The following is a 56,247-nucleotide window of genomic DNA, read 5'->3' as shown; positions in this document are numbered from 1 at the left end:
GCAAGGTCGTCGCCATGTACGGCGGCATCGACTACACCAAGCAGTACGTCAACAACGCCACCCGCCGCGACTACCAGGTCGGCTCCACCTTCAAGCCGTTCGTGTTCACCTCGGCCGTGCAGAACGCCGCGACCACCCAGGACGGCCGCCCCATCACCCCCAACACCGTCTACGACGGCACCGACAAACGCCCCGTGCAGGGCTGGAGCGGCGGCACCTACGCCCCCGAGAACGAGGACAACGTCTCCTACGGGCCGATCACCGTGCGCGGCGCCACCGACAAGTCGGTCAACGCGGTGTACGCGCAGATGGCCGTCGACGTCGGCGCGGAGAAGGTCAAGGACACCGCCGTCGCCCTCGGCATCCCGGCGACCACCCCCGACCTGACCGCCACCCCCTCCATCGCGCTCGGCCCGGCCACCGCCAGCGTCCTCGACATGGCGCAGGCCTACGCGACCCTCGCCAACCACGGCAGGCACGGTACGTACACCCTCGTCGAGGACATCGGCAAGGACGGCGCCGCGAACGTGCTCCTGCCCGGCCGGGGCACGAAGCAGGCCGTCGACCGGGAGGCCGCCGACACCACGACCTCCGTCCTGCAGAGCGTCGTCGAGGGCGGCACCGGCACCGCCGCGCAGGCCGCGGGCCGTCCCGCCGCAGGCAAGACCGGCACCGCCGAGGAGGACCAGGCCGCCTGGTTCGCCGGCTACACGCCCGACCTCGCCACGGTCGTCGCCGTGATGGGCCAGGACCCCGACACGGGCGCGCACAAACCGCTGTACGGCGCGCTCGGCCAGGCCCGCATCAACGGCGGCGGCTACCCGGCACAGATCTGGGCCCAGTACACGAGGAACGCCCTCATCGGCACCCCGGCGAAGGACTTCGACCTGGAGGTGGAGGCGGGCGCGCAGGAGCCGCAGCTCCCCTCCACCGGGCCCACCGGCCAGACCCCCGGCACCGGCGGCCAGGACACCGGCGGCACCACCGGCGCCTCCCCCACCACCGGCGGCACGGAGACCGGTGGCACCACCGGCACCCCCGGCACCGGGGGCACGACCGGCAGCACGCCCACCACGGGAGGCACCGCGACCGACGGCGGCACCACGGACGGCGGCACCACGGACACCGGCGGGACCGACATCGGCGGCACCGACACCGGAGGCGCCACCGACGGCGGCACGACCGACACCGGCGGCACCACGGACGGCGGCGACACGGCCGGCACGGCGGCCGGGGTGTTCAACCGGCCCCCAGGCAGACGCCCGTAGAGCCCCCACCGACAGACCCGGTACGGACCGACAGACCCGGTACGGCGCGTCTCGCCGGGGATACCCCCAACCGGGCGAAGGGCACGGCGAAGGGGCCGGTGACCACGGTCACCGGCCCCTTCGCGACACCTGTCTACAGATACAGCCCCGTGGAGTCCTCGGACCCCTCGAAGCGGTCCGCGGCCACCGCGTGCAGATCCCGCTCACGCATCAGCACGTAGGCGGTGCCCCGCACCTCGACCTCGGCACGGTCCTCGGGATCGTAGAGAACCCGGTCACCCGGCTCCACGGTCCGCACGTTCTGCCCGACCGCCACGACCTCCGCCCAGGCGAGGCGCCGGCCGACGGCCGCGGTCGCGGGAATCAGGATGCCGCCGCCCGACCGCCGTTCACCCTCGGCGGCGTCCTGCCGCACGAGCACACGGTCGTGCAGCATCCGGATGGGCAGCTTGTCGTCGTGATGGGTCTTCTCGCTCACGCCACGAACCTACCCGCCCCGGCCGCTCCCGTACGCAAGCGGGTCAACGCCTGCGACGCCGCGGGCCCAGCGTGAGCAGACCCACCAGCCCGACGGCGAGCAGCGCCACCGGCACGATGCGCTCCAGCCTCGGCGCGCCCTCCTCGGTGACGAACTGCGCCCGCACATCGCCGACGACCCGGTTCACGCCGACATAGGCGCGGCCGAGCGTGTGGTCGATGTGGGAGACGGCCCTGGCCTTGGCGTCCCCGGCGATGGTCTTGGGATGGACTCGCACACCGATCTCGTCCAGCGTCTCGGCGAGGACTTCCCGGCGGCGTTTGATGTCCGCCTCGATCTGCGCCGGAGTCCTGGTATCCGACGTTCTCGACGTATCCGACACCGCGCTGCCTCCGTGGTCGTTGCGACGTAACTCTGTTCTCCGGACTGTCTCCGGTCGACAGTCTGTCAGCTCGCGGGCGATCGCACCCCACGGCACCCCCTGTCGGACGCGCGGAAGCCCATTAGGCTCGTTCCCCGAAACCCGCCCCTGTCACGTGAGGTACCGATGAGCGAGCGACTCCAGCCCGGCGACACCGCCCCCGCCTTCACCCTGCCGGACGCCGACGGCCACGACGTGTCCCTTGCCGACCACAAGGGCCGCAAGGTCATCGTCTACTTCTACCCCGCCGCCCTCACCCCCGGCTGCACCAAGCAGGCCTGCGACTTCACGGACAACCTCGAGGTGCTGGCGGGCGCCGGCTACGACGTCATCGGGGTCTCCCCGGACAAGCCCGAGAAGCTCGCCAGGTTCCGCGAGCAGGAATCCCTGAAGGTGACGCTGGTCGGGGACCCCGACAAGTCGGTCCTGGAGGCGTACGGCGCCTTCGGCGAGAAGAAGCTGTACGGCAAGACGGTCGTCGGCGTCATCCGCTCCACGGTGATCGTGGACGAGGAGGGCAAGGTCGAACGGGCCCTGTACAACGTGAAGGCGACCGGCCACGTGGCAAAGATCATCAAGGACCTCGGCATCTGACGGCCCTGTGACGAAGGTCCCTCCCGCCGGGGACCTTCGTTTGCGGTCGCCACCATCGAGCAGGTGATCCGCTGGACCAAGCGATCCAGCGACGAGAGGATCCCTCCATGGCGGCCACCGGGCCCGGACCCGACGGGGTCACCGCCGACCCCGAGGCAGTGAAGCGCCACCGGACGCTCTTCCGGGCGGCCACCAGGCGCAGGAACCCGCCCCTGCGGCGCACCGACATCACGGTCACCGACGACCGGGCGGTCAGGCGGGCCGTGAACGCGGCCTCGCTCGGCAACGCCATGGAGTGGTTCGACTTCGGCATCTACAGCTACCTGGCCGTCACCATCGGCCACGTCTTCTTCCCGTCCGGGAACGGCACCGTCCAGCTGCTCTCCTCCTTCGCGACCTTCGCCGTCTCGTTCCTGGTGCGGCCCGTGGGCGGCATGGTGTTCGGCCCGATGGGCGACCGGATCGGCCGCAAGAAGGTCCTCGCCCTCACGATGATCCTGATGGCCGTCGGCACCTTCGCCATCGGACTGATCCCCTCGTACGCCACGATCGGCTTCTGGTCCCCGGTCCTGCTGATCCTCTTCCGCCTCGTCCAGGGCTTCTCGACGGGCGGTGAGTACGGCGGCGCGTCGACCTTCATAGCCGAGTACGCCCCCGACAGGCGCCGCGGCTTCTACGGCAGCTTCCTGGAGTCCGGCACGCTCGCCGGATACGTCGGCGCGGCCGGCCTGGTGACGCTGCTGACCAGCCTGCTCGGCAGCGACGGCATGGAGTCCTGGGGCTGGCGCGTGCCCTTCCTGGTCGCCGGGCCCATCGGCCTGGTCGGGCTGTACCTGCGGCTGCGGCTGGACGAGACGCCCGCCTTCCAGAAGCTGGCGGACGAGTCCGCGCACCAGGTGCCCGGCGCGGCCTCCCCCGCCGGGGCCACCGCCAAGGGCGACCTCGCGAGGATCTTCCGCGACCAGTGGCCGACGCTGATCCTCTGCGTCGCCCTGGTCGGCGCGTACAACATCACCGACTACATGCTGCTGTCGTACATGCCGACGTACCTGTCCGACGAGATGGGCTACAGCGAGACCCACGGCCTGCTGGTCCTCATCGTCACCATGCTGGTCCTGATGCTGGTCATCAACCGGGTCGGCACGCTCTCCGACCGCTACGGCCGCAAGCCGCTCCTGATGGCCGGCATGCTCGGCTTCCTGTTCCTGTCCGTCCCGGCCTTCCTGCTGGTCAAGCAGGGCAGCCTGGTTGGCGTCTCGGCGGGCATGCTGATGCTCGGCCTCTCCCTGGTCTGCATGCTCGGCACGATGTCCGCGGCCCTGCCCGCGCTCTTCCCCACCCAGGTCCGCTACGGCTCCCTCTCCGTCGGCTACAACCTCTCCGCGTCCCTCTTCGGCGGCACGACCCCGCTGGTCATCACCGCCCTCATCAGCGTCACCGGCAGCGACATGATGCCCGCGTACTACGCGATGGCCGCGGCGCTCGTCGGTGTCGTCGCCGTCGCCTGCATGAAGGAAACGGCCCGCAGGCCCCTGGCCGGCTCCCCACCCGCCGTGGGCACCCCGGAGGAAGCGGCGGAACTGGTGGAGGCCCGGACCCCGTCCCCGAGGTTCTGATCCGGTAAGGCAGTCTCGTGGGCGGCTGCTGTGCCCCAACTGCCGTGCGGTCACGAGCACCTGGTGCCGTGGAGGTGCCCCGGGTCGCGCAGCGGCCTGAGGCATGTCCCCTGGCTCTGCCCCGGTCCCCCGGCCGGTACCATGGCACGCGACCGGCGGCGGTGGCGCAACTGGCGACGCGGCAGACTTAGGATCTGTGGCCCGTGAAACGGCTTGAGGGTTCGAATCCCTTCCGCCGCACAAGAAGGCCTGCGTCTCGGGCGATCGAGACGCAGGCCTTTCCCGTGCGCGCCCTCAGCCCACCAGTTCCCGTACCGCCGGGACCAGGGCGCGGAACGCCTGGCCCCGGTGGCTGATCGCGTTCTTCTCCTCGGGGGAGAGTTCCGCGCAGGTGCGGGTCTCGCCGGCCGGCTGGAGGATCGGGTCGTAGCCGAAGCCGTTCGTGCCGGAGGGGGCGGCGCGGAGGGTGCCGGGGAGGCGCCCCTCGACGACGCGCTCCGTGCCGTCGGGGAGGGCGAGGGCCGCCGCGCACGCGAAGTGGGCTCCGCGGTGCGGGTCGGCGATGTCGCCGAGCTGGGCGAGCAGCAGTTCCAGGTTGGCCGCGTCGTCGCCGTGGCGGCCGGCCCAGCGGGCGGAGAAGATGCCGGGGGCGCCGCCGAGGACGTCGACGCAGAGGCCGGAGTCGTCGGCGACGGCGGGCAGGCCGGTGGCCCGGGCGAGGGCGTGCGCCTTGAGCAGGGCGTTCTCGGCGAAGGTGACGCCGGTTTCCTTGACGTCGGGGATGTGGGGGTAGGCGTCCGCGCCGACGAGGTCGTGTGGGAGTCCTGCGTCGGCGAGGATCGCCCTCAGTTCGGTGATCTTTCCGGCGTTGCGGGTGGCGAGGATCAGGCGGGTCATGCGCACCAGTATCCAGGGGTGCGGCGGGGTCCCGGCCGGACGGCCGTGGTCGCGGCGGGTGTTACGGGGTGCAGACCTTGGTGAGTTCGCCGGCCGCGTCCGTGACGGGGCTGATGTCGGGGGTGTCGTCGCCGTTCTTGATGGCGGTGCGGACGTTGTCGACGGCGGTGCCGAGGTCGTCGACGGCCTTGTTGACGTCGGCGTTGTCGGTGGTGTCGTCGATCTTGTCGAGGTTCCGCTCGATGGAGCGGAGGGATTCGTCGGTCTGTGTCGGGTCGTTGGCGGCGTTCTCGACGGCCTGCTGGAGGTCGGTGACGCTGTCGGCTATGGCGTCTGCGGTCTGGACGCAGTCCAGGGCCTTGTTGACGGCGTCGCAGCCGACGGCCGCCGGCAGGACGACGAGTGCGGCGGCGACGGCGAGTGCCGCGGTGCGGTGGCGCGAGGCCATGGAAGGGTCCCTCCCCGTGGGCATGGTGTGGTCGCGGGCGCGCGGCTGGGCCGTGCGCCCGTACCTCTAAGAACGCGTACGGCTAGTGTGCGGTTGCCTCGAGGGCGGTGCGCTGGGCGGCGGCGAGTGCGTCGCAGCCCGATACGGCGAGGTCGAGGAGGGCGTTGAGTTCCTTGCGGTCGAAGGGTTCGGCCTCGGCGGTGCCCTGGACTTCGACGAAGCGGCCGTCGCCGGTGCAGACGACGTTCATGTCGGTGTCGGCCTTGACGTCTTCCTCGTAGCAGAGGTCGAGGAGGGGTACGCCGCCGACGATGCCGACGGAGACGGCGGAGACGGTGCCGGTGAGGGGCTGCCGTCCGGCCTTGACGAGTTTCCTGCCCTGGGCCCAGGTGACGGCGTCGGCGAGGGCGACGTAGGCGCCGGTGATGGCGGCGGTGCGGGTGCCGCCGTCGGCCTGGAGGACGTCGCAGTCGAGGACGATGGTGTTCTCGCCGAGGGCCTTGTAGTCGATGACGGCGCGCAGGGAGCGGCCGATGAGGCGGCTGATCTCGTGGGTGCGGCCGCCGATCCTGCCGCGGACGGATTCGCGGTCACCGCGGGTGTTCGTGGAGCGGGGCAGCATGGAGTATTCGGCGGTGACCCAGCCTTCGCCGCTGCCCTTGCGCCAGCGCGGGACGCCTTCGGTGACGGAGGCGGTGCAGAAGACCTTGGTGTCGCCGAAGGAGACGAGGACGGAGCCTTCGGCGTGCTTGCTCCAGCCGCGCTCGATGGTGATGGGGCGGAGCTGGTCGGGGGTGCGGCCGTCGATTCGAGACATGGCGACGAGCCTAGCCGTACATGGGTCAGGGGCCGCTCCGGGTGGGGAAGGCGGCCCCTGGGGGTGAGCCCGGCGGGCCCGGCGGGACGTGGTGGGTCCGGCTGGGTCCGGTGGGTTCAGGTGTTCACATCATGTCTTCGATGTCGGCGGCGATGGGGTCGGCGTCGGTGCCGATGACGACCTGGATGGCGGTGCCCATCTTGACGACGCCGTGGGCGCCTGCGGCCTTGAGGGCGGCTTCGTCGACCTTGCCGGGGTCGACGACCTCGGTGCGGAGGCGGGTGATGCAGCCTTCGACCTCTTCGATGTTCTCGATGCCGCCGAGCCCGGCAACGATCTTCTCAGCCTTGGTGGCCATGTCCTTCTCCCTGATCCGAACCGCTTTTGTCGCAGTAACCCACAGTTGGCCCATCTTCGCGAGCGGTCGTGCGGTGTGTGCCGAATGATGACGATCACGACAGCCCGACCGTTCGCAACTGGTCTACACCACTTTTCAACGGCCGCCAAACCCGGTCCTGTTCCCGGAGGACGTCCATGAGCGCCGACAGTGCCGTCTCACCCGCACGCGGCCGCTGGAACACCGCTTTCCAGGGGCTCCAGAAGATGGGGCGCAGCCTCCAGCTGCCCATCGCCGTGCTGCCGGCCGCGGGCATTCTCAACCGCCTGGGCCAGCCGGACGTGTTCGGCGCGGACGGGCTCGGCTGGGACAACGTGTCCAAGGTGATGGGTGCGGCGGGCGGCGCGCTGCTCGACGGTCAGCTGGGGCTGCCGATGCTGTTCTGTGTGGGTGTCGCGATCGGCATGGCGAAGAAGGCGGACGGTTCCACGGCGCTCGCGGCGGTGGTGGGCTTCCTCGTCTACTACAGCGTGCTGCGTGCCTTCCCCGAGGACTGCCCGTCGGGGAGTCTCGCCGTCAAGCTGGGCTGTCAGGCGGAGGACAACTCCGTCGTGGAGTTCACGTACCAGAATCCCGGGGTGTTCGGGGGCATCGTCATCGGGTTGCTGTCGGCGTACTTCTGGCAGCGCTTCCACCGGACGAAGCTGGTGGACTGGCTCGGGTTCTTCAACGGCCGCCGGCTGGTGCCGATCATCATGGCGTTCGTGGCGATCGTGGTCGCCTCGTTGTGCGTGTGGGTGTGGCCGCCGATCGGTGACGCGCTGGAGAACTTCAGTGACTGGCTGGTCGGGCTGGGTGCGTGGGGTTCGGGCGTGTTCGGTGTGGCCAACAGGGCGCTGCTGGTGATCGGGTTGCACCAGTTCCTGAACGTGCCCGTCTGGTTCCAGTTCGGCAGTTTCACCAAGCCGGACGGGACGGTGGTGCACGGTGACATCAACATGTTCCTGGCGGGTGACCCGAACGCGGGGCAGTTCACGTCGGGGTTCTTCCCGATCATGATGTTCGCGCTGCCGGCGGCGTGTCTGGCCATGACGCACTGTGCGAAGCCGCATCGCCGCAAGGAGATCGGCGGTCTGATGCTCTCGGTGGCGCTGACGTCGTTCGTCACCGGCATCACGGAACCGATCGAGTACTCGTTCCTGTTCATCGCGCCTGCGCTGTACGCCGTCCACGCGCTGCTCACCGGTGTGTCCATGGCGGTGACCTGGGGGCTCGGGGTGCACGACGGGTTCAGTTTCTCGGCGGGTCTGATCGACTACGTCATCAACTGGAACCTGGCGACGAGGCCGTGGGCGATGATTCCGATCGGGCTGTGCTTCGCCGCCGTGTATTACGCGATCTTCCGTTTCGCGATCACCAAGTTCGATCTGAAGACTCCGGGGCGTGAGCCGGAGGACGAGGTGGAGGACACGACGCGGGCGTAGCGCCCCGGGGGCGTGTGCCCCTCGCCGCCCGAAGGGCCCCTGGACCTGCCTGGTCCGGGGGCCCTTCGTGACGTATGGAACCGGTTGTTCCGCTATGGCCGAGGCCACAAATTCCGCGGGTTCCTTATCCAGCCTTCACCGTGCTACAACAGGTCTACACCACTGAGTGGTGTAGACCACGCCGCTCCCCAAACCCCCTGTCCCCGGGCGGCGCCTTGCCCACTGGAGGAAGTTGTGTCCACGGCCAGCGCCGCTCCCGCGGCCGAGAAGAAGAAGGGTGCCGGCGCGATGGCTGTGCTGCAGCGCATCGGCCGCAGCCTGATGCTTCCGGTCGCCGTCCTGCCCGCCGCCGCACTGCTGGTGCGCCTAGGCAACACCGACATGCTGGGACGCGAGTCCTTCCCCGCGTTCCTCACGAAGATCGCGAGCTTCATGTCGGCCGGCGGCAACGCCATCCTCGACAACATGGCGCTGCTGTTCGCCGTGGGTATCGCGATCGGCTTCGCGAAGAAGTCGGACGGCTCCACCGCCCTCGCGGCCGTGGTTGGCTACCTCGTCTTCAAGAACGTGCTGGCCACGTTCACTGACAAGAACCTGCCGAAGGTGGCGACGGCCGTCGACGGCAAGGTCGTCATGGTCGACGCGCCCGTGGACGCCAAGGTCCTCGGCGGCGTGGTCATGGGCATAGTCGTGGCGCTGCTGTACCAGAAGTTCTACCGGACCAAGCTGCCCGACTGGGCAGGCTTCTTCGGCGGCCGCCGCCTCGTCCCGATCCTCTCCGCCTTCGCGGGCCTCGTCATCGGTGTCGTCTTCGGCTACATCTGGCCGGTGCTCGGTACGGGGCTGCACAACTTCGGCGAGTGGCTCGTGGGTTCGGGCGCCGTCGGCGCGGGCATCTTCGGTGTCGCCAACCGCGCGCTCATCCCGATCGGCATGCACCACCTGCTGAACTCCTTCCCGTGGTTCCAGGCGGGTTCGTACGAGGGCAAGAGCGGCGACATCTCGCGCTTCCTCGCCGGCGACCCGACCGCCGGACAGTTCATGACCGGCTTCTTCCCGATCATGATGTTCGCGCTGCCCGCCGCCTGCCTCGCGATCGTGCACTGCGCCCGCCCCGAGCGCCGCAAGGTCGTCGGCGGCATGATGTTCTCGCTCGCGCTGACCTCGTTCGTCACGGGTGTCACGGAGCCGATCGAGTTCACCTTCATGTTCATCGCGCCGGTCCTCTACGCGATCCACGCGGTCCTCACCGGGGTCTCGATGGCGCTGACCTGGGCGCTCGGCATGAAGGACGGCTTCGGCTTCTCGGCCGGCGCGGTCGACTTCGGCCTGAACCTCGGCATCGCGACCAACCCGTGGGGCCTGGTCCTGGTCGGCCTGTGCTTCGCCGCCGTCTACTACGTCGTCTTCCGCTTCGCCATCACCAAGTGGAACCTGCCGACGCCGGGCCGTGAGTCCGACGAGGAACTGGCGGAACTGCAGAAGGCGGAGGCCAAGTAGGGCCTCCAGGAAAAGCCGTACCACTCGAATTCCCCGGACCGCAAGGCGGCCCGGGGAATTCGGCATGCCCGAAGGGAACACGCTTTTCGCCCGCGGAGGCGGCGCAGTCCCGAAAGCCTCGCGGGGTTCCACATTCCCCGACTTTTCCTGCATGAAGATGATCACCTGTCCATACGGCTTGATCATTTACATTCCCGCCTCGTACGGCCGGGACCGCGGCCGCACCGTGACCAGGTACGGCCCAACACGAAGGCCGGAAACGGTCACGACCGACACAGTGGGGAAATCGATCAGTCTTCAAGCTCTTCGGGACATGCAGTTCACCGTGCTCACCGACGAGGAGGCGGCAGCCGCCTCGGGTGAGGGCAAGCCGAGCCGTGCGCGCTGCGAATGGATCTTCGCGCAGATCGGGAATCCGCTGTCCTGCAGTTACATGGACTACTACACGCTCTGGAAGTCGCTGGGCTGCGACAAGCTGCAGGCGACCAAGGTCGTGGTGTCGCACGGCCATGTCCAGGACGTTCCCTTCGACCTCCACATCTCCCTGGACCAGTCCCCGAAGCCGCGGTCGGCCCGGCCAGCGACCGCCGGCCATACTCGTCAGAAAGTCCTCACCGAAATGAAGTTCGCGGAACTGCTGGACCTCGCCCGCACGCCCGACGGTCTGCCTCCCTCACGGCTGGCCGCCGACCTGACCTTGGTCACCACCGTCTCGGCGGATCTGGCGGGGGCATCGCTCCCCTCACCCAACCCGGCGGAACTGGCGCTGCTCTACGAGAGTCACCGAGCGACGCCGGTCACGGCCGCCGTGCTCACCCGTGACGAGGAGCAGGGCATCGCGGACTGCCTCGCGGCACTCGCCCGGGACGCCGACCGCTGCCTGCTGATCGACTCGCGGGCCGCCGTGGCCGACGGCTCGTCCCGGCCGACCCGAGCGGGCTCGGGTGCGCGCGGCCGCAAGGCCGCGGGAGGAGTGCCTACACCTCGTACGACCTGCTCGGTACCGCCAGTTCCACCGGGCCGTCGTACACCGCGCGCGCGTCCGCCAGGTTGATCCGGGGGTCCGTCCACGGGGGGATGTGGGTGAGGACCAGGCGGCGGGCTCCCGCGCGGGTGGCCGTCTCGCCGGCCTCGCGGCCGTTGAGGTGGAGGTCGGGGATGTTCTCCTTGCCGTGGGTGAACGCCGCCTCGCACAGGAACAGGTCGGTGCCGCGGGCGAGTTGGTCCAGGGCGTCGCTGACCCCCGTGTCCCCGGAGTAGGTCAGCGAGCGCCCGCCGTGCTCGACCCGGATGCCGTACGCCTCCACCGGGTGGCGCACCTTCTCCGTGTGCACGGCGAAGGGGCCGATCTCGAACGAGCCCGGCTTGACCGTGTGGAAGTCGAAGACCTCGCTCATCGAGGACGCGGAGGGCGTGTCCGCGTACGCCGTGGTCAGGCGCTGCTCCGTGCCCTCGGGTCCGTAGACAGGGAGGGGGTCGCAGCGGCCGCCGTCGTGGCGGTAGTAGCGCGCGACGAAGTACGCGCACATGTCGATGCAGTGGTCGGCGTGCAGATGGCTGAGGAAGATCGCGTCGAGGTCGTAGAGACCGCAGTGGCGCTGCAGCTCGCCCAGGGCACCGTTGCCCATGTCGAGCAGCAGCCGGAAGCCGTCGGCCTCGACGAGGTAGCTCGAGCAGGCCGATTCCGCGGACGGGAACGACCCCGAGCAGCCGACGACGGTGAGCTTCATGAGAGCTGGAACCTCCGCGCTGGCGGGAAATGCAAAGGCAGAAACGAAACGGGAACGGGCGTCGTGCGGTGCGTCGAGCGTAAGGCGCAAAAGGTCCCGTCGCTCCTCCGCCAGGGGCCGTTGTGGGCGAACTCACCTGTGCTGTCACCGGTTCGGATGGACATGCGGCGGACGGGGCCGGACCGGGGCGGCACCGGTTCGGACGGACGTGCGGCGGACGGGGCCGGGACGGCGGCCGAAGGTGCGCGCCGGTACCTTCTACGGTATGGACACGACCTGGTGGCTCGCCCTGGTGGCCGTGGTACTGCTCGCTCTGGTCGCGACACTGGTCGACGGCTGGGGTCGCGGGCGGCGCCCGCCGGGACGTACGCGTCCGCCGGGGCGTCCGTCCGGGCGGGCGGCGGAGCCGCGGGGACGGGTGGGCAGGCCCCGGCCGGCGGAGATCTGGTGGGCGAACGTGCCCTACGAGGACGGCCCGGGCGCGAAGGACCGGCCCTGTCTGGTGTTGTCCGTGCGCGGGCGCCGGGCGACGGTCGCGAAGATCACCAGCAAGTACCACGACGAGCGGGCCGGGGTGATCCCGCTGCCGCCGGGGTCGGTGGGCGATGCCCACGACAGGCCGAGTTACCTGGAGACGGACGAGCTGCGGGACGTTCCGGTCGGGGACTTCCGGCGCCGGGTGGGGGCCGTGGATCCCGCGCTGTGGGACCAGGTGCGCCACCTGGCCCGGTGACCGCGCGGCCGTGCCCCCGTGGGCCGGACCGAGGCCCCGGACGCCGGCGGCCGCAGCCCTCATGGGACGGCGGCCGGCCCCGGACGCCGGACGGGCCGCGGGTCCGGCGGCCCCTCCGGCATCGGGAGTGCGCCGGGTCCTACGCCCAGAGCTGGCCCTGGAGCGTCTCGATGGCCTCTTCCGTGGTCGCGGCCGTGTAGACGCCCGTCGACAGGTACTTCCAGCCGCCGTCGGCCACGACGAAGACGATGTCGGCGCTCTCCCCCGCCGCCAGCGCCTTCCTGCCGACGCCGATCGCGGCGTGCAGGGCGGCGCCGGTGGAGACGCCGGCGAAGATGCCCTCCTGCTGGAGCAGTTCCCGCGTACGGGTGACGGCGTCGGCGGAGCCGACGGAGAAACGGGTGGTCAGGACGGAGGCGTCGTACAGCTCGGGGACGAAGCCCTCGTCGAGGTTGCGCAGGCCGTAGACCAGGTCGTCGTAGCGCGGCTCGGCGGCGACGATCTTGACGTCGGGCTTGTGCTCGCGCAGGAACCGGCCGACGCCCATGAGGGTGCCGGTGGTGCCGAGTCCGGCGACGAAGTGGGTGAGGGAGGGGAGGTCGGCGAGGATCTCCGGGCCGGTCGTCGCGTAGTGCGCGCCCGCGTTGTCGGGGTTGCCGTACTGGTAGAGCATCACCCAGTCCGGGTGCTCGGCCGAGAGCTCCTTGGCGACGCGTACGGCCGTGTTGGAGCCGCCGGCCGCCGGGGACGAGATGATCTCGGCGCCCCACATGGCGAGCAGGTCGCGGCGCTCCCGGGAGGTGTTCTCAGGCATGACGCAGACGATGCGGTAGCCCTTGAGCCTGGCGGCCATGGCGAGCGAGATGCCGGTGTTGCCTGAGGTCGGTTCGAGGATGGTGCAGCCGGGCGTGAGCCGGCCGTCCTTCTCCGCCTGTTCGATCATGTGGAGGGCCGGGCGGTCCTTGACCGAGCCGGTCGGATTGCGGTCCTCCAGCTTGGCCCAGATGCGCACGTCCTCGGACGGCGACAGCCGCGGCAGGCGCACCAGGGGGGTGTTGCCCACCGCGGCCAGCGGGGAGTCGTAGCGCATACCGATCAGGCCATGCCGCCGGCCACGGCCGGCAGGATCGTGACGTTGTCGCCGTCGGTCAGCTTGGTGTTGATGCCGTCGAGGAAGCGGACGTCCTCGTCGTTGAGGTAGACGTTGACGAAGCGGCGCAGTTCGCCGGCGTCCACGATCCGGGCCTGGATGCCCGCGTGGCGGGTCTCCAGGTCGGCGAAGAGCTCGGCGAGGGTCTCCCCGCCGCCCTCGACGGCCTTGTGGCCGTCGGTGTAGGTGCGGAGGATGGTGGGGATGCGGACCTCGATGGCCATGATTGCGGGCTCCTGTCGGGAGGAAAGTCAGGTCGGTGGGCGCGCGGCGGCGCTGCGTGCGTAGCGGGACGCGGGGTGCGGACGCCGCGGCCCCACGGCCGTACGGCGGCAGGGGTCAGCGCGGACAGAGGGCGCTGTTGAGCCTGCACAGGTCGACGTGCAGCCGCGCCACGAGCAGCATGCCCGGCGTCTTCTCGCTCACGTCGTGGGAAACCATGCGCTCATCGTATCGATTCCCGGTCGGGATCCCCGAGTGTGATCTCAGATAGTGGATGAATTCTGACCGAAATGCGGGATCAGTAGCTCTCCACCACGGTGACCTCCTCCTCCGTCACCACGCCTTCGAGGATCCGGTACGAGCGGAACTGGAAGGGCCCGGCCCCGTCGGCGTCGGCCGTGGAGACCAGGACGTAGTGCGCGCCGGGCTCGTTCGCGTACGAGATGTCGGTGCGCGAGGGGTAGGCCTCGGTGGCGGTGTGCGAGTGGTAGATGACGACCGGTTCCTCGTCGCGGTCGTCCAGCTCGCGGTACAGCTTCAGCAGGTCGCCCGAGTCGAACTCGTAGAAGGTGGGCGAGCGGGCCGCGTTCAGCATCGGGATGAACCGCTCCGGGCGGTCCGTGCCGGCCGGGCCCGCAACGACGCCGCAGGCCTCGTCGGGGTGGTCCTGCCGCGCGTGCGCGACGATCTGGTCGAAGAGCGCCTGGGTGATGGTCAGCATGCTGGTCAGGATAAGCAGAAGGGCCGTCCCGTACCGAGGGGTGGTACGGGACGGCCCGGATGCCGGACGGCCGGTCCGGCGCCGACGAGGGCGGCGCGTGGCACGCGGCGCCTCGGAGGTCAGCGCTTGACGAAGGCGGCGCCCTGCGGGTTGCGGCTCTTGAGCACCAGGTAGGAGACACCCAGGAGCAGGGCCCACACGGGGGCGCAGTAGAGCGAGATGCGGGCGTCCTTGTCGATGCCCATCATCACGATCACCATGCCGATGAAGGCGAGGGAGAGGGCGCTGGCCCAGATGCCGCCGGGGGCCGGGAAGGTGGAGCGGGGCAGCTCGCCGCGGTCGGACTTGAGGCGGTAGCGGATCTGGCAGATCAGGATGACGATCCAGGCCCACATGCCGGAGATGGTGGCGAAGGAGACGACGTAGTTGAACGCCTCGCCGGGCCACTGGTAGTTGATCCAGACGCCGACCATCATCAGCGCGGCCGAGACCGTGGTGCCGATGAGCGGGGTGCCGCTGCGGGTGAGCCTGGTGAAGACCTTGGGGCCCTGCCCGTTGAGCGCGAGATCGCGCAGCATGCGGCCGGTGGAGTACATGCCGGAGTTGCAGGAGGACAGCGCGGCGGTCAGCACGACGAAGTTGACGATGCCCGCGCCGGCGGCGAGGCCCATCTTCTCGAAGGCGGCGACGAAGGGGCTGACCCCGGGCTGGAAGTTCGTCCACGGCACGACGGACAGGATCATGATCAGGGCGCCGACGTAGAAGACGGCGATGCGCCACGGCACGGTGTTGATGGCCTTCGGCAGGACCGTCTTCGGGTCCTTGGACTCGCCGGCCGTCACGCCGACCAGCTCGACGGCGAGGAAGGCGAACATGACCATCTGGAGGGTCATCAGGGTGCTGCCGATGCCGTGCGGGAAGAAGCCGCCGTCGCTCCACAGGTGGCTGACCGACGCGGTGTCGCCGGCGTCGGAGAAGCCGAGGGTGAGGATGCCGGCGCAGATGAGGATCATGCCGACGATGGCGGTGACCTTGACCATCGAGAACCAGAACTCCAGCTCACCGAAGAGCTTCACGGAGATGAGGTTCACGGCGTACAGGATGACCGTGAAGACCAGTGCGGAGACCCATTGCGGGATGTCCCACCAGTACGTCATGTAGGTGGCGGCCGCGGTGACCTCGGTGATGCCGGTGACGACCCAGAAGAGCCAGTACGTCCAGCCGGTCACGAAGCCCGCGAAGGGGCCGATGAACTCGCGTGCGTACTCCGAGAAGGAGCCCGACACGGGGCGGTACATGAGCAGCTCGCCGAGGGCGCGCATGATGAAGAAGATGACCACGCCCGCGATGGCGTAGGCGAGGATCAGGCTGGGCCCGGCCTTCGAGATGCCCTTGCCCGCACCGAGGAACAGACCGGTGCCGATGGCGCCGCCGATGGCGATCATCTGGATCTGCCGGGATCCGAGACCGCGCTGGTAGCCCTCGCCGTCCTCGGTCGCCGCGCTCTGCACGGCCTCACTGCCGTCGTACTGCTTGTCGACCTGCGATGAGGTCATGTTTGGTGCGCCTTTCTCCATGCCGACCCGAGCCGTCTGCGCGGCCTCGGAATCGGGTCCCGATCCCCCCGGATGTGATGGAGCTGTGCCTGGCCGGCGATCCGCCGGCTCGGTGGCGCACCCGTCGGGACCTGGGTGTCGTCCCGTCGGGCGGTCGTGAAGATTTATCACGGCCGCAACAGTGATCGGCTGAGGCGTTCGTGGCGCACACCACAGAAAGAACCGGACAAAAGGTGAACCGCACCCCATAGGGCGCGGCCACGGTAATGCGATCGTTATCCGGATTTGAGCGTCCGCTGAGCGAACAACGAAGGGTGATTGTCCCGACAGGTCAGGGCATAAGGGTTTCGACGAGGGTTTCCTGGAGACCGCCCAGCCACAGGTACGCCAGCACCATGGGCTTGCGCGGGTCCTCGTCGGGGAGCCGGTAGAGCAGGTCGGTGTCCTCCTCGTCGACGACGTCGAGCCGGGCGCCGATCGCCAGCCGCAGGTCGTTGAGGGCCCGCAGCCACTGCTCGGACTGCCCGGCGGACAGTTCGAGGACCGCCCCGCCGTCCCCGGCGGGGGTGAGCGCGTCCAGGGAGCGGATCACCGTCAGCGCGTTGTCGCGCTTGCCGGCGCGCAGGTCGTTCTCCGTGAAGCGGCGGAACTCGGAGGAGTGGGCGCGCTGCTCCTCGGCCTGCTCGGGCGAGTGGGCCTCGACGCCGGGGCCGCTGTACGCGTCCGGGAAGAGACGTTGCAGCACGGGATCGGCGGGCGGCTCGCTTGGGCCCTCGGCGAACAGCTCGGCGAGCGGGTCCCCGGGCGCGTTCTCGGCGGGGCCGGGGCCGATCAGCTCCAGGAGCTGCACCGCGAGCGAGCGGATGATGGAGATCTCGACCTCGTCGAGCGCGACGGCCGCGCCGCCGCCGGGGAGCGGTTCGAAGTGTCCTGGCATCAGGGTGCGTCGCTACTTCCAGTACTGCGCGCCGCGGCCGGCCGGTTCGCTCGTGCGGTACCGGGCGCCGCGGCCGGTGCGGTCATTTCCGGTCCTGCTGAAGGGTGGCCCACAGACCGTAGCCGTGCATGGCCTGCACGTCGCGTTCCATCTCCTCGCGCGTGCCGCTGGAGACGACCGCGCGGCCCTTGTGGTGGACGTCGAGCATGAGCTTGTTGGCCTTGTCCTTGGAGTAGCCGAAGTACGTCTGGAAGACGTACGCGACGTAGCTCATGAGGTTGACCGGGTCGTTGTGGACGATCGTCACCCAGGGGACGTCGGGCTCGGGTACGGCGAAGACCTCCTCCGCCGACTCGGTCTTCTCGGTCTCTAGGGGTGCGGGAGCCGTCACACCGCCCATGCTGCCACCTGAGGGGGCCGCGCGGCGAAACGGACCCACAAATCGTCAGTGTGACGAGATGGGAGTACGATCCGTCGTCATGAACACAGCGGACCTTGGCCTGCCGGTGGAAGTTCCCTCGACGGCGCTCTTCACGGACCAGTACGAGCTGACGATGCTGCAGGCCGCCCTGGCCGGGGGGACCGCCGAGCGGCGCTCGGTCTTCGAGGTCTTCACCCGGCGGCTGCCGGACGGCCGGCGGTACGGCGTGGTGGCGGGCACCGGCCGGGTCCTCGACGCCGTCGAGAACTTCCGCTTCGACGCGGACGTGCTGGGCTTCCTGCGGGAGAACGGGATCGTCGACGAGCCCACCCTGGAGTGGCTCGCCGCGTACCGCTTCGGCGGGGACATCTGGGGCTATCCCGAGGGCGAGGTGTACTTCCCCGGGTCGCCGGTCCTGCGGGTGGAGGGCTCCTTCGCGGAGTGCGTGCTCCTGGAGACCGTGATCCTGTCCATCCTCAACCACGACTCGGCGATCGCCGCGGCCGCGTCCCGCATGTCCTCGGCGGCGGGCGAACGGCCGCTGATCGAGATGGGCGCGCGCCGCACCCACGAGCTGGCCGCGGTGGCCGCCGCGCGCGCCGCGTACGTCGGCGGCTTCGCGACCACCTCCGACCTCGCCGCCGGCTTCCGGTACGGCATCCCCACGGTGGGGACGAGCGCGCACGCCTTCACGCTCGTCCACGACCGGGAGCGGGACGCCTTCCAGGCACAGGTGAACTCGCTCGGCCGGGGCACCACGCTGCTCGTGGACACGTACGACGTGCAGGAGGCCGTCCGCACAGCCGTGGAGGTCGCGGGGCCCGAGCTCGGCGCGGTGCGCATCGACTCCGGTGACCTGCTGCTGGTCGCGCACCGGGTGCGCCAGCAGCTGGACGAGCTGGGTGCGGCCAAGACGAAGATCATCGTCACCTCCGACCTGGACGAGTACGCGATCGCCTCGCTGGCGGCGGCGCCGGTGGACGCGTACGGCGTCGGCACCCAGCTGGTGACGGGATCCGGCCATCCGACGTCCTCGATGGTCTACAAGCTGGTCGCCCGTGCCGAGTCGGCGGACCCGAACGCCCCGCTGGAGCCGGTCGCGAAGAAGTCGTCCGGCGGCAAGACGTCCCTCGGCGGCCGCAAGTGGGCCGCGCGGCGCCTGGACAAGTACGGCGTCGCGGAGGCGGAGGTGATCGGCACCGGTGCCGTGCCCGCCGAGCTCGCGGACCGTCAGCTGCTGGTCGAACTGGTCAAGGGGGGCAGGGTGCTGGCCCGCGAGGCCCTGGACGTCGTACGCAGCCGGCACGCGGCCGCCCGGGCGAACCTCCCGCTGTCGGCGATGCAGCTCTCGCGCGGCGAGCCGGTCATCCCGACGGAATACGTCTGAGAGGCGAGGCCGGCCACGCCACCGCAGACGGGGCGGGGCCGGACCGCGCCTCCCAGACGGGGCGGGGCCGGGGCCGCGCTCCGGGCGGCCGGGCGCGCATGAACCACCGGTGAGCGGGAATGCAACGGCCACGTCCGCCTCCCTCCCGCCGCCGCCGAATGCCCCCTCCCGCAGTGCACCCGAAGTCCCTACGCCCGGTTTCGACGACCCGCGCCCGCACGACCGCCCCCGGCACCCGCGCCGCCCGCCGGCCGGGGTCCGGGTCCGGGCCCGGGTGACGAGAGACGGCCGGGCCCGCACCCACCACCGAACACCCGCCGAGCCGAAGGACACCGACCATGCGCCGCGCCTTGATCGTCGTAGACGTGCAGAACGACTTCTGCGAGGGAGGCAGCCTCGCGGTGGCCGGGGGCTCGGACGTGGCCGCCGCGATCACCGAGCTGATCGGCCAGGCGCCCGCGGGCTACCGGCACGTCGTCGCCACCCGCGACCTGCACATCGCTCCCGGCGGTCACTTCGCCGACAACCCCGACTACGTCCACTCCTGGCCCGCGCACTGCGTGGCGGGCACCGAGGGCGTGGGCTTCCATCCGAACTTCGCCCCGGCCGTCGCCTCCGGCGCGATCGACGCCGTCTTCGACAAGGGCGCCTACGCGGCCGCGTACAGCGGCTTCGAGGGTGCCGACGAGAACGGCGTCCCGATGGGCGACTGGCTCAAGGCCCGCGAGATCGACGAGGTCGACGTGGTCGGCATCGCCACCGACCACTGCGTGCGGGCGACCGCGCTGGACGCGGTCCGCCAGGGCTTCCGCACGCAGGTGCTGCTCGACCTGACCGCCGGAGTGGCGGAGCAGACCACGCACCGGGCGCTGGAGGAGCTGCGCGAGGCGGGCGTGGAACTCTCCGGGAAGCCGGTGGTCTGAGAGCTGTGACCACACACCGGTCCGGCCGTCGGCGCCGGTCCCGTGTGCGGGCGGCCGGCCGTCCCGGCCGGGACACGGGTCGTCCCGGCCGGTAAATGGTCGCTGTGGCCGGTCAGGTCTGGGGAACCGGCCGGCGCGACAGGGACCGGATCGGGTGCCAGAGTTCCGTCGCCGTGACACCGTTGTCGGGGGCCGTGCGCCAGAGCAGGCCGTCGGGGTGGTGCAGGACCGCGGTGATCTCGTCCGGGGTGGGCGGCGCCGCGTTGCCGCGGAGGTAGACCGCGCGCATCCCCAGATTGCGCAGCCGCGTCAGCGCGCGGGCGCGGTTCTGGGCGAGCACGAGGAAGCGCAGGCAGCCGGTGCCCGGGCCCGCCGGACTCGGCAGGTTGAGCGCCACCACCACGCTGCCGTCCGGCAGCTTGCTGAAACCCCCTGCGGCCATGCGGTCACACCCCCGTGAGATCTGGTGTCAATAAGAAAGTCACAGGACGCACCTAAACACGATCGGCCGCAGCCCGCCAGAGGGGTTGCGGCCGATCATGGTCTGACCAGGGAAGACGTCAGTTACTTGGTCGAAGGACCCACCTTGAGCGTGATCGTGGAGCCGTCCCCGGGCTCCTTGACGATCTTGATCGTGGTGTTGGTGTCAGTGACCTTGACGCTGTTGAACGGGTTCGCCGGGTCGTAGTACGAGCCCCGGCGGTCGTCGAAGGCCGGGACGCCCTTCTGCGACTTGATCTTCAGGGCGACGTCGGCGTTGTGGAGCGTGAACGCGTCCGTCGGGTAGGTGCTGAAGGTCGCGTCGAAGGTCTGGATCTTGTTGCGGAGCAGCTTGCCGTCGGCCCACTTCAGCGCCTTGGCGTGCGCGTCCACCGGCAGGATCAGGCCCTCGCCCGGGTGCTCGCTGGTGTTGTCGTCCGCCTGCGAGGTGTCCCACTTCCAGATCAGCAGACCGTTCTGGTACGGGTAGTGCTCGACCCAGTCGGGACGCGTCGCCGAGAAGCCGAAGTTGTACGGGCCGACCTTGAGGGTCTTGTCGTACGAGACGTACTGGCGGTTCTCGGCCAGGTAGTACTGCGCGTAGTCCTTGGTGAAGGACGCGCCGATGCGGGAGAAGCCGTTGGCCGTCCAGGCCGCGTCCGCGTTCTCCGCGTTGTCGGAGAAGAGGGCCGAGCCGTCGGCGGTCACGGTGATCTCGTCGGCCGCGAAGCCCTTCAGCGCCTTGCCGCCGTCGGAGGAGTAGCGGAACCGCAGGTCGATCTTCTTGCCCGCGTAGGCGTCGAGCGGGAAGGACAGCTTCTTGTACGCGGCCGTGGTGCCGGTCAGGGCCGGCTTGTCACTGCCGTCGCGCGGAATGGCCGCGCCGTCGGCCGTGCCGTCCAGGGCGGTCCAGTTGGCGCCTCCGTCGGTGGACACCTCGGTGTAGAGGAAGTCGTACTCCTCCTCGATGTCCCACCAGCCGTCGAGGGTCAGCGCGGCCTTCGACTTGCCGGTGAGGTCGACCGAACGGGTCAGCGTGTTCTTGAGGTTGTCGCCGCTGCCGCTCCACCACTGGGTGGCACCCTGGGCCGGCGTGACGACCTGGGTGGTGACCGCCTTCTTCGGCAGCGTGACGACCAGCGCCTGCTTGTCCTTGGTGTTGTACTCCGCGACACCCAGCTTGTGCTTCGACTTCTTCCCCGCCTCGGCGGTGTCGTAGTTCAGCCAGCCGAGCTGCAGCTTGTCCCAGGCGTTCATGTCGCCCGGGAGGTCACCGATGGACTCCTTGCCGGTGCCGAGCCAGGAGCCGGCCGACATCAGCGTCCAGAAACCGGTGCCGTTCTCGCCGCCGCCGGAGGTGTCGTACTCGTCCGGCAGGCCCAGGTCGTGGCCGTACTCGTGGGCGAAGACGCCGAGTCCGCCGTTCTCCGGCTGGATGGTGTAGTCGCCGACCCAGATGCCGGTGTCGCCGATCTGCGCGCCGCCGAGCCGGTTGCCCGTGGGGCCCGTGGCGCCCGCGTCGGAGCCGAACGCGTACCAGCGGTGTGCCCAGATCGCGTCCGTGGCCTGGGCGCCGCCGCCCGCCGACTCGTCCTCACCGGCGTGCACGATCTGGAAGTGGTCGATGTAGCCGTCGGGCTCGTTGAAGTCGCCGTCGGCGTCGAAGTCGTAGCGGTCCCACTGGTCGTAGTGGGCGAGGTCCGCCTTGATGGCGGCGTCGCTCTTGCCGGCCGCCTTCTGCTGGGCGACCCAGGCGGTGACGCCGTCGCTCACCACGTTCCAGACGCTGGAGCAGTTGGTCTGGCCGCAGTAGTTGGAGCCGTAACGGGCCTCGTTGTAGGGGACCTTGACCCAGTCGGTGACCTCACCGTCGACCGAGTAGCGGCCCGAGGACTGCTTCTCGTAGTACTTCTTCAGCGACTCGGTCTTCTTGCCGGTGCCGAAGTAGAGGTCCTGGAAGTGCTTCTGGTCGTAGTCCTTCTGCCAGGCCGTGCTGTTGTCCTTGGCACGGTCCGGCGCGGCTATGCGGTTGTGCAGCGGGCCGGCGGTGCCGCCGTACTTGCTGTCGATCTGGTCGCCGAACTCGACCAGGATCGTGAAGATCTGGTCGGTCTTCTCGCGGCCGACCTCGACGTACTTGCTCTTGTTGAGCTTCACGACCTGGGAGCCGTCGCGGTCCTTGACCGCGGCGTCGCCGGATATGACCCGGTTCAGGGCCTCCTGGCGCTGGGCTTCCCGGGTTTTGCTCAGCGGGCCGTCCAGGTCGTGTTCGACCTTGTTCCTGACCGGCTGCGGGTCGTGGCGGTCCACGGTCGCCGACGACGGTGCGTCATCGGCCTGGGCCACGGCGAACGTCGAGAACGTGGCGGTCGCCGCCGCGAGGGCGACGCCCACTGCGGCCGCTCTGAACGTCCAGGTTTTGCTGGTCACTTGATTTCCTCCCCTGCGCCCCGTGCGCGCGGAGAGGATGGGGGTCCTGGTCATGGAGGGTCCCGCGCGCCGTACACGCGATTCAAGTGACGACATTCGACCGGAGTTGCCGAGGAAAAGACAGATCTTGACTTGGACAGGCCAAGTGCACTATGCGAAGTGTTCGTTCGCTATCCGGACGGTCCGCGGGACGCCAACGGGCGCGTCGTACCGTCCGGTTGGCGGACGCCATGACTCCGTGCGCCCCCCATGCTCCGGCACCGTGGGTTAGGTCACGCTTACTGGTCGTTCCGGTCGGGCATGCAGCGGAATAGAGTCGACTGGCGGAGCGCCGGTATGCCGGCGGAAAGCCAAGTCGACACCGTTGTCCGACCCGCAGATCCTTGTCCGCACCCTCCCCCATTCGCGAGAGGTCCGGGGGGAGCACCCACCCGAGGACACGATTGCCATGCCTCGTCCGACCGCCAGGCCTCGTCCGACCGCCGCACAGCTCGCCTACGGCTCCTGCACCGTGATCTTCTCGACGCTTGCCATGCTGCTGCTGTCACAGACGAGTTCGGGCCTGGGCATCGCGGTGATCGTGCTCTCGGCGCTCGTCCTCGGGCTGCTCGTCGCCATGACGGTCCCGCTGCCGAAACCCGGACCGGCCGCCGCCGGGCCCCGGGCGGCCCGGCCGGTGCCGGTGCGGCGGGAGACGGCGTCCGTCGGGTCGTCCGAGTCCGGACGCGAGACGGCGGGCCCGTGAGACACGGACCCGCCCGATGTCACCGCGCCGCCCCACCGTGGCCGGCCGGCTTCTCTCACTGGGTCCTGACCACCACCGTCTTCGCCGCCTTGTCGTGCAGACCCTGCTTGTAGGGCCGGTCGAAGAAGCTCCAGCCACCCGCGATCGCGGTCCAGACGCAGGCGCAGCAGAACGCGAAGGGGAGCCACAGCACGAGCGCGCGCACCAGTGAGGACTGCACGGAGGGCGTCGCGCCGTTGTCGAGGTTGGCCACCCGGTGGTTGAACAGCTTCTTGCCCAGGGTCTGGCCCGTCCTGCTGATCATGAAGGTGTCGTACGCGATGTAGAGGATCGCGGCGACGAGTTCCTGCCCGAACGACTTGCCGTACTCGATCTTGTCGGTGTCGACCGTGTACTGGGTGAAGCCGAAGCCCCAGGACAGCAGCCAGATGACGACACCGACGAGGATCATGTCGATGATCCTCGCGAGCACCCGCTTGCCGCTCTCGGCCAGCGGGGGCATTCCGGCGAGGGGTTCGTTGCCGCCGTAGGGGCCACCGCCGTAGGGATCGCCGCCCCCGCCGTACGGGGAGCCGCCACCGCCTCCGGGGGGTCCGCCGCCGCCGTACGGGCCCCCCCCTCCGTACGGGTCGCCGCCGCCGTACGGGGCGCCCTGGGGCGGCGGCGTGCCGTACGGGGAGCCGCCGCCCTGGGCCGGCGGGGGCTGCTGCTTCTTGAACGGGTCGTCGTCCGGGAACTGACCGGAGCCGGGGGGCGGCGGTTCGGTGCTCATGGCCCGAGTCGACCGCGAACCCCCCGGCTCCGCATCCGGCGCGGGGCCGTCCGGGCTACGGGTGCGGGTCAGGCGGCAACGAAGGTGTGGGCCGCCTTGTCGTGCAGGCACTGGCGCCAGGGCCGGTCGAACAGGCACCACACGACGCCCACGAGCCCGATCGCGAGGACGCCGGGGACGCTGTAGACGAGCCAGCGGCGCAGCGCCAGGGCGAAGGTCGGCGGCTCGCCGCCCTCGATGTCCCGCACCTGGAGACCGCAGAGCTTCTTGCCGAGCGTGCGGCCCCATCTGGCCGTGGGCAGCACCTCGTAGAGGACCCCGAAGAGGAGCAGCACCGCGAGAACGACACCGAGGCAGGTGGTCGTGGTGCCGTCGAGCAGCCACACCGTGACGGTCTCGCCGGACTGCTTCGCCGCGTCGATCTTGTCGTTGACGTGGTCGACGGCCCGGGTGCCGAGGGGGACGGCGGCCACGGCGGTGACAGCGGCGACGACGACGGTGTCCACGAGCCGGGCGGCCAGCCGCCTGCCGAGCCCCGCCGGGCGGGCGGCGGCCTGAGCGCGTGCCGCCGCCTGGAACACGTCGTCGACGGGGGGTTTCCACGGGACGACGGGCTGTCCCTCGTCGGCCGCGCCGGCCAGCCGGTGCACCTGCTGCGCCCAGGACGGCTGGCCGCCGCCGGCCCCGGGGCTCATCGGGGTGGCGGCCGGGCCCGCGGACTGCGGGGGGACCGTGCCGGACGGGGTCTGCGGGGCGGCCGCTCCCGCGGGGCCGGTCTGCGGCCCGGCCGGGCGCTCCGTGCGCGGGGAAGGGGTACGCGCGGCCGTGCCCTCGGGGGCGAGGGGGCCGTCGGCCGTGCCCGCCGGCTGCCCCGCTGCGGCGGGTCCGGGGACCCGCGGCCCGCCGGGACGGCCGGTCGCGGCACCCGCGGGTCCGAAGGTGCCGGCGCCCGCAGACGCGGCGTGCCCGGCGCGCTGGGCACCGATGCTCCCGGCCTCCGCGGCCACGTGCCCCGCACCGGCGGGCCCGAAGACCCCGGCACCCGCGCCTGCGGCACCGGGGTTCCCCGTGCCCTCGGCACCGGAAGTCCCGGCACCCGCACCGGCGTTCCCGGCGCCCGGCACCCCGGCGTTCACGGAACCCGCGTTGCCCGGGCCCGCGTTGCCCGGGCCCACGGCACCGGCGTTCCCCGCACCGGGGTTCCCCGTGCCCGCGGCACCGAAAATCCCGGCACCCGCACCGGCGTTCCCGGTCGCTGCCGTGCCGTACGCCCCAGCGCTCGCCGAACCGGGGTTCCCCGTACCGGCGTTGCCCGCCCCGGCACCCGGGCTCCCGGACCCCGCCGCTCCGAAGCCTGCGGGACCGGCGTTGCCGGACCCCGTCGGGCCGAAGTTCCCCGCGGGCGTACCCGCGTTGGCCGGGTCCTCCGCGGTGCCGGGGCGGGAGGTGCCGCCGGGCAGGCGGCGGAAGACGACCGTGCCGTCCGGCGCGGGCGGGCGCGGGGAGTCCTCGTCGGCGGGCGCCGGGGGGATCGTCGTGGTGCCGTCCGTGCGGGTGGACCTGCCGTCGGGCTGGGCGACCGGGTCGACCGGCCCGCCTGCGTGCGGGACGCGCGGGTCGGCGCTGCGGTCCGCGCCCCACGAGACCCGGCGGTCCTGGTCCCCGCCGAAGCCGGACTGCCACGACCGGTCGGCGCCCCAGGCGGACGCGGGCTCGGGCCGGCTGCCGTGCTGGGCCTCGGCCGGGGGCCGGTGCGGCTCGGCCGGGGGCTGCGGGTCCTCGTCGAAGAAGTGCGGGCCCGTCTCCTCGGCCGCCGGGGTCCCGCCCCGCGCGGCCGGGACCGAGCGCCCGGCAGCGGGCGCCGGGCCGGCCCCGGAGGCGGGACGCGTGCCGGCGGGCGGCGCGAGGGGCACCCCGTCCGTCGGCGCCGGACGGCTGGTGCCCGGCACCCAGGAGGCACCGTTCCAGTACCGGACATATCCAGGAATGGAGGGGTCCGGGTAATACCCTTCGCGGGGCCTGTCGTCACCGGGTGCCGGGGTTGGGGCGCTCATGTCCGTCGTCCCGTATCTGCTCGGGGGTTTTTGGGGGGTCCACATCTATCAGACCGGCGCGCGTACCACTGGCGCTCCCGCCGTACCCACCCCATCGGGGCAAGGCCGCGCCACCTCCCGCGCTCCTGGCACCGAAGCTGTCCGGGACAGTGCGCGCGGAAGTCGGGAAACCCTTCCGGACCCGCGTAATGATCCGGGCGCCCCGCGCTCTCCACTCGTGCGGGCCCCTTCCACGGGCCCCGATCCGGAAAGGAAGCGCATCGACATGCACACCGTGGTGGAACGCGAACTCGAGTTGAAACTCGTCCTGTCGCCGGAGCGCAGCATCCCGGTCCCGGCGCGGCTGACCTATCGCACCGACGACCCGTACGCCGTCCACGTCACCTTCCACGTCGGCTCGGACCATCCGGTCGGCTGGACCTTCGCGCGCGAGCTGCTCGTGGAAGGGGTGTTCCGGCCGTGCGGGCACGGTGACGTGCGGGTGTGGCCGACGAAGACCGCGGGCCGCGGTGTCATCCTGATGGCGCTGAACTCACCCGACGGCGACGCGCTGCTCGAGGCGCCCGCCGCGCAGGTGTCCGCCTGGCTGGAGCGCACCCTGCGGGCGGTCCCCCCGGGCTCCGAGCCGGAGCAGCTCGGGCTCGACGACGGCCTGGCCGAACTGCTCGCGCCGACTCCGGCCGACGACCTGTGGCTGCGCGACCCGTGGCCGTCGGACGAGTCGCCGGACGGTGAGTGAGCGGCCGGGACAGGCCCTACAGCACCTTGCCCGGGTTCAGGATGCCGAGGGGGTCGAAGGCGGCCTTGATGCCGCGCTGCATCTCCACGCCGACCGGGCCGATCTCGCGCGCCAGCCACTCCTTCTTCAGGACGCCCACGCCGTGTTCGCCGGTGATGGTGCCGCCGAGTTCCAGGCCGAGGGCCATGATCTCGTCGAAGGACTCGCGGGCGCGCCGGGACTCGTCGGGGTCGGCGGCGTCGAAGCAGACGGTGGGGTGGGTGTTGCCGTCCCCGGCGTGGGCGCAGACGCCGATGGTGAGGGCGTACTTCTCGGCGATCCGCTCGACCCCTTCGAGCATCTCGCCGAGCCGGGAGCGCGGCACGCAGACGTCGTCGATCATCGTCGTGCCCTTGACCGCCTCCAGCGCGGGCAGTGACAGCCGGCGCGCCTGGAGGAGCAGTTCGGACTCGGCGGCGTCGTCGGCCGGCACGACCTGGGTGGCGCCGGCCGCCTCGCACAGCGCGCCGACCGCCGCGAGGTCGGCGGCGGGGTCCTGGGTGTCGAAGGCGGCCAGCAGGAGCGCCTCGGTGGTTTCCGGAAGGCCCATGTGGGCGAGGGCGTTGACGGCGCGCACCGTCGTGCGGTCCATGAGTTCCAGCAGGGACGGGACGTGGCCGCCCGCCATGATCCGGCAGACGGCGTCGCAGGCGGCGGCGGCCGAGGCGAACTCGGCGGCCACTACCAGCTGTTGCGGCGGCCGGGGCTTCAGGGCCAGGACGGCCCGTACGACGATGCCGAGCGAGCCCTCGGAGCCGACGAAGAGGCGGGTGAGGTCGTACCCGGCGACCCCCTTGGCGGTGCGGCGGCCGGTGCGCAGCAGGCGGCCGTCGGCGAGGACGACGTCCAGGCCGAGGACGTACTCGGCGGTCACCCCGTACTTCACGCAGCACAGGCCTCCGGAGGCCGTGCCGATGTTGCCGCCGATGGTGCACGTCTCCCAGCTGGAGGGGTCCGGCGGGTAGCACAGGCCGTGTTCGTCGACGGCGCGGGAGAGCGTCGCGTTGACGACGCCGGGCTCCACGACGGCGATCCGGTCGACGGGGCTGATCTCCAGGATCCGGTCCATCCTGACGAGGGACAGCACGATGCAGCCGTCCGTGGCGTTCGCGGCGCCCGACAGGCCGGTGCGGGCCCCCTGGGGGACGACGGGGACGCGCAGTTCGGTGGCGGTGCGCATGACGTGCTGGACCTGTTCCACCGTGCGCGGCAGGACGACGGCGGCGGGGGTGCCCGCCGCACAGAAGCTCGCCATGTCGTGGGCGTAGGAGGCCGTGACGTCCGGGTCGGTGAGGACCGCCTCGGCCGGCAGGCCCGCGAGCAGACGGTCCACGAGGTTGCCCGTCGCTTCGTCGCGCGGGGCTTCGATACGGCTCATGATCACAGCGTCGCACCCGGGGCCATCGGTGTGAACCCCGGATACGGCACCCTTCGAGTGCCGGGACGCGGTCTTCGTGTTGACGCACAGTGAGCGGCATGGTGATCGCACAACTCCCGCCGGATCCCGTCCGGCCGAGCCGCTCCCCCGTCGTGCGGCGCGTGCTGACCGGCACCGCCGTGGCAGGTGCCGTCCTGGGCGGTGTGCTGGTGCTGCTGCCCGAGGAGCGGCAGCCGCCGCCGCCCGCGCCGGGCCCGATGGCCCGGACGGTGACGGCGGTCGGGGCCGGGGTGCCGGTGGCGCTGCCCGATCTGGCCGCGCTGATCGCCCAGCGCGAGGCACGGGTGCGGACCCGTCCGCGCGACGGCCGCTCGTGGGCCCTGCTGGGCGCCGCGTACGTGGAGCAGGGCCGGCGGACGGCCACGCCCGCCTTCTACCCGAAGGCCGAGAAGGCGCTGCGTACGGCGCTGGGGACGGGGACGGCGAGGAACGGGACGGCGCTGGACGGGCTGGCCGCGCTGGCCAACGCCCGCGGCGACTTCCGGACGGCGCGGAAGTGGGGCGAGGCGGCGGTCGCGCAGGCCCCGAAGCGGTGGACGGCGTACCCGCAGCTGCTGGAGGCGTACGAGGGCCTCGGCGACCACAAGGCGACCAAGAAGACACTCGACCGGCTGCTGGAGCTGCGGTCGGGTCCCGCGGTCATGGCCAGGGCCGCCCAGGTGTACCGGGACCGCGGGTGGCGTGAGGACGCCGCAGCCGCTCTCGCGGACGCGGCGGCCGGTGCGGGGACCCCCGCGGCGCGGGCCGCCTATCTGTCCCGGTCGGGTGACCTCGCCTGGGAGCGGGGTGAGCCGGCGGACGCGCTGCGCCGGTACGAGGCGGCGCTGCGCACGGATCCCGACGAGCATTCCGCGCTCGCCGGACAGGGGCGGGCGCTGACCGCGCTGGGCCGTACCTCGGAGGCGCTGAGCGCCTACCGGACCGTGCTCGCCAAGCAGCCGTCACCGGGCTACGCCCTGGAGCTGGGCGAGCTGTACGAGTCGCTGGGGCTGGGCGGGGCGGCCCGGGTCCAGTACGACCTGCTGCGGGCGCGGGCGCGGGAGGAGGCCGCCGGGGGTGTCGACGTCGAGCCGGTGCTCGGGCTGTTCGAGGCGGACCACGGGGACGCGCGCTCGGCCGTGCGCCGGCTGCGCGAGGAGTGGCGGCGGCACCCCGGGATCGCCGTCGCGGACGCGCTGGGCTGGGCGCTGCACCGGGCGGGGGAGAACGAGGAGGCGCTGAAGTTCGCGACGCGGGCCATGGACAAGGAGCACGGCGGCGGGGTCCGCAGCGCCCTGTACGCCTACCACCGCGGGCAGATCGAACGGGACCTGGAGCGGTACGGGCCGGCCCGCCGACACCTCCAGGAAGCGCTGCGCATCAACCCGTACTTCTCCCCGCTCCTCGTCCCGGCGGCCAGGCAGGCGCTGGCGGCCCTGGGCGAGCCTCCGGCACAGGAGCTGCCCGAGGACGCGGAGCCGTCGGGGGAGGAGGCGGAGGCGGTGGAGCCCGGTCCGAAGCCGTCGGCCGCGCGGCCGACGGCTTCGGACGGGACGACGGCCTCCGGCGGGGCGACGGCTTCGGGCGGGCCGGCACCCGCCCCGCGGCGCTCGGGCTCCCGCTGAGCGCCGGGGCGTCGGCTACAGGTTGCCGCGCTTCTCCTGCTCCCGCTCGATCGCCTCGAACAGGGCCTTGAAGTTGCCCTTGCCGAAGCCCATCGAGCCGTGGCGCTCGATGAGCTCGAAGAAGACGGTCGGGCGGTCCTGGACCGGCTTGGTGAAGATCTGCAGCAGGTAGCCGTCCTCGTCCCGGTCGACGAGGATCTTCAGTTCGCGGAGCGTCTCCACGGGCACCCGCGTCTCGCCCGCCCATTCGCCGAGGGTGTCGTAGTAGGAGTCGGGCGTGTCCAGGAACCGGACGCCGCCGGCCTTCATCGTGCGCACGGTCTCGACGATGTCGTTCGTGTTGAGCGCGATGTGCTGGACGCCCGCGCCGCCGTAGAACTCCAGGTACTCGTCGATCTGGGACTTCTTCTTGGCGATGGCCGGCTCGTTGATCGGGAACTTGACCTTCAGGGTCCCGTCGGCGACGACCTTGGACATCAGCGCCGAGTACTCGGTCGCGATGTCGTCGCCCACGAACTCCTTCATGTTCGTGAAGCCCATGACCTTGTTGTAGAACGCGACCCACTCGTTCATCCGGCCGAGTTCGACGTTGCCGACGCAGTGGTCGATGGCCTGGAAGGTGCGGCGGGCGGGCGGCGCGACGATCGGGTCGGCGGCCACGTACCCGGGCAGGTAGGGGCCGTCGTAGCCGGTGCGCTCGACCAGGGTGTGCCGGGTCTTGCCGTACGTGGCGATGGCCGCGAGGACGACCGTGCCGTGCTCGTCCTTCATCTCGTACGGCTCGGCGAGCGGGCGGGCCCCGTGCTCGACGGCGTACGCGAAGGCGGCGCGCGCGTCCGGGACCTCGATGGCGAGGTCGACGACGCCGTCGCCGTGCTCGGCCACGTGCCCGTCGAGGAAGCGGCCCCAGTCGGTGGCGGCCTTGACGACGGAGGTGAGGACGAAGCGTGCCGAGCCGTTGGTGAGGACGTACGACGCCGTCTCGCGGCTGCCCGTCTCCGGTCCGGAGTAGGCGACCAGCTGCATGCCGAAGGCGCTGGAGTAGTAGTGCGCCGCCTGCTTGGCGTTGCCCACGGCGAAGACGACCGCGTCCATTCCCTTCACCGGGAAGGGGTCTGCCTCGCGCGCGGTGCTGGGGGTGTGGTGGGTTGTCTGAGTCATGGCCGCAGCGTCGCCCCGTTCCGCAAGGTGCGCAATAGTTTGCGAATCGACTGGGCAGTCTGCCCGGAGAAAGGCCCGTAGGATCGGGCGTTCTGTACAGGATGACCACCCCGGAGGCCCGCGTGGCGATCGATCATCTGGACGGTCGGCTCATCGTGCTGCTGGCGCGGGAGCCGCGCATCGGCGTGCTGGAGATGTCCCGGCGCCTCGGCGTCGCGCGCGGCACGGTGCAGGCCCGCCTCGACCGGCTTCAGTCGAATGGAGTCATCCGGGGGTTCGGCCCGCAGGTCGACCCCGCGGCCCTCGGATATCCCGTGACGGCGTTCGCCACCCTGCAGATCCGGCAGGGGCAAGGTGCCGACGTGCGGGCGCACTTGGCGACCGTGCCCGAGGTGCTGGAGCTGCACACCACGACCGGCAGCGGGGACATGCTGTGCCGGCTGGTGGCCCGCTCGAACGCCGATCTCCAGCGGGTGATCGACCGGGTTGTCGGTTTTGATGGCATCGTCCGGGCCTCCACGGCGATCGTCATGGAGAACCCCGTTCCGCTGCGGATCATCCCGCTGGTGGAGCAGGCGTCGGGAGACTCCTGACGCGGGGGCCGAGCCCGGCGGTGCGCCGTCGTGAGGGGTGAGGCCCGTGACTTTCTGGGAGTACCTGAGCAGTCGCCACCAGCAGCTGCTCACCGACGCGTACCAGCACGCGAGCGCCGTCTTCCAGTGCATGGTCGTCGCGACGCTCATCGGCGTGCTCATCGGCGTCGTCACCTACCGCAGCGACTGGGCGGGCAGCCTCGCGACCACCACCACGTCCACCATCCTGACCGTCCCCTCACTCGCCATGATCGGTCTGCTGATCCCCGTCGTGGGCCTCGGTGTGCCGCCGACCGTGATCGCGCTGACCCTCTACGGGCTGCTGCCGATCGTGCGCAACGCGATCGTGGGCCTGCGCGGGGTCGACCCGTCGCTGGTGGACGCGGCCAAGGGCATCGGGATGTCCCGTGCCGCCCGGCTGCTGCGGGTGGAGCTGCCGCTGGCCTGGCCGCCCATCCTCACCGGCATCCGGGTCTCCACCCAGATGCTGATGGGCATCGCGGCCATCGCGGCGTACGCCTCGGGGCCGGGCCTCGGCAACGAGATCTTCCGCGGCATCGGCTCGCTGGGCAGCAGGAACGCGCTCAACCAGGTACTCGCGGGCACGCTCGGGATCATCATCCTGGCGCTCCTCTTCGACGCCGCGTACGTCCTCGTCGGACGGCTCACCATCCCGAGGGGGATCCGTGTCTGAGACCACCGACACCGCGACCGCGCCGGCCGGGACGCAGGACGCGCCGGCCACCGGCGCCACGATCGAGCTGGAGAACCTCACCAAGCACTACCCCGGCAGCAGGGAACCCGCAGTCGACAGCGTCAACATGGAGATCAAGGCGGGCGAACTGGTCGTCTTCGTGGGCCCGTCGGGGTGCGGGAAGTCCACCACGCTCAAGATGATCAACCGGCTGATCGAGCCGACCGGCGGCCGGATCCGCATCGGCGGCGAGGACGTCACCCACATGGATCCGGTGAAGCTGCGCCGCAAGGTCGGCTACGCGATCCAGGCCTCCGGTCTCTTCCCGCACATGACCGTCGCCCAGAACATCGCGCTGGTGCCGCGGATGACCGGCTGGTCGAAGCAGCGGATCAGGGCGCGGGTGGAGGAGATGCTCGACCTGGTCGGCCTCGACCCGGGCGAGTTCCACGGCCGCTATCCCCGTCAGCTGTCCGGCGGCCAGCAGCAGCGCGTGGGCGTGGCCCGGGCGCTGGCAGCCGACCCTCCGGTCCTCCTGATGGACGAGCCGTTCGGCGCGGTGGACCCGATCACCCGCGACCATCTCCAGGACGAGCTGATCAGGCTCCAGCACGAACTGCACAAGACCATCGTCTTCGTCACCCACGACTTCGACGAGGCGATCAAACTGGGCGACCGGATCGCGGTCCTGCGCGAACGCTCGCACATCGCGCAGTTCGACACCCCGGAGGCGATCCTCACCAACCCGGCCGACGACTTCGTCTCCGGTTTCGTGGGCGCCGGCGCCGCCCTGAAACGGCTCAACCTGACCCGGGTACGGGATGTGGAGATCACCGACTATCCGACGGTCACCGTCGACGACCCGCTCCAGGACATCTTCAACAGGCTCCGGTCGAGCGGTACGAACGAGATCCTGCTCCTCGACAAACGCGGCCGCCCCTACAAATGGCTGCGCCGCGGCGACCTGATGCGCGCGCGGGGCTCGCTGGCGCGGGCGGGCACGCTGGTGCACGACACGGTGACCCGGGACGCCACCCTGCGGGACGCGCTGGAGGCCGTGCTCACGGACAACGCGGGCCGGGTCGCGGTCACCGGGCGGCGCGGCGAGTACACCGGCGTCGTCGACATGGAGACGCTGATGAACTCCGTGCACGAACTCCTGGAGGCGGACCGGCTGGACGCGATGGAGCACCAGCACGAGCTGGAGGAGGCCCGCGCCCAGCAGACCCGCCACGACCAGGAGGGCGCCGAGGACGGGGAGACGCGAGCGTGAACGGTCCGAAGACGCCCGCGGACCGCCGCCCCGAGGGCGAGCACGAGGTCAAGGGACTCGCCTTCCGCGACGACGCCGCAGCCGCCGGGGACGCCGAGGACGCGGTGGACGGCGGTGGTGCGGCCGGGCGCGACGCCGGGGCCGCCGCTGCCCCGTCGCCCGCCGCCACCCGCCGCCGCGTCACCTGGCAGCAGCTGACCTTCCTGCCCGCCGTCCTGGTGGCCGTCCTGCTCGCCACCTGGCTCTGGTTCCGGCAGGCCGACCTGGACCCGATCTCGAAGAACGCCCTGGCGGCCGGCCTGGTCGCCAAGGCGCTGCGCCAGCACATCCAGCTGACCGTGATCTCCACGTTCTTCGTGCTGATCATCGCGATCCCGCTGGGCATCCTGCTGACCCGCAAGGCCTTCCGCAAGCTGGCCCCCGTCGCCATGACCTTCGCCAACATGGGGCAGGCCACTCCGGCGATCGGTCTGCTGGCGCTGCTCGTCATCTGGCTCGGCACCGGCCAGCGGTCGGCCCTGATCGGCATCACGATCTACGCCATCCTGCCGGTCCTGTCCAACACGATCGCGGGTCTCAAGGCCAACGACCCGACGCTCCTGGAGGCCGCCCGGGGCATCGGCATGTCCTCCCTCGGCGTCCTGTCCCGCGTCGAACTCCCGCTCGCCGTCCCGCTGATCCTCGCGGGAGTGCGCACCGCCCTCGTGCTGAACGTCGGCACGGCGACCCTCGCGACCTTCGGCGGCGGCGGCGGGCTCGGCGTCCTGATCACCACGGGGATCACCACCCAGCGGATGCCGGTCCTGGTGCTCGGCTCGATCCTGACGGTCGCGCTCGCGCTCCTGGTGGACTGGCTGGCCCTGCTCGCCGAACTGCTGCTGCGGCCCCGCGGACTGGAGGTGGAGTCATGAGGCGCGTGTGTCTGCTGGCGGCCGGACTGCTGGTGCTGGCCTCCGCCTGCGGGCTGACCAGCGGCTCCCCCATGGTCGACGACGTCGAACCCGGCTCGATCGGGCAGGGCCGCCCGCTCGACGGCGTCGACCTGACCGTCACCTCCAAGGAGTTCACGGAACAGCTGATCCTCGGGGCGATCATGGGCATCGCCTTCCAGGCGGCCGGCGCGGAGGTCCTGGACCGCACCGGCATCCAGGGCTCCATCGGCTCCCGGGAGGCCGTCAGGAACGGCGACGCGGACGCCGCGTACGAGTACACGGGCACCGCCTGGATCACGTACCTCGGCAACAGCGACCCCATCGGCGACCCGGACAAGCAGTGGGAGGCGGTCCGTTCCGCCGACAGGAAGAACGGGGTCACCTGGCTGCCGCCGTCCACCCTCGACAACACGTACGCGCTCGCGATGAACCAGGGCAACTTCAAGAAGTACCGGACCACCACGCTCTCCGGGGTCGCGGCGCTCAGCAAAAAGGACCGCGGGGCCGTCACGCTGTGCGTGGAGAGCGAGTTCGCCAACCGGGCCGACGGGCTGCCCGGCATGGAGAAGACGTACGGCATGAGCGTGCCCGCGGCGAACGTCACCCAGATGGACACCGGCATCATCTACACCCAGGTCGCGAAGGGGAGCTGCACCTACGGCGAGGTGTTCACGACCGACGGGCGGATCAAGTCGATGAACCTCGTGGTGATGAAGGACGACAAGGGCTTCTTCCCGCACTACAACGCGGCACCGATGATCAACACGAAGACGCTGGAGAAGCATCCCGCCATCGCCCAGGTCCTGGACCCGATCACCAGGAAGCTGAACAACTCCATGGCCCAGGCGCTCAACGCCAAGGTGGACGTGGAAGGGCAGGACCCGCATGAGGTGGCCCTGGACTGGCTGACGCAGGAGGGCTTCGTGAAGCAGAACTGAGGGCGGGGCTCGGGGCGTGGGGCGGTGGATGCTCAGCGGGGCGCCGGGCCGCGATGCCGGGGCTGCGGCGCCGGGCCGCAGTGCCGGGCTGCCGCGCGGGGCTGCGCCTGTGGCGGTCGGTGCGGGCCGGGATCAGCAGCTCGGGACCCGGCCCTGGCTCTTCTCCAGCGCGACCAGGGAACTGACCGCGCCCTTCAGCGTGGTCACGGGGATCAGCCGCAGCCCCTCCGGCAGGTCGGTCCTCGCGTCCGCGCATTCGGCCTTCGGCACCAGGAAGACGGTCGCGCCGTCCCGCCGGGCGGCCTGCGTCTTGAGGGCCACGCCGCCGACCGCGCCCACCTTGCCGTCGGCGTCGATCGTGCCCGTACCGGCGACCGTACGGCCGCCCGTGAGGTCGCCGCCGCCGCCGTCGCCGTCCAGCTTGTCGACGATGCCGAGCGAGAAGAGGAGTCCCGCGCTCGGCCCACCGACGTCGGCCAGCCTCAGCGTGACGTCGACGTCCTTCTCGTGGAGGTAGGAGAGCGCGGCCTCGGTCGCGGTGTCCTGGGACTCCTTCATCTGCTCGGCGTTGTGCCGCTCGATCTCCCTGGTGCTGTCCCCGCTCGGGTAGACCGAGTCCCGCGGCATCACCGCCCGGTCCGTACGGAACCAGCTGTCGACGACGTCGCCGAGGCTCACGTGCGTGTCCGGGCCGGTCGCCTCGATCGTCGTCATACGGAGCTGGCCGCTCGTCCTGCGCGTCGCGCCGCCGGTGATCGTGATCACGGGGGCGCCCCTGTTCTCCCCGAGGACGTCCGCCGTCATACCGGGCTGCGCCAGGGAGAACGGCAACGGCGCGAACACCGCCGTGGCGAGCAGGGCCACGACGGGTACGGCGCAGACGGCGAGGGCCTTGGGGCGCGGGAGGCGAGAGAGCACGGGATCAATCTAACGTGAGGGCACGTTTCGTCCGGGGCGGGTGGCCGGGGCCTCCGGCGGGCGACGGCGTCGATGGCCTCCCGGTCAGGTCGGCGCGGGACTTCCGCGGCGTCCCCGGCCGGGCCAACGCGGGGCCTCGAAGACCTCCCCGCCGCTCGGCGCAGGGCGTCCGCGACCTCCACGGCCGGCCGGCTCGGGGCGTCCGCGACCTCCCCGGCCGGTCAGCGCAGGGCGTCCGCGACTTCCCTGGCCGCGTCGACCACCCGCGGCCCCACCCGTTCCGGGACGGAGTCCGCGAGCATGACGACACCGACGCTGCCCTCGACCCCGGTCACCCCTATGAGGGGCGCGGCGGCTCCGCTCGCTCCCGCCTCCAGCTCCCCGTGGGTCAGCGTGTACCCGGGCTCGGCCACCGGCGCCTGCCGGGCGGCCAGGATCGCGCGGCCCGCGGCACCCCGGTCCAGCGGATGCCGGAAACCGGCGCGGTAGGCGACGTGGTAGTCCGTCCACGTCGGTTCCACGACGGCGACGGCGAGAGCCTCGCTCCCGTCGACGAGGGTGAGGTGAGCGGTCGCCCCTATGTCCTCCGCCAGCGCCCGCAGCGCCGGCAGCGCGGCCTCGCGTACCAGTGGATGCACCTGGCGGCCCAGGCGCAGCACACCCAGCCCGACCCGGGCCCGGCCGCCCAGATCACGGCGTACGAGAGCGTGCTGTTCCAGGGTGGCGAGCAACCGGTACACGACGGTCCGGTTCACGCCCAGCTTGTTCGAGAGTTCGGTGACGGTCAGCCCGTGATCCGTGTCGGCGAGCAGCTTGAGGACACGCAGTCCCCGGTCGAGCGTCTGGGAGGTCTCCGCGGTCACGACGCCCACTCCTTCGTGGTGAGGGCCGGCGGACCCCTGCACGGCGGTTGCGTCACCGGTCTCGTCGGCGACGCGCCTCAGAGGCCGCCGGTCGGCAAGCGACCCGGGGTGTCCCCGGGCGGAGGCGCTTCACGGCTGCGCTCCGCGGCGGCGCTGCCACGGGGCGTGTGCGTAGCGGGACAGTAGCGAGCCGGTCCGCTCAGCGGAAGGCTCCGTCCAGAATCCGGGCACCGCTCGCCGCGCGGCGGCTCCGTTTGCCCCGGTACGCGCGGCGTGCGCACACCCCGCACACCCCACCCGCACGTCGTGCGCACCGTCGGCCGCAGGGAGCGCCCGACGGTACGGCGACCGCACCTCACTCGCACCTGTACTCGTACCCGCACCCGTCCCCGCGCCCGCACCCGCACCCGCACTGCGGTCACCGTGCCCCATCGGGGCTCAGCGCATGCGCGTGGCCCACTCCTGGACCTTGGCGATGCGCTGGCGCAGCTGGCCGGCCGTGGCCTCGGCGCTCGGCGGGCCGCCGCACACCCGCCGCAGTTCGGTGTGGATCACCCCGTGCGGCTTGCCGCTCTGGTGGACGTACGCGCCGACCATCGTGTTGAGCTGCTTGCGGAGCTCCATCATCTCCTTGTGGGAGACGACCGGCCGTCGCTCCGCGGGGAGTTCGAGGAGGTCGGCCGCCTCGTCCGGCTTCCTGCGGCTGTGCGCGATCTGCCGGGCCTGCCGCTTCTGGAGCAGCATCTGGACCTGGTCGGGTTCGAGGAGGCCCGGGATGCCGAGGTAGTCCTGCTCCTCCTCGCTGCCCGGGTGGGCCTGCATGCCGAACTCGGCACCGTCGTAGAGGACCCGGTCGAAGACGGCGTCGGACTCCAGCGCCTCGAAGGGCAGCATGTCCTGCTCGCCGGTGTCCTCGTCCTCCTCGCGGTTCGCCTCCTCCATCTCCTTCTCGGACTCGGCGTACGGGTCCTCCTCGCCCTCCTTCTTGGGCTTGTCGAGGACGTGGTCGCGCTCGACCTCCATCTCGTTGGCGAAGCCGAGGAGGTCGGGGATGGTGGGCAGGAAGACCGAGGCCGTCTCGCCGCGCCGCCGGGACCGCACGAAACGGCCCACGGCCTGCGCGAAGAAAAGCGGTGTCGAGATGGTGGTGGCGTACACCCCGACCGCGAGACGGGGGACGTCGACGCCCTCGGACACCATGCGGACGGCGACCATCCACCGGTCGTCGTTCTGGCTGAACTCGTCGATGCGGTTCGAGGCGCCGGTGTCGTCGGAGAGCACGACGGTCGGCCTGCTCCCGGTGATCTCCCGGATCAGCTTCGCGTACGAGCGGGCCGAGTCCTGGTCGGAGGCGATGACGAGCCCGCCGGCGTCCGGGATGCCCTTGCGCACCTCGGTCAGCCGCTGGTCGGCGGCGCGCAGCACGCTCGGCATCCATTCGCCGCGCGGGTCGAGGGCGGTCCGCCAGGCCTGGCTGACCGCGTCCTTGGTCATCGGTTCGCCGAGGCGGGCGGCGATCTCGTCGCCCGCCTTCGTGCGCCAGCGCATGTTGCCGCTGTAGGAGAGGAAGATGACGGGCCGCACGACGCCGTCGCCGAGGGCGCTGCCGTACCCGTACGTGTAGTCGGCCGAGGACCGCCGGATCCCGTCGTTCCCCTCCTCGTAGGTCACGAAGGGGATGGGGTTGGTGTCGGACCGGAACGGCGTACCGGTGAGGGCGAGGCGGCGGGTGGCCGGCTCGAACGCCTCCAGGCAGGCCTCACCCCACGACTTGCTGTCTCCCGCGTGGTGGATCTCGTCGAGGATGACGAGCGTCTTGCGCTGTTCGACGCGGTTGCGGTGCAGCATGGGCCGCACGCCGATGCCGGCGTAGGTGACGGCGACGCCGTGGTAGTCCTTGCCGAGCGGCCCCGCGCTGTACTCGGGGTCCAGCTTGATCCCTATCCGCGCCGCCGCCTCCGCCCACTGCTTCTTCAGATGCTCGGTGGGCGCGACCACGGTCACCTGCTGCACGACATGGTGGTGCAGCAGCCAGGACGCGAGCGTCAGCGCGAAGGTCGTCTTGCCGGCCCCGGGGGTGGCGACGGCAAGGAAGTCGCGCGGCTGCTCCTGGATGTACCTCTCCATCGCCCCCTGCTGCCAGGCACGCAGCTTGTTCGCCGTGCCCCAGGGGGCGCGGCCCGGAAAGGCAGGTGAAAGGTGGTGGGAGGTGGAGGAAGAGGCGGCGGTGGTAGTCACGGTCTCCGGGGGTGGTCGATCCGAGGGCGCCGTCCGCTGCGCGCGTCGGTGGGGCTGTGCGGTGACGACGGGCGGACGACTCGGCTACGTATGACAACCGGGCCACCCTACCGGCGCCCCGGGCGTGTCCACGCGCGGACGGTACCGGGTCACCGGCCGATGGGACTCACGTCACAGCCGGCACCGCGGGGAGCGCGGCTCACGGCCGCCCGCCCGTGCTCTCCTTCAGCCGGGTGGTCACCCAGGCGCCCGCCAGGGCCACTCCGGCCATCGGCAGGAACACGGCGGCGAAGGCGGCCGGGTGGGAGCCGCTTGCCTCGCCCGCGGTGTGGGTGACCGTGCCGCCGCCCAGGGCGGCGAAGGCGGCTCCGCCCGCGGCGAGCAGGATCACGTTGGACAGGCCGTCGGAGATCTGGAGGGCGGCGGAGTTGGCGCCGGCCTCCTCGGGGGCGGAGAGGTGGAGCATCAGCACGCTGCTGGAGGAGATCACCAGGCCCATCCCGAAGCAGCCGAACCCCCAGGCGACGGCGACCGTCCACACCGGGACGGACTGGATCAGCACACTCGGGGCGGCGGCTATCGCGGCCGACACCAGCAGCATCCCGGAGAACATCAGCCGATCCCGGTACGGCTCCGCCCGCGGCCTGGACTGCACGAAGGAGCCCAGCGCCCAGGTCGCCCCGCCCGCGGCGAGCGAGAACCCGGCGAGCGTCGGCGACAGCCCCCGCTGGGTGACCAGCATCAGCGGCACGAAGGACTCGGCGGCGATGAAGGAACCGGCCGCGATCCCGCGCAGCAGCACGACGGACGGCAGCCCGCGGGCCGCCCGGTAGGTGCCGGGCGGCAGGAGGCCGAGGACGGCGGGGACGAGGAGCGCGGCTCCGGCGGCTCCGGCGGGGAGCGCGAACCACCGCCCGTCCTCGCCGGACGCGGCCTGGGCGGCGTACTGGAGGAGCCCGGCGCCCAGGGAGATGCCGAGGGCCAGCCGGATGCGGCGGCGGTCGAAGGGGGCGGGGACCGCGCCGCCCGCCGGGCCGGACGCCCGGCTCCGTATCTGCGGGAGGGCGAGCGCGAGCGGGAAGACGACCAGGGCCGGTATCCCGACGAAGACCCAGCGCCAGCCGAGGTGCTCGGTGACCGCGCCCGAGGCGAGCGGGCCGACGACGGACGGGATCACCCAGCTCGCCGCGAACGCCGCCATGATGGCCGGCCGCAGCCGCTCCGGGTAGGCGCGGCCGACGACCACGTAGAGCGCGACGATCACCAGGCCGCCGCCGAGGCCCTGCACCGCCCGCCCGAGCACGAACAGCCACATGGCCCCGGCCGTCCCGGCCAGCAGCAGGCCCGCCGCGAAGGCACCGATCCCGGCGGCGAGCGAGGCCAGCGGTCCGGCGCGGTCCGACCACTGCCCGGCGAACACCATGCCGAACAGGCTCGTGGTGAAGTACGCCGAGAACGCGAAGGCGTACAGCGACAGGCCGTCGAGCTCACGGGCGGCGACCGGCATGGCCGTGCCGACCGCGGTCGCCTCGAAGGCGATGAGCAGCACGACGGAGACGATGCCGATGCTGAGCGCCCGGTGCTCCCGGCTCAGCACGCCGCCCTCGGGGACGGGCTCGCGGGGTCCGCCCCCGGCATCCCGCCCGGCCTCGGTCTCGGCCTCGGTCTCGGCCTCGGTCTCGGCCTCGGGGAGCACGACGGGGACGGGCACGTGGGCGACGCCGCTGTCGCCGGGTTCCAGGACGGTCATGCAGCTCAGGGTAAGGGGCACGACCCCGGATGACCCCTGTCGGAGGTCGCTGCCCGTCTACGCCCTTGGTCGTACGTCCGGGGCACGCCTGGTCGTGCGCCCGGGGCACGCCTGGTCGTACGTCCGGGGCACGCCTGGTCGTGCGCCCGGGGCACGCCTGGTCGTGCGTCCGGGGCACGTCTGGTCGTGCGTCCGAGGCGCACCCGGCCACGGGGCCGTTCGTGAACGGCGTGTGGCAGTCGCGTTGCGCACCCCGCGCTCCCCTTGAGCCCCCGCCCGGCCCGCCCTACGGTCATCACACCAGCCCGGAACGAGTACCTCGTTCCCGACCTGGCCGTGTGCCCGAGTGGTTCAGGGACTCGCCTGCAAAGCGAGTTACGCGGGTTCGATTCCCGCCACGGCCTCCACGTCCCGTCCAGGCGGCACAGCAGGCCGGCACCCTCGAAGGGTGCCGGCCCACCTGCCGTCCCGCCCGTCCCGCTCCTCGCCCCCAGTGCCCTGACGCGCTCAGCGAGCCGACGTCGGCAGTGCGCCCCTCGTGGTCCGGGTGAGGGACGCTGCCAGGGGTGCGGGCGGGGTCGTGGGGCCGTGGGTTCTGGTGAGGGTCCGTACGCGGTGCAGCAGCCAGACGCCGAACGCGAGCGTGGAGACGTCGGCGTTCAGCGGGCGGAGCGTCAGGTCGGACTCGGTCCAGGTGAGAACCGCCCCCGTGGTGCCGTCGACCACCAGGCCGGTGTCCTCGGTCAGGTGGCCCAGCCGGATCAGCCGGTCCGCGCCCGCCGCAAGGCCGTCGTCGGAGAAGTCGCCGGGACGGCGGTCCGCGCAGTACTCCGCGAGCGTCGGCAGCGGCACCTCCATGTCGAGCCGGAACAGCGAGCCGTCCTCGGGAAGCCCCGTCTCCCGCAGGAAGCGGCGGGTCGGACCGTGCGTCAGCGTGGACGGGAAGTCGATTTCCTCGAAGCGCACGATCCCGCCGGCGCCGAACTCCTGGTCCAGCAGCCGCCGCGGCAGGTCCAGGACGAGACCGGCGCCCGGCCCCGCGATGCGGGCGAGCGGGCGCACCAGCGCGGCCGCCCTCCAGTACGGCGGAACGCCACCGGCTCCCGCGTCCCGCTCGAAGACCGCCGTCAGCTGCGCGGACGCCCGCTCGACCGCCCTCGGCCCGAACCGGGCCTCCAGGGAGGCGAACTGCCCGCGAGCCGAGGCGAGTTCCTCGGTCGCCGCCGCGAACCGCAGCAGCACTTCCAGCGAGGGCGCCGACGTTGAGAGGGCCATGAGGGCGGGGTCGCGGTGGAGAGCCGTGCCGCAGACCGGGCCCGCCGGCCCGTCCAGGACGATCGACTCGAGCTCCCGCTCACAGGCCCTCACGGCCCCGGCGACCAGCTGGTCCCGCAGCTCGGCGGAGAGCACGGCGACGTCGTCGGCCAGATCCGCCACTCCGCGCGGCCCCGCCCCGAGCAGCGCGCCGAGACTCGGCAGGGCCCCCTCGGCCGGCAGACCGGGCTCCGTCGCCAGACACCGCGTCGGCGCGAGCGTGACGTACGGAACGAACTCGTCGTCGGTCAGTCCGATCGCACCGCCGACAACGGTGTCAGTCGTGATCATGGCTCCCCCGCGCATGTGACCGCATGTGTGCTTCCCCCGCGGGGAACCCCGCCGCCGGGCGGCGGTTCCCCCACTGCCGAGAACCCTACGCGGCACCACTGACAACGCCGGAAACACAGGAACACGGGAACACGACCGGCGCACGCCCGGACCCGGTGCGGCGGCGCACCCCGACGACACCGGCAGGCGGCCGGCCCGGCACCGGAGCGGCCGACGGGCCAGCGGGTTCGCGCGGCGGTCCGGGGGCGGTCACGCCCCGGTCACCACCGCGGCCTGCGGCCGGATCGGCAGCCGGTTGACCGGGCGTCCGGTCGCCGCGCGGACGGCCGACGCGATCGCCGCCGGGGACGTCACGACCGGCACCGCGCTGACCGCCTTCGCGCCGAAGGGGGCGACGACGTCACGCTCCTCGACCAGCTTGACGATGCGGATGTCGGGCGCGTCCAGGGAGGTGGGCAGCGCGTACCCGGTGAGGTCGGGATGGCGGACCAGACCGCGGGCGGTGCGCAGGTTCTCCGTGAGCGCCGCACCGACCCCCTGGGTGACCCCCGCCTCGATACGGGCCCTGAGCTGGGCGGGGTTGAGGATGCGGCCGACGTCCTGGGCCAGCGCGAGTTCCACGACCCGGACCGAGCCGAGTTCGATGTCGACGTCGACGACCGCGCGGATAGCGCAGAACGCGAGGCCGACGAACGCGTCCCCCTGGCCCGCCGCGTCCAGCGGCTCCGTCGGGTGGGGACGGCACTGGGCGGTGGCCCACAGCTCCTTGCCGTCCAGCGCCTCCGTGACGGTCGTCGAGAGCACACCGTCGTACGAGGTGATCTTGCCGTCGGTGATCTGGAGCAGCTCCGTGGACATCCCGAACTTGTGCGCCAGGGGCTGCAGCAGCTGCGTACGGACCATCTTGGCGGCGCGCTCCACCGCGCCGCCCGACACCCAGGTGTGCCGGCCGCGGCAGCTCGCGCCCGCCGGGGGCTGGTCGGTGTCGACCGGGGCCACGTACACCTCGTCGATGCCGAGCGTCTCCTGGACGATCTGCCGGGCGAGCGTGGCGAAGCCCTGGCCGGTCTCCACGGCCGCGCACAGCACCGTGGCGACGCCGTCGTGGACCTTGACGGTGGCCGTCGAGACCTCGTCCGCGCCCTCGGCGCCGAGCATGTGCACCATGCCGACGCCGTAGCCGACGCCGCGGCGCACCGCTCCCGGCTCGCCCGCGCCCTCGGGACCGCCGGGCAGCAGCCACTCCTCCTCGGGGGTGTCCTTGGGCAGCGCGGGCAGCGGGAAGTCCCGTACGGCCTGGAGCAGTTCGGCGACCGGGGCCGGGCACGTCACCGTCTGGCCGGTGGGCAGCACGTCACCCGTGGCCAGCGCGTTGCGCAGGCGCAGCTCGGCGGGGTCCACCCCGAGCTTCTTCGCGAGCTTGTCCATCTGCGCCTCGTAGGCGGCGCACACCTGCATGGCGCCCTCGCCGCGCACGTGGCCGGAGGGCGGGTTGTTGGTGCGTACGGCCCAGCCCTCGATGAAGGCGTTCGGGACGACGTACGGGCCGCAGGCGAAGGAGACGGCGGCGGCGAGCGCCTCGGAGGAGGTGTCGGCGTACGCGCCCGCGTCCAGCAGGATCTGCGCCTCGACCTTCACCAGCCTGCCGTCGGCGTCCGCGTGGTGGCGGTAGCGCAGCAGGGTGGGGTGGCGGTGGGCGTGTCCGAGGAAGGACTCCTCGCGCGTGGCGGTGAGTTTGACCGGGCAGCCGGTCTTCAGCGCCAGCAGGCCGAGGGGAAGCTGGACGCCCTGGTCCTCGCGGTCGGCGGTGGCGCCGGGGACGCCGGTGACGACGACCTTCACGCGGTCGGGCTCCAGGCCGTAGCAGGCGGCGGCCGCGTCGCGGTCGGCGTGCGGGTCGGTGGACGCCACGTAGAGCTCTACGCCGCCGTCCGGGCGGGGCACGGCGAGACCGGCCTCCGCGCCGATGGGCGCCGGGTCCTGGCGGCCGATGCGGTACAGACCCTCGACGACGAGTTCGCCCGCCGCGTCCGGGTCGCCGTGGCGCAGCGGGATGTGGCGGATGAGGTTGCCGTCGGGGTGCAGGGGTTCGGCCTCGAAGGCCTGCTCCGGGTCGGTCACCGGGTCGAGCACCTCGTACTCGACGATGACGGTGGCGGCGGCCATCCGCGCGGTGTCCGGGTGGTCGGCGGCGACGGCCGCGATGGGCTCACCGTGGTGGCGTACCACCTCGGAGGCGAACACCGGGCGGTCGGCCTTGCCCCGGCCGTGCAGCGCGGCGCCGGGCACGTCCTCGTGCGTGACGACGGCGTGGACGCCGGGCATCTCGCGCGCGTGGGTGGTGTCGATGGACACGATGCGCGCGTGGGGGTGCGGCGAGCGGAGCACGGCGGCCCACAGCAGGCCCTCGGCCCACAGGTCGGCCGCGTAGGGGAAGGTGCCCTCCGTCTTCGCGCGGGCCTCCGCCGAGGGCAGGGACGCGCCGAGGCCGTGCGGCAGCGGTTCGGGGGCGGGGGGTGCCGCGGTCGTCTCGGTGGCGGCTTCGTTGCTCACGCCTGGCCTCCGTCCTGGCCGTACGGCTGGTCGTGCGGCTGGTCGTGCGGCTTGTCGTGCGGTGCCGCCGGTTCGAACGCCGACCGGGTGACGCCACCGTCACCCGGGCCGGCCTGGTGCGGGATGCGGGCCTCGTCGCCGTCCGCGTCGCCGGTCGTGGCGTCCGCCTCGCGTTCGGCGACGACCTCGCGCACGGCGTCCAGGACGCCGCGGTAGCCGGAGCAGCGGCACAGGTTGCCGCACAGGGCCTGGCGGGCCTCCAGCTCGGTCGGCGCGGGGTTGCCCTCGAGCAGGTCGTGCACGGTCATGGCCATGCCCGGAACGCAGAAACCGCACTGGACGGCGCCGCACCTGGCGAGCGCCCGCTGCACGTCCGAGGGCTGCCCGTCGGCGGCCAGGCCCTCGACGGTGCGCACCTCGCTGCCGGCGGCGGTGACCGCGGGCACCAGGCAGGACGCGACGAGCCGTCCGTCCACCTGCACGTTGCAGGCACCGCACTCGCCCTGCGAGCAGCCGTCCTTGGCGCCCGCCAGGCCGAGCCGCTCACGCAGCACGTAGAGCAGCGACTCGCCGATCCAGGCGTCGGTGACGGGGCGGTCGGCGCCGTTCACCCGCAGGACGTACGACGACATGGGGTGCTCGTCGTGCGCGGGGGCGGGGACCTCGGCGGCTCCCGCGTCCTCGGTGCTTTCGGTGGCTTCGGTGGCTTCGGTGTTCTCGGCGCCCTTGGCGTCCTCGACGGCGGTCCGCGCCGCCGGGTCTGCCGCACCGTCCGGGGCCGCTTCGGGGGCGTCGGCGTCGCCGGGGGCTTCCGGCACCGGCGCGGACTCCTCGTACGCGGCACCGGCGGACGTGTCGTACGCGGCACCGGCGGGCTCCCGCTCCGGCAGCCCGGCTGACCCACCCTCGCGCCCTGTGAACTCGCCCTCGGGCTCCGTGAACCCACCTTCGGGACCGGCCCCGGAGCCGGCGTCCGGGCCGGACCCGCCGCCCTCCCCGACGTGTCCGGCCGCCTCGAACCCGCGCCCCGACGTGTCGTGTCCGTTCGGGGCCGTCTCGTGCTCGTGCACCGCGACTTCGCGCTCGTGCGCGCCGACTTCGTGCTCGTGCGCGACCGTCTCCTGCCCGGGAACGGCCGTCCCGTCGCGGTGCGCGGTCGCCCGGGTGACGGCCTCAGCGGCCTCAGCGGCCTTGTGGACGCGCTCGGACGCCTCCTGGGCGGCCAGAGCGGGCACCTCGCCGTACGGGTCGATCGGCGCCCCGCCGGGGGCCTCGGCGGCCGTTCCCGCGGCGCCGTGTCCGCGAGGGGCGGAGAACCACGGCTCCCCCACGGTCTCCGTGGTCTCCGTCGCCCAGGGCGCGGAGGCGCCTCCGGGAAGCGTGGCCGGCGGTGTCCCGCCCCACTGCTCGACCAGCGACGACGTGGTGAACTCGCCCGATTCGTCCGGAAGGTCGCCACCGGCGACGGGGATGGACCACTGCCCGGTGACGTCGTGCCCGGCGGGCTCGTGCCCCACGCTCTCGTGCCCGTAGGGGGCGCCGTCGTGCGTCTGCTGCCCGGACGCGTGGGAGCCCTCCGCGTCGGCGAAGGTCCACTGCCCGGTGGACGCCGGCAGGTAGGAGAACTCGTCGTGCGCGGTCTCCCGCGGCGCGGAGTTCGCCTCCGGCCACTGGACGCCCTCGGCCGGCACGGCCCAGCTCCCGGTGGCCGCCGGGTCCGTTCCCGCGGTGGTGGCGGGGTTGACCGTTATCTGCGGCGGCACGTAGCCGTGCCCGGGCGCCGCGAGCGGGCTGTCCCGTTCCGCCAGGAGGGCGTCGATGCCCCCTTCGGGGAGCTTGACGAAGGCGGTGGCGCCGTCGTCGTAGTCCCCTTGGGGCAGCCGCTCCCAGGCTCCGTGGGTGCCGCCCCGGGGGGCGTCCTCTCCGTGCTGGTCGTCGGTCACGACAGTGCCCTCCCCAGTGCTCGTCGGGCCAGCGCGGCGACGGTGCGCCGCAGGTGCAGTACGGCGGGCGGAAGCTGCGGCACGGAGCCGTCCTCCGCCGGGACGGGGTCCGGGATGCAGGCCGCGGCGACGTAGTCCCCGAAGGCGCCCAGCGCCTCGGGCACCAGGGCGCGGTTGTTGTCCCAGTCGATGAGCGAGGCGACCCACTGCTCGGCGTCCAGCGGGCGCAGCGGCATCGGCGCTATGGCGCCGACGGCACACCGCACTCCGCGCCGCGCGGGATCGAGGACGAGGGCCACGGACGCGATGGCCCGGCCGGGGCCGGTGCGTCCGGTCGCCTTGACGAAGACCTGGGGGGCGTGCAGCAGCGGTACGCGCACGTAGCCGATGAGTTCGCCGCCGCGGAGCATGTCCACGCCCGCGAGGAGGTGGGACACCGGGATCTCGCGACGGGCGCCGCCCGGGCCCGCGATGATCAACGTGGCTTCCAGCGCGGCCAGTACGGGCAGGGCGTCACCGGTGGGCGACGCCGAGGCGATGTTGCCGCCCAGGGTGCCGGCGTTGCGGATCTGCGGCGGTCCCGCGGCGCGGGCGGCGGCGGCCAGCGCGGGAATGAGGGCGGCGAAGTCGGGTCGGCCCATGCGCGCGTGGGTGAGGCCCGCGCCCAGCAGGGCGTGGCCGTCCTGGTACTGCCAGCCGCGGATCTCGCTGATGCGTCCGAGGCCGACGAGCGCGGCGGGCCTGAGCTGCCCGGAGTTGACGGCCGCCATGAGGTCGGTGCCGCCGGCCACGGGAACGGCGGCCGGCATGGCGGTGAGGGCCGCCACGGCCTCGTCCAGCGAGCCGGGCAGCGTGACGGCCTGCGCCGCCCGCGGTGCTTGCGTGGTCAAACCGGCTGCCCCTTCCCGCTGCCCCACCTGGTCCCGCCTGTGCTGCCGTACGGTACGTGCTGACAGGGCGGACGTGGCAACTCTGGCACATCTTCCCGGGCCCTCGACGCGGGGGTCCGCTAGGAGGCATTCGCCCCTCTCACCTGCGAGATGGTCCCTTTTGGCGCCGTGTCTCCGGTCCGCGGGAATTGGCACTCTTCGGTGACTCCTGAGCGCATTTCCGCCGGTCGGCCGCGTCCCGGGGGCCGCACCCCGGGACGGGCCCTCTCACCGGCAGACCTCACGCGTTCGGGGGCGCCCCCTCGGCCGGGCGGCCGAGCACTCCGGGCCGCCGCTGCCAGGGCCGGGGGCCCGCGGGCGGCCGGTAGGCCACCCCCAGGGCGTCAAGTCGCGCGTAGTGGGCGGTCATCCGCCGCTCGAAGTCCGCGAAGTCCCGGGCGGCGGGCGCGGGCAGGGCGCTCCAGGCGACCTCGGCGAAGGCCGCGAGCCGCGGGTAGGTCTGGTAGTCCACGCGGGCGGCGTCCTCCATCACCTCGGTCCACACGTTGGCCTGGGTGCCCAGCACGTGCCGCGCCTCGTCGGGGGTCAGCTCCGGCGGCACGGGCTCGAAGCGGTACACGTCCTCCAGGGTGCGGACGTAACCGATGGGCACCGGCTCGTCCGGGCCGGCGTGCTGGCGGTGGTCCAGGTACACGTGCTGCTCGGGGCACATGACGACGTCGTGGCCCGCGCGGGCGGCGGTGACGCCGCCCCGGTAGCCGCGCCAGGAGGAGACGGCGGCCCCCGCGGCGAGCCCGCCCTCCAGGATCTCGTCCCAGCCGATCAGCCGACGGCCGCGCGCGGACAGCCAGTTGCCGAAGTGTTGGACGAACCACGCCTGGAGTCCGTCCTCGTCCGCGAGGCCGAGTTCCTCGATGCGGGCCTGCGCGGTGGGCGACTGCCGCCACTGGTCTTTCGGGCATTCGTCGCCGCCGACGTGAATGAACGTGGACGGGAAGAGTTCGAGGAGTTCCTCGAACACCCCCTCGTAGAAACGGAGGGTGTTGTAGGTGGGCGCGAGTACGTTCTGGGAGATGCCCCAGTTGTCCCAGACGGAGAGGGAGGCCGTGTCGACGACGTCGGTGTTGCCCAGTTCCGGATACGCGGCGATGGCGGCCTGCGAGTGCCCCGGGACGTCGATCTCCGGGACGACGGTGATATGCCGGTCGGCGGCGTAGGCGACGATCTCGCGGATGTCGTCCTGCGTGTAGAAGCCGCCGTGCGGTTTCTCCTCCCAGCGGGGTGAGGCGCGGTGGCCGAATTTCGTGCGCGCCCGCCAGGATCCGGTCCCGGTGAGTTCCGGGTAGCGCTTGATCTGAACACGCCATCCCTGGTCGTCCGTCAGGTGGAAGTGGAAGACGTTGAGTTTGTGCGCGGCCAGCAGGTCGAGGTGGCGCAGGATTCCGTCCTTGGGCATGAAGTGCCGGGCGACGTCGAGCATCATTCCGCGCCAGGGGAACCGGGGCGCGTCCTCGATGGCGCACTGCGGGACGGCGAGGCGGGCGCCCGGCCGGACGGGGGCCCGCCGGAAGGCGTCGGGGCCGAGCAGCTGACGCAGTGTCTGGGCGCCCCAGAAGACACCCGCCGCGCTGCCGCCCGTGATCTCGACGCCCCGGCCGGCGCTCGCGACGAGCCGGTACGCCTCCGCTTCCAGGGCGTCGTCGAGGCGCAGCCGCAGGGTGTTCGGGCCGTCCGCCCTGCCCGGGGGCAGCGGCAGACCGAGGGCCGCGCCCAGGACGGAGCGCAGCCACCGCTCCGTACCGCCCGTGCCGGGCGCGGCGCACAGGGCGGTCGCCCGGTCGAGCGGCACCTCGTCGTGCGAGGGGGCCGTCACGGCGCGCGGCGCCGGAATCACATCCATCACGTCAGTCCTTTACCGCTCCGCCGAGGCCCGAGACGAGCCGCCGCTGGACGAGTACGAAGAAGATCAGTACGGGAATCGTCATCACCGTGGAGGCCGCCATCACGCCGCCCCAGTCCGGCTCGTCGGGTTTGTAGAAGACGAGGAGTGCCATCGGCAGGGTGGACTGCGAGGTGTCGCTGATGATGAACGACTTGGCGAACAGGAAGTCGTTCCAGGCGGAGATGAACGAGAAGACGCTCGTGGCCACCAGCCCCGGGAAGACCAGGGGGAACAGAATCTGCCAGAGGAATCGCGCGCGGCTCGCCCCGTCGAGTTGGGCCGCCTCCTCCAGCGCCTCGGGTACGGCCTTCACGAAACCCCTCAGCATCCAGATGGCGAAGGGCAGTGAGAAGGCGATGTGGGGCAGGATCAGCGAGCCCAGCGTGTTGAGTTGGCCGAGGTCCCGCATCAGGAAGAAGAGCGGGATCGTGAGGGCTTCCACCGGCACCGTCTGCGCGATCAGGAACATGACCAGCAGGGTGGTGCGGAATCGGAAGCGGAAGCGTGTCACCGCGAACGCCGCGAGAAACGCCACGAGCGCCGAGACGACGACCACGGAGCAGGCCACCACGAGGCTGTTGACGAAGTACCGGCCGAATTCCTGCTGCCCCAAGACGCGCCGGAAGGATTCCAGCGAGGGCGACGCCGTCCAGGGCCGGGGTTCGCTGGACTCGATCTCCCCCGCCGGTCTGAAGGCGCTCAGCACCATCCAGTAGAGGGGGAAGGCGACGACCACCGCGATCAGCAGCGCGGACGCCTCGGCGGCCAGCCGCCAGGGGCGCCGGGGCCGCAGGGACCGTCCCGCCGTGTGCGACGTACTCACAGTTCCTCCCCCTGTCCGCGCAGCAGCCGCAGATGGACCACCGTGACCGCCATCAGCATCAGCAGCATCACCACGCCGATCGCCGAGCCGAGGCCGTACTGGGACGACGCGAACGCCTTCTGGTACGCGTACACGTTCAGCACGAGGTTCTGGCCCGCGATGCCGCCGCCGTTCGTCATGACGTAGATCTGCGTGAAGACCTTGAAGTCCCAGATGACCGACTGGATGGTGACGACGAACAGGATCGGCCGGAGCATCGGGGCGAGCACCGAGCGCCAGGTCCGCCACTGCGAGGCGCCGTCCAGGGAGGCCGCCTCCAGCACCTCGGTGGGCACGGCGCGGATGCCGGCGTACACCGTCACCATCACGAACGGGAAGGAGCACCACACCACTTCGAGGAGGACGAGGGCGAAGGCGCTGTACCGCCCGTACGTCCAGGAGTGGTCGCCGAGTCCGAGGACGCGGTTGACCGGGCCGAAGTCGGGGTCGAAGAGGAACAGCCAGACGGTGGAGCCGGTGACGGCCGGGGTGGCCCAGGCGCCGAGCGCCGCCAGCATCAGGGCGAGCCGGGGCAGTGCCCGTACCCGGGTCAGCAGCACGGCCAGCGCGCAGCCGGTCGCGAGCGTGGAGACGACGCAGGCCGCCGCGAAGACCACGGTGGCGAGGAGCACCCGCCAGAACTCGTCGTCGGCGAAGAGCGTCGCGTAGTTGCCGAGGCCCTGGAAGGTGGCCGGTTCGCCGCCGCTGACCTGGGCCTGGGTGTACTCCAGGAACGAGATCAGGCCGAGCTGGTAGACGGGGTAGACGAGCAGGCCGCCGAGGACGACGAGGGCGGGGGCGAGATATGGCCAGGGGGCCCGGCCGCCGTGCCCGCGCCGGGACTTCGGGGACCCCGCCTTCGTGACGGGGGCTCGCCGGACCGGTCCGGGCGGGCCCGGTGCGGACTGCCCGGCCCGGCCCGCGACTTGGGTGGTGTCGTGCGCGGTCATCGGCTCAGCCCACGGAGCCGAAGGCGTCGTTCATCTTCCTCGCCGCGTCCTTCGAGGCCGCCGGCACGTCCTTCCTGCCGCTGACGATCTCCTGGAACATGGTCGGCAGGACGAGCGAGGCGTCGATCCGGGCCCAGGCGGGCGAGGCGGGGACGAACTTGGTGCCCGCGGCGAGCGTCTTCACGAAGGGCTCGACGAAGGGCTCCTTCTGCGCGACGTCGGCGCGGACATCGGTGTACGTCGGCAGGAAGCCCATGGCGTCGAAGAGTTCGCCCTGCGTCTTCTTGGACGCGAGCCGCTTCATCAGGTCCACGGCGAGCGAACGGTGCGACGTGCTCTTCAGGACGCCGACGTTGTTCCCGCCCGCGAACGCCGGGGCCGTCTCGCCCTTCTCGAGCCCCGGCAGCGGTACGACGGCGTACTTGCCCCTGACCTTCCCGGCCTCCACCGCCGCGTGGCTGAAGTCGCCGCCGATGGCCATGCCCGCCTTGCCCGCGGCGAAGGCGGTCACCGTGTCGTTGCCGCCCATGCCCGCGCACTTGGCCGCGGGACAGTTGTTGTCGCCGAAGAGCGAGGTGTAGACCTTGATGCCCTTCTGGGCGGCGGCGCTGTCGATGGCGGAGGCGTACGAGCCGCCCCTGCCCCGGGCGAGTTCGCCGCCGTGGGCCCAGATGAAGGGCATCGCGCCGTAGGTGTAGGCGCCGCCGACCGCGAGGCCGTACAGACCGGGTTTCGCGGCCCGGATGCGGCGCGCGGTGTCGATCAGTTCGGCCTGCGTCCCCGGCACTTCGAGACCGAGTTCCTCGAAGACGTCCGTGCGGTAGTACAGGGCGCGGACGCCGACGAAGAAGGGGGCGCCGTAGACCCTGCCGCCGACCGTCACGGACTGGCGGGCGGTCGGGTCGGTGTCCTTGGCCTCGTCCCAGTCGGTGAACTCCCCGGTGATGTCGGCGAGTCCGCCGTCCTTCACGTACCCGGCGGTGTCGGTGTTGCCGTACTCGATGACGTCGGGAGCGCTGCCGGGGTCGTTGAAGGCGGCCTTGATGCGCTGGGCGCGCGTCTCGACGGGGATGTACTCGACTCTGACCTCGGCGCCCCGGTGGGCCTTCTCGAAGATGTCGACGGCGGCGTCGACGACCTTCTCCTTCGGCCCGTTGTCGACCTCCTGGAAGAGCCAGACGCGCAGGGTGCCCGTCTTGTCGTCCCTGCCGGAGGCGGAGTCGCCGGAGGACTGGGGGGCGCAGGCGGTGGCGGTCCCGGTGACCGCCGCCAGGGCGGCCAGCGACGCGGCCATACGGACAGAGAGCTTCATCGAGCAACCTCCGGGGAAGTGCGTTGCAACATACGCAATGACGGTTTCGCAGTGCACAACACACCGGAGGCTATGGAGTTCTTGAACGCGGCCACAAGAGGTCTCCACCACTCTGTGACCCCGGGACGCACGCCGTGCAACGGGCCGGGCCCCGGGAGAGCGCGCGCCGGGGTTCTCGGGCACGACGAGGCCGCGGCACCCCGCACCGGGATGCCGCGGCCGTACTCGGTCCACGCGGCTGCTGCGCCGAAGTGAGCGGCGGGGTCGCTACGGGCCGTCGCCCGCCGCCCCGCGCGCGCTACTTCTTGTCGCCGCCCTTGCCACCGTCCTTGTCGCCGCCGGCGCCCATGGACTCGTAGATCTCCTTGCACATGGGGCACACGGGGTACTTCTTCGGGTCGCGGCCCGGGACCCACACCTTGCCGCAGAGGGCCACGACGGGCGTGCCGTCGAGGGCGCTCGCCATGATCTTGTCCTTCTGGACGTAGTGGGCGAAGCGCTCGTGGTCGCCGTCACCGTGCGACGTCTGCGGCGTCGGCTCCACGAGGGTCCCCGTCCCAGTACCTCGCTGGGGCTGGGTCTCAGGCTCAAGAGTGCTCATGCCGCAAGGGTACTGAAGCTCACAGCCGTCAGTTGAGCGAAGGGTCGTCCGGATAGGTGGCCACCATCGCCAGTTCGCCGCGCTGGCGGCGCAGGACCTCGCGCCACAGCCGCTCGGGAGCGGGTGAGGAGACGTCCCCGGGCTCGGACTCGACCACGTACCAGGCGCCCTCGACGAGTTCCTCCTCCAGCTGGCCGGGGCCCCAGCCCGCGTATCCGGCGAAGATCCGCAGCGAGCCGAGGGCCGCGGCGAGCAGCTCCGGCGGCGCCTCCAGGTCCACGAGCCCGATCGCGCCGTGCACCCGGCGCCAGCCCAGCGGGGCCTGCTCCCCGGCCGCGCCGCCGGGGATGACCGCGACGCCCAGCGCCGAGTCGAGGGAGACCGGGCCGCCCTGGAACACCACGCCCGGCTCGCCCGCCAGGTCCGCCCAGGCCTCCAGGATGTCGCCGACGCCCACCGGGGTGGGCCGGTTGAGGACGACGCCCAGCGAGCCCTCCTCGTCGTGGTCGAGGAGGAGCACCACCGCGCGGTCGAAGTTCGGGTCCGCCAGGGCGGGCGTGGCCACGAGCAGCCGTCCTGTGAGCGAGGACACCTCGGTCATGCCAGACATGATCTCTCATCTTCCCGCCACGTGGGGAGGCAATGCGGGTACGCGAGTGAACGCAGCTCAGGGCGCGCAGGGTCCGACACGGCGCACGCCGGGGCCGGTGACCCGGTGTGCCCGATTAGGAACGGTTCGTGTTGTGGCGAAGCTATGACGGGGCTGGGAGGTCCTCGGGCTTACAGAAGGGGGGTGGGCGGCCATTACGCTTGCCTCTTCAACCCCTGCCCACCTCACCGGAACGCGAGATTCATGACCGTCAACGGCTCTGATGACGTACTGCTTGTCCACGGCGGCACCCCGCTCGAGGGCGAAATCCGTGTCCGCGGTGCGAAGAACCTCGTACCGAAGGCCATGGTCGCGGCCCTGCTGGGCAGCGCTCCGAGCCGACTGCGCAACGTCCCGGACATCCGTGACGTGCGCGTCGTGCGCGGGCTGCTGCAGCTGCACGGTGTGACGGTCCGTCCGGGAGAGGAGCCCGGCGAGCTGGTGCTCGACCCCTCCCACGTGGAGAGCGCGAACGTCGCCGACATCGACGCCCACGCGGGTTCCTCGCGCATTCCGATCCTCTTCTGCGGTCCGCTGCTGCACCGCCTCGGGCACGCCTTCATCCCCGGCCTCGGCGGCTGCGACATCGGCGGCCGGCCGATCGACTTCCACTTCGAGGTGCTGCGGCAGTTCGGCGCGAAGATCGAGAAGCGGGCCGACGGCCAGTACCTGGAGGCTCCGCAGCGGCTGCGCGGCACCAAGATCCAGCTGCCGTACCCGTCCGTCGGCGCCACCGAGCAGGTGCTGCTGACGGCGGTGCTCGCCGAGGGCGTCACCGAGCTGGCCAACGCCGCCGTGGAGCCCGAGATCGAGGACCTCATCTGCGTGCTGCAGAAGATGGGCGCGATCATCGCCATGGACACCGACCGGACCATCCGGATCACCGGTGTCGACTCGCTCGGCGGCTACACGCACGCGGCCCTCCCCGACCGTCTGGAGGCCGCCTCCTGGGCGTCCGCGGCCCTGGCGACCGAGGGCAACATCCTCGTCAAGGGCGCCCAGCAGCGCTCGATGATGACGTTCCTCAACACCTACCGGAAGGTGGGCGGTGCCTTCGAGATCGACGACGAGGGCATCCGTTTCTGGCACCCGGGCGGCCAGCTGAAGTCGATCGCCCTGGAGACGGACGTCCACCCCGGCTTCCAGACCGACTGGCAGCAGCCGCTGGTCGTGGCCCTGACGCAGGCCACGGGCCTGTCGATCATCCACGAGACGGTGTACGAGTCCCGCCTCGGCTTCACCTCCGCGCTGAACCAGATGGGCGCGCACATCCAGCTGTACCGCGAGTGCCTGGGCGGCTCGAACTGCCGCTTCGGCCAGCGCAACTTCCTGCACTCGGCCGTCGTGTCGGGCCCCACGCGGCTCCAGGGCGCCGATCTGGTCATCCCCGACCTGCGTGGCGGCTTCTCGTACCTGATCGCCGCTCTCGCGGCCCAGGGCACCTCCCGCGTCCACGGCATCGACCTGATCAACCGCGGCTACGAGAACTTCATGGAGAAGCTCGTCGAGCTGGGCGCGAAGGTCGAGCTGCCCGGCAAGGCGCTCGGCTAGGGCCTGTCGTTTGGATCAGGCTGGCTGTGACCGACGGTTCGTCCTGACCGACCCGAGCGGGGTCTGGCGCGTGCAGCTGCAAGGCGGA

52 protein-coding genes and 2 tRNA genes (1 of these 54 only partly in view) are annotated in these 56,247 nt (G+C 71.8%); 20 read left to right on the top strand and 34 right to left on the bottom strand.

What is annotated here, in order from left to right; translation table 11 throughout:
- Positions 1-1,268, top strand: the 3' portion of a protein-coding gene (locus AC069T_RS31415; RefSeq protein ID WP_478785966.1) for a transglycosylase domain-containing protein. Its footprint begins 1,114 nt before the window's first position; the window shows 1,268 of its 2,382 coding nt (coding positions 1,115-2,382); its start codon lies off the left edge, out of view; it ends in the stop codon at positions 1,266-1,268.
- Positions 1,269-1,401: 133 nt separating this feature from the next.
- Here AC069T_RS31415 and AC069T_RS31410 read toward each other — a convergent pair whose 3' ends face one another.
- On the bottom strand, positions 1,402-1,746 hold the full coding sequence (locus AC069T_RS31410) for a GroES family chaperonin (protein WP_355780317.1): 345 nt from the start codon (positions 1,744-1,746) through the stop codon (positions 1,402-1,404).
- Positions 1,747-1,789: 43 nt separating this feature from the next.
- Positions 1,790-2,128, bottom strand: coding sequence for a DUF3618 domain-containing protein (locus tag AC069T_RS31405; protein ID WP_478785965.1), 339 nt, complete (start codon positions 2,126-2,128; stop codon positions 1,790-1,792).
- Positions 2,129-2,293: 165 nt separating this feature from the next.
- Between AC069T_RS31405 and bcp the strand changes: the two genes are divergently transcribed.
- The 3 genes from bcp to AC069T_RS31390 all read left to right on the top strand — a co-directional run bounded on the left by bcp (position 2,294) and on the right by AC069T_RS31390 (position 4,617).
- Positions 2,294-2,761: a thioredoxin-dependent thiol peroxidase gene (gene bcp / locus AC069T_RS31400; protein WP_478785964.1), complete on the top strand. Its 468-nt coding sequence runs from the start codon at positions 2,294-2,296 to the stop codon at positions 2,759-2,761.
- 107 nt (positions 2,762-2,868) lie between these two features.
- Positions 2,869-4,377, top strand: coding sequence for a glycine betaine/L-proline transporter ProP (proP, locus tag AC069T_RS31395; RefSeq protein WP_478785963.1), 1,509 nt, complete (start codon positions 2,869-2,871; stop codon positions 4,375-4,377).
- A gap of 155 nt (positions 4,378-4,532) precedes the next feature.
- A tRNA-Leu gene (locus AC069T_RS31390) sits at positions 4,533-4,617 on the top strand.
- Positions 4,618-4,671: 54 nt separating this feature from the next.
- On the opposite strand, the gene rdgB is transcribed toward AC069T_RS31390, so the two are convergent.
- The 4 genes from rdgB to AC069T_RS31370 all read right to left on the bottom strand — a co-directional run bounded on the left by rdgB (position 4,672) and on the right by AC069T_RS31370 (position 6,951).
- Positions 4,672-5,274 carry an RdgB/HAM1 family non-canonical purine NTP pyrophosphatase gene (rdgB, locus tag AC069T_RS31385; protein WP_478785962.1) on the bottom strand — a complete coding sequence of 201 codons (603 nt, stop codon included), beginning with the start codon at positions 5,272-5,274 and terminating at the stop codon, positions 4,672-4,674.
- Between the two features lie 61 nt (positions 5,275-5,335).
- Positions 5,336-5,722, bottom strand: a complete 387-nt coding sequence (locus AC069T_RS31380) for a hypothetical protein (protein WP_478785961.1) — start codon at positions 5,720-5,722, stop codon at positions 5,336-5,338.
- An 82-nt stretch (positions 5,723-5,804) separates the two neighbouring features.
- The gene (gene rph / locus AC069T_RS31375) at positions 5,805-6,539 is read right to left on the bottom strand and encodes a ribonuclease PH (protein ID WP_478785960.1); all 735 of its coding nucleotides are present in this window, start codon (positions 6,537-6,539) and stop codon (positions 5,805-5,807) included.
- Between the two features lie 124 nt (positions 6,540-6,663).
- On the bottom strand, positions 6,664-6,951 hold the full coding sequence (locus AC069T_RS31370; RefSeq protein ID WP_121402717.1) for a PTS glucose/sucrose transporter subunit IIB: 288 nt from the start codon (positions 6,949-6,951) through the stop codon (positions 6,664-6,666).
- Between the two features lie 122 nt (positions 6,952-7,073).
- Here AC069T_RS31370 and AC069T_RS31365 point away from each other — a divergent pair, with 122 nt between their 5' ends.
- From AC069T_RS31365 to AC069T_RS31355, 3 genes are all read left to right on the top strand, one after another.
- Entirely contained in the window at positions 7,074-8,360 is a 1,287-nt protein-coding gene (locus AC069T_RS31365) for a PTS transporter subunit EIIC (RefSeq protein ID WP_478785959.1), read from the top strand.
- Between the two features lie 234 nt (positions 8,361-8,594).
- A complete protein-coding gene (locus AC069T_RS31360) occupies positions 8,595-9,860 on the top strand; it encodes a PTS transporter subunit EIIC (protein ID WP_356237616.1) in 1,266 nt (421 codons plus the stop codon).
- Positions 9,861-10,173: 313 nt separating this feature from the next.
- Positions 10,174-10,914 (top strand): hypothetical protein, encoded by a 741-nt coding sequence (locus AC069T_RS31355; protein WP_478785958.1) that lies wholly within the window; start codon positions 10,174-10,176, stop codon positions 10,912-10,914.
- Here the strand turns inward: AC069T_RS31355 and AC069T_RS31350 are convergent.
- On the bottom strand, positions 10,838-11,590 hold the full coding sequence (locus AC069T_RS31350; protein WP_478785957.1) for an MBL fold metallo-hydrolase: 753 nt from the start codon (positions 11,588-11,590) through the stop codon (positions 10,838-10,840). The genes AC069T_RS31355 and AC069T_RS31350 overlap by 77 nt on opposite strands.
- A 265-nt stretch (positions 11,591-11,855) precedes the next feature.
- Here AC069T_RS31350 and AC069T_RS31345 point away from each other — a divergent pair, with 265 nt between their 5' ends.
- On the top strand, positions 11,856-12,323 hold the full coding sequence (locus AC069T_RS31345; RefSeq protein ID WP_478785956.1) for a type II toxin-antitoxin system PemK/MazF family toxin: 468 nt from the start codon (positions 11,856-11,858) through the stop codon (positions 12,321-12,323).
- A 139-nt stretch (positions 12,324-12,462) separates the two neighbouring features.
- On the opposite strand, the gene AC069T_RS31340 is transcribed toward AC069T_RS31345, so the two are convergent.
- The 7 genes from AC069T_RS31340 to clpS form a co-directional block, all read right to left on the bottom strand.
- Positions 12,463-13,413: a PLP-dependent cysteine synthase family protein gene (locus AC069T_RS31340; RefSeq protein WP_358851378.1), complete on the bottom strand. Its 951-nt coding sequence runs from the start codon at positions 13,411-13,413 to the stop codon at positions 12,463-12,465.
- Positions 13,414-13,418: 5 nt separating this feature from the next.
- Complete coding sequence (locus AC069T_RS31335) at positions 13,419-13,697, bottom strand: MoaD/ThiS family protein (RefSeq protein ID WP_358851379.1); 279 nt, start codon at positions 13,695-13,697, stop codon at positions 13,419-13,421.
- 115 nt (positions 13,698-13,812) lie between these two features.
- The gene (locus AC069T_RS31330; protein ID WP_355780362.1) at positions 13,813-13,914 is read right to left on the bottom strand and encodes a putative leader peptide; all 102 of its coding nucleotides are present in this window, start codon (positions 13,912-13,914) and stop codon (positions 13,813-13,815) included.
- 79 nt (positions 13,915-13,993) lie between these two features.
- A complete protein-coding gene (locus AC069T_RS31325; RefSeq protein WP_478785955.1) occupies positions 13,994-14,416 on the bottom strand; it encodes a M67 family metallopeptidase in 423 nt (140 codons plus the stop codon).
- Positions 14,417-14,535: 119 nt separating this feature from the next.
- Positions 14,536-15,972, bottom strand: a complete 1,437-nt coding sequence (locus AC069T_RS31320; protein WP_478785954.1) for an amino acid permease — start codon at positions 15,970-15,972, stop codon at positions 14,536-14,538.
- A 331-nt stretch (positions 15,973-16,303) separates the two neighbouring features.
- Positions 16,304-16,909 carry a DUF2017 domain-containing protein gene (locus AC069T_RS31315; protein WP_478785953.1) on the bottom strand — a complete coding sequence of 202 codons (606 nt, stop codon included), beginning with the start codon at positions 16,907-16,909 and terminating at the stop codon, positions 16,304-16,306.
- Between the two features lie 82 nt (positions 16,910-16,991).
- Positions 16,992-17,309 (bottom strand): ATP-dependent Clp protease adapter ClpS, encoded by a 318-nt coding sequence (gene clpS / locus AC069T_RS31310; RefSeq protein ID WP_476751298.1) that lies wholly within the window; start codon positions 17,307-17,309, stop codon positions 16,992-16,994.
- Positions 17,310-17,388: 79 nt separating this feature from the next.
- On the opposite strand from clpS, the gene AC069T_RS31305 reads away from it, so the two are divergent.
- Both AC069T_RS31305 and AC069T_RS31300 read left to right on the top strand, forming a co-directional pair.
- Positions 17,389-18,717, top strand: coding sequence for a nicotinate phosphoribosyltransferase (locus AC069T_RS31305; protein WP_478785952.1), 1,329 nt, complete (start codon positions 17,389-17,391; stop codon positions 18,715-18,717).
- Positions 18,718-19,055: 338 nt separating this feature from the next.
- Positions 19,056-19,640 carry a nicotinamidase gene (locus AC069T_RS31300; protein WP_478785951.1) on the top strand — a complete coding sequence of 195 codons (585 nt, stop codon included), beginning with the start codon at positions 19,056-19,058 and terminating at the stop codon, positions 19,638-19,640.
- Positions 19,641-19,752: 112 nt separating this feature from the next.
- On the opposite strand, the gene AC069T_RS31295 is transcribed toward AC069T_RS31300, so the two are convergent.
- Both AC069T_RS31295 and AC069T_RS31290 read right to left on the bottom strand, forming a co-directional pair.
- Positions 19,753-20,082, bottom strand: coding sequence for a hypothetical protein (locus AC069T_RS31295; RefSeq protein ID WP_478785950.1), 330 nt, complete (start codon positions 20,080-20,082; stop codon positions 19,753-19,755).
- A gap of 122 nt (positions 20,083-20,204) precedes the next feature.
- On the bottom strand, positions 20,205-22,550 hold the full coding sequence (locus AC069T_RS31290; RefSeq protein WP_478785949.1) for an immune inhibitor A domain-containing protein: 2,346 nt from the start codon (positions 22,548-22,550) through the stop codon (positions 20,205-20,207).
- Between the two features lie 448 nt (positions 22,551-22,998).
- On the opposite strand from AC069T_RS31290, the gene AC069T_RS31285 reads away from it, so the two are divergent.
- The gene (locus AC069T_RS31285; protein ID WP_478785948.1) at positions 22,999-23,295 is read left to right on the top strand and encodes a hypothetical protein; all 297 of its coding nucleotides are present in this window, start codon (positions 22,999-23,001) and stop codon (positions 23,293-23,295) included.
- Between the two features lie 55 nt (positions 23,296-23,350).
- On the opposite strand, the gene AC069T_RS31280 is transcribed toward AC069T_RS31285, so the two are convergent.
- A complete protein-coding gene (locus tag AC069T_RS31280; RefSeq protein ID WP_478785947.1) occupies positions 23,351-24,067 on the bottom strand; it encodes an RDD family protein in 717 nt (238 codons plus the stop codon).
- 68 nt (positions 24,068-24,135) lie between these two features.
- A complete protein-coding gene (locus AC069T_RS31275; RefSeq protein ID WP_478785946.1) occupies positions 24,136-26,166 on the bottom strand; it encodes an RDD family protein in 2,031 nt (676 codons plus the stop codon).
- A 220-nt stretch (positions 26,167-26,386) separates the two neighbouring features.
- Between AC069T_RS31275 and AC069T_RS31270 the strand changes: the two genes are divergently transcribed.
- Positions 26,387-26,860, top strand: a complete 474-nt coding sequence (locus AC069T_RS31270; protein WP_478785945.1) for an SsgA family sporulation/cell division regulator — start codon at positions 26,387-26,389, stop codon at positions 26,858-26,860.
- A 16-nt stretch (positions 26,861-26,876) separates the two neighbouring features.
- Here the strand turns inward: AC069T_RS31270 and AC069T_RS31265 are convergent, their stop codons facing one another.
- On the bottom strand, positions 26,877-28,283 hold the full coding sequence (locus AC069T_RS31265; protein ID WP_478785944.1) for an FAD-binding oxidoreductase: 1,407 nt from the start codon (positions 28,281-28,283) through the stop codon (positions 26,877-26,879).
- A 92-nt stretch (positions 28,284-28,375) separates the two neighbouring features.
- On the opposite strand from AC069T_RS31265, the gene AC069T_RS31260 reads away from it, so the two are divergent.
- Positions 28,376-29,941: a tetratricopeptide repeat protein gene (locus AC069T_RS31260; protein ID WP_478785943.1), complete on the top strand. Its 1,566-nt coding sequence runs from the start codon at positions 28,376-28,378 to the stop codon at positions 29,939-29,941.
- 15 nt (positions 29,942-29,956) lie between these two features.
- On the opposite strand, the gene hppD is transcribed toward AC069T_RS31260, so the two are convergent.
- Positions 29,957-31,102, bottom strand: coding sequence for a 4-hydroxyphenylpyruvate dioxygenase (gene hppD / locus AC069T_RS31255; RefSeq protein ID WP_478785942.1), 1,146 nt, complete (start codon positions 31,100-31,102; stop codon positions 29,957-29,959).
- 122 nt (positions 31,103-31,224) lie between these two features.
- On the opposite strand from hppD, the gene AC069T_RS31250 reads away from it, so the two are divergent.
- The 5 genes from AC069T_RS31250 to AC069T_RS31230 are packed head-to-tail and all read left to right on the top strand — an operon-like array spanning position 31,225 to position 35,532.
- Positions 31,225-31,695, top strand: coding sequence for an Lrp/AsnC family transcriptional regulator (locus tag AC069T_RS31250; protein ID WP_355791329.1), 471 nt, complete (start codon positions 31,225-31,227; stop codon positions 31,693-31,695).
- Between the two features lie 46 nt (positions 31,696-31,741).
- Complete coding sequence (locus AC069T_RS31245) at positions 31,742-32,389, top strand: ABC transporter permease (protein ID WP_478785941.1); 648 nt, start codon at positions 31,742-31,744, stop codon at positions 32,387-32,389.
- Complete coding sequence (locus tag AC069T_RS31240) at positions 32,382-33,662, top strand: betaine/proline/choline family ABC transporter ATP-binding protein (protein ID WP_478785940.1); 1,281 nt, start codon at positions 32,382-32,384, stop codon at positions 33,660-33,662. The genes AC069T_RS31245 and AC069T_RS31240 overlap by 8 nt, the downstream gene beginning before the upstream one ends.
- A complete protein-coding gene (locus AC069T_RS31235; RefSeq protein WP_478785939.1) occupies positions 33,659-34,573 on the top strand; it encodes an ABC transporter permease in 915 nt (304 codons plus the stop codon). Before AC069T_RS31240 ends, AC069T_RS31235 begins: the two co-directional genes overlap by 4 nt.
- Positions 34,570-35,532, top strand: coding sequence for a glycine betaine ABC transporter substrate-binding protein (locus AC069T_RS31230; RefSeq protein WP_478785938.1), 963 nt, complete (start codon positions 34,570-34,572; stop codon positions 35,530-35,532). The genes AC069T_RS31235 and AC069T_RS31230 overlap by 4 nt, the downstream gene beginning before the upstream one ends.
- 132 nt (positions 35,533-35,664) lie before the next feature.
- Here the strand turns inward: AC069T_RS31230 and AC069T_RS31225 are convergent, their stop codons facing one another.
- The 4 genes from AC069T_RS31225 to AC069T_RS31210 all read right to left on the bottom strand — a co-directional run bounded on the left by AC069T_RS31225 (position 35,665) and on the right by AC069T_RS31210 (position 41,301).
- Positions 35,665-36,450, bottom strand: a complete 786-nt coding sequence (locus AC069T_RS31225) for a S16 family serine protease (protein WP_478785937.1) — start codon at positions 36,448-36,450, stop codon at positions 35,665-35,667.
- 221 nt (positions 36,451-36,671) lie between these two features.
- On the bottom strand, positions 36,672-37,313 hold the full coding sequence (locus tag AC069T_RS31220; protein ID WP_478785936.1) for an IclR family transcriptional regulator: 642 nt from the start codon (positions 37,311-37,313) through the stop codon (positions 36,672-36,674).
- A gap of 438 nt (positions 37,314-37,751) precedes the next feature.
- The gene (locus AC069T_RS31215; RefSeq protein WP_478785935.1) at positions 37,752-39,551 is read right to left on the bottom strand and encodes a DEAD/DEAH box helicase; all 1,800 of its coding nucleotides are present in this window, start codon (positions 39,549-39,551) and stop codon (positions 37,752-37,754) included.
- A gap of 199 nt (positions 39,552-39,750) precedes the next feature.
- Positions 39,751-41,301: an MFS transporter gene (locus AC069T_RS31210; RefSeq protein WP_478785934.1), complete on the bottom strand. Its 1,551-nt coding sequence runs from the start codon at positions 41,299-41,301 to the stop codon at positions 39,751-39,753.
- Between the two features lie 332 nt (positions 41,302-41,633).
- On the opposite strand from AC069T_RS31210, the gene AC069T_RS31205 reads away from it, so the two are divergent.
- A tRNA-Cys gene (locus AC069T_RS31205) sits at positions 41,634-41,708 on the top strand.
- Positions 41,709-41,808: 100 nt separating this feature from the next.
- Here AC069T_RS31205 and AC069T_RS31200 read toward each other — a convergent pair.
- From AC069T_RS31200 to AC069T_RS31155, 10 genes are all read right to left on the bottom strand, one after another.
- Positions 41,809-42,906, bottom strand: a complete 1,098-nt coding sequence (locus AC069T_RS31200) for an SUKH-4 family immunity protein (RefSeq protein ID WP_478785933.1) — start codon at positions 42,904-42,906, stop codon at positions 41,809-41,811.
- A 249-nt stretch (positions 42,907-43,155) separates the two neighbouring features.
- A complete protein-coding gene (locus tag AC069T_RS31195; RefSeq protein ID WP_478785932.1) occupies positions 43,156-45,459 on the bottom strand; it encodes a xanthine dehydrogenase family protein molybdopterin-binding subunit in 2,304 nt (767 codons plus the stop codon).
- Complete coding sequence (locus AC069T_RS31190) at positions 45,456-47,402, bottom strand: (2Fe-2S)-binding protein (protein WP_478785931.1); 1,947 nt, start codon at positions 47,400-47,402, stop codon at positions 45,456-45,458. The genes AC069T_RS31195 and AC069T_RS31190 overlap by 4 nt, the downstream gene beginning before the upstream one ends.
- The gene (locus AC069T_RS31185) at positions 47,399-48,292 is read right to left on the bottom strand and encodes an FAD binding domain-containing protein (protein ID WP_476751273.1); all 894 of its coding nucleotides are present in this window, start codon (positions 48,290-48,292) and stop codon (positions 47,399-47,401) included. The genes AC069T_RS31190 and AC069T_RS31185 overlap by 4 nt, the downstream gene beginning before the upstream one ends.
- Before the next feature lie 280 nt (positions 48,293-48,572).
- Positions 48,573-50,192 (bottom strand): beta-N-acetylhexosaminidase, encoded by a 1,620-nt coding sequence (locus AC069T_RS31180; protein ID WP_478785930.1) that lies wholly within the window; start codon positions 50,190-50,192, stop codon positions 48,573-48,575.
- Between the two features lie 4 nt (positions 50,193-50,196).
- Complete coding sequence (locus AC069T_RS31175) at positions 50,197-51,057, bottom strand: carbohydrate ABC transporter permease (RefSeq protein WP_478785929.1); 861 nt, start codon at positions 51,055-51,057, stop codon at positions 50,197-50,199.
- The gene (locus tag AC069T_RS31170) at positions 51,054-52,046 is read right to left on the bottom strand and encodes a carbohydrate ABC transporter permease (RefSeq protein ID WP_478785928.1); all 993 of its coding nucleotides are present in this window, start codon (positions 52,044-52,046) and stop codon (positions 51,054-51,056) included. The genes AC069T_RS31175 and AC069T_RS31170 overlap by 4 nt, the downstream gene beginning before the upstream one ends.
- A 4-nt stretch (positions 52,047-52,050) precedes the next feature.
- Positions 52,051-53,358, bottom strand: coding sequence for an extracellular solute-binding protein (locus tag AC069T_RS31165; protein WP_478785927.1), 1,308 nt, complete (start codon positions 53,356-53,358; stop codon positions 52,051-52,053).
- A gap of 298 nt (positions 53,359-53,656) precedes the next feature.
- Complete coding sequence (locus AC069T_RS31160) at positions 53,657-53,959, bottom strand: DUF3039 domain-containing protein (RefSeq protein ID WP_356172847.1); 303 nt, start codon at positions 53,957-53,959, stop codon at positions 53,657-53,659.
- Positions 53,960-53,987: 28 nt separating this feature from the next.
- Positions 53,988-54,560, bottom strand: a complete 573-nt coding sequence (locus tag AC069T_RS31155) for a YqgE/AlgH family protein (RefSeq protein ID WP_358851412.1) — start codon at positions 54,558-54,560, stop codon at positions 53,988-53,990.
- Between the two features lie 252 nt (positions 54,561-54,812).
- On the opposite strand from AC069T_RS31155, the gene murA reads away from it, so the two are divergent.
- The gene (murA, locus tag AC069T_RS31150) at positions 54,813-56,159 is read left to right on the top strand and encodes a UDP-N-acetylglucosamine 1-carboxyvinyltransferase (RefSeq protein WP_478785926.1); all 1,347 of its coding nucleotides are present in this window, start codon (positions 54,813-54,815) and stop codon (positions 56,157-56,159) included.
- Positions 56,160-56,247: the final 88 nt, after the last annotated feature.

This window comes from Streptomyces sp. NPDC043867 (genome assembly GCF_056435845.1).
This window is presented reverse-complemented; position numbering and strand designations above follow the sequence as displayed.

What these genes read in the sequence shown, in the direction of transcription:
- bcp (WP_478785964.1), top strand. Translation starts at nt 2,294, where the DNA reads ATGAGCGAGCGACTCCAGCCCGGCGACACCGCCCCCGCCTTCACCCTG.
- proP (WP_478785963.1), top strand. Translation starts at nt 2,869, where the DNA reads ATGGCGGCCACCGGGCCCGGACCCGACGGGGTCACCGCCGACCCCGAG.
- rdgB (WP_478785962.1), bottom strand. Translation starts at nt 5,274, where the DNA reads ATGACCCGCCTGATCCTCGCCACCCGCAACGCCGGAAAGATCACCGAA.
- AC069T_RS31380 (WP_478785961.1), bottom strand. Translation starts at nt 5,722, where the DNA reads ATGGCCTCGCGCCACCGCACCGCGGCACTCGCCGTCGCCGCCGCACTC.
- rph (WP_478785960.1), bottom strand. Translation starts at nt 6,539, where the DNA reads ATGTCTCGAATCGACGGCCGCACCCCCGACCAGCTCCGCCCCATCACC.
- AC069T_RS31370 (WP_121402717.1), bottom strand. Translation starts at nt 6,951, where the DNA reads ATGGGCCAACTGTGGGTTACTGCGACAAAAGCGGTTCGGATCAGGGAG.
- AC069T_RS31365 (WP_478785959.1), top strand. Translation starts at nt 7,074, where the DNA reads ATGAGCGCCGACAGTGCCGTCTCACCCGCACGCGGCCGCTGGAACACC.
- AC069T_RS31355 (WP_478785958.1), top strand. Translation starts at nt 10,174, where the DNA reads ATGCAGTTCACCGTGCTCACCGACGAGGAGGCGGCAGCCGCCTCGGGT.
- AC069T_RS31350 (WP_478785957.1), bottom strand. Translation starts at nt 11,590, where the DNA reads ATGAAGCTCACCGTCGTCGGCTGCTCGGGGTCGTTCCCGTCCGCGGAA.
- AC069T_RS31345 (WP_478785956.1), top strand. Translation starts at nt 11,856, where the DNA reads ATGGACACGACCTGGTGGCTCGCCCTGGTGGCCGTGGTACTGCTCGCT.
- AC069T_RS31340 (WP_358851378.1), bottom strand. Translation starts at nt 13,413, where the DNA reads ATGCGCTACGACTCCCCGCTGGCCGCGGTGGGCAACACCCCCCTGGTG.
- AC069T_RS31335 (WP_358851379.1), bottom strand. Translation starts at nt 13,697, where the DNA reads ATGGCCATCGAGGTCCGCATCCCCACCATCCTCCGCACCTACACCGAC.
- AC069T_RS31330 (WP_355780362.1), bottom strand. Translation starts at nt 13,914, where the DNA reads ATGGTTTCCCACGACGTGAGCGAGAAGACGCCGGGCATGCTGCTCGTG.
- AC069T_RS31325 (WP_478785955.1), bottom strand. Translation starts at nt 14,416, where the DNA reads ATGCTGACCATCACCCAGGCGCTCTTCGACCAGATCGTCGCGCACGCG.
- AC069T_RS31320 (WP_478785954.1), bottom strand. Translation starts at nt 15,972, where the DNA reads ATGACCTCATCGCAGGTCGACAAGCAGTACGACGGCAGTGAGGCCGTG.
- AC069T_RS31315 (WP_478785953.1), bottom strand. Translation starts at nt 16,909, where the DNA reads ATGCCAGGACACTTCGAACCGCTCCCCGGCGGCGGCGCGGCCGTCGCG.
- clpS (WP_476751298.1), bottom strand. Translation starts at nt 17,309, where the DNA reads ATGGGCGGTGTGACGGCTCCCGCACCCCTAGAGACCGAGAAGACCGAG.
- AC069T_RS31305 (WP_478785952.1), top strand. Translation starts at nt 17,389, where the DNA reads ATGAACACAGCGGACCTTGGCCTGCCGGTGGAAGTTCCCTCGACGGCG.
- AC069T_RS31300 (WP_478785951.1), top strand. Translation starts at nt 19,056, where the DNA reads ATGCGCCGCGCCTTGATCGTCGTAGACGTGCAGAACGACTTCTGCGAG.
- AC069T_RS31295 (WP_478785950.1), bottom strand. Translation starts at nt 20,082, where the DNA reads ATGGCCGCAGGGGGTTTCAGCAAGCTGCCGGACGGCAGCGTGGTGGTG.
- AC069T_RS31285 (WP_478785948.1), top strand. Translation starts at nt 22,999, where the DNA reads ATGCCTCGTCCGACCGCCAGGCCTCGTCCGACCGCCGCACAGCTCGCC.
- AC069T_RS31280 (WP_478785947.1), bottom strand. Translation starts at nt 24,067, where the DNA reads ATGAGCACCGAACCGCCGCCCCCCGGCTCCGGTCAGTTCCCGGACGAC.
- AC069T_RS31275 (WP_478785946.1), bottom strand. Translation starts at nt 26,166, where the DNA reads ATGTGGACCCCCCAAAAACCCCCGAGCAGATACGGGACGACGGACATG.
- AC069T_RS31270 (WP_478785945.1), top strand. Translation starts at nt 26,387, where the DNA reads ATGCACACCGTGGTGGAACGCGAACTCGAGTTGAAACTCGTCCTGTCG.
- AC069T_RS31260 (WP_478785943.1), top strand. Translation starts at nt 28,376, where the DNA reads ATGGTGATCGCACAACTCCCGCCGGATCCCGTCCGGCCGAGCCGCTCC.
- hppD (WP_478785942.1), bottom strand. Translation starts at nt 31,102, where the DNA reads ATGACTCAGACAACCCACCACACCCCCAGCACCGCGCGCGAGGCAGAC.
- AC069T_RS31230 (WP_478785938.1), top strand. Translation starts at nt 34,570, where the DNA reads ATGAGGCGCGTGTGTCTGCTGGCGGCCGGACTGCTGGTGCTGGCCTCC.
- AC069T_RS31210 (WP_478785934.1), bottom strand. Translation starts at nt 41,301, where the DNA reads ATGACCGTCCTGGAACCCGGCGACAGCGGCGTCGCCCACGTGCCCGTC.
- AC069T_RS31200 (WP_478785933.1), bottom strand. Translation starts at nt 42,906, where the DNA reads ATGATCACGACTGACACCGTTGTCGGCGGTGCGATCGGACTGACCGAC.
- AC069T_RS31180 (WP_478785930.1), bottom strand. Translation starts at nt 50,192, where the DNA reads ATGGATGTGATTCCGGCGCCGCGCGCCGTGACGGCCCCCTCGCACGAC.
- AC069T_RS31170 (WP_478785928.1), bottom strand. Translation starts at nt 52,046, where the DNA reads ATGACCGCGCACGACACCACCCAAGTCGCGGGCCGGGCCGGGCAGTCC.
- AC069T_RS31165 (WP_478785927.1), bottom strand. Translation starts at nt 53,358, where the DNA reads ATGAAGCTCTCTGTCCGTATGGCCGCGTCGCTGGCCGCCCTGGCGGCG.
- AC069T_RS31160 (WP_356172847.1), bottom strand. Translation starts at nt 53,959, where the DNA reads ATGAGCACTCTTGAGCCTGAGACCCAGCCCCAGCGAGGTACTGGGACG.
- AC069T_RS31155 (WP_358851412.1), bottom strand. Translation starts at nt 54,560, where the DNA reads ATGACCGAGGTGTCCTCGCTCACAGGACGGCTGCTCGTGGCCACGCCC.
- murA (WP_478785926.1), top strand. Translation starts at nt 54,813, where the DNA reads ATGACCGTCAACGGCTCTGATGACGTACTGCTTGTCCACGGCGGCACC.